This window comes from Citrobacter sp. A316, from assembly GCF_002042945.1.
Taxonomy (GTDB): Bacteria; Pseudomonadota; Gammaproteobacteria; order Enterobacterales; family Enterobacteriaceae; genus Citrobacter; species Citrobacter portucalensis.
The window spans coordinates 1-57,671 of record NZ_MVFZ01000012.1 but is presented as its reverse complement, the minus strand read 5'-3'; the positions used below and the strand labels follow the sequence as shown (position 1 = coordinate 57,671).

The following is a 57,671-nucleotide window of genomic DNA, read 5'->3' as shown; positions in this document are numbered from 1 at the left end:
TGGTAACTCATGCATGGCGCACCTCTCCCATGTTCATAATGGCCCCTTCCTTGTCACCCGTAGGTCTGGCCTTCGGATGTGGCTTAATGATGAGGTTAGGGTGGGTAAACGACGCGGCGGGCAGCGGTGCAATTTCGTTCTCGGTGCCGTACTTCGCGCGCAGTTCATCGATTGGGCCAAAATCCAGTGCTCGCTGCGGACAAGAATCCACACAGATTGGACGCAAATTTTGCTCCAGTCGGTCGAGACAGCCGTCACATTTGCGCATGACTTTGGCGTTAGCATCAAACTGCGGTGCGCCATACGGGCAGCGCATTTCACAATAACGGCAACCGACGCAGACGCTGTCATCGACCAGCACCAGACCGTCTTCTTCACGCTTATGCATCGCGCCGGTCGGGCAGCCTGATACACAGACCGGCTCATCACAGTGGTTACAAGCGATAGAGAGGTAGTAGGTAAAGGTGTCGTTGTGCCAGCTCTCCCCTTCCTTCACCCAGCTTCCACCGCCGTATTCATAGACCCGGCGGAATTTCGGACCGACGTCCAGATCTTTATTATCCTTACAGCTGACCTGGCAGGTTTTACAGCCTGAGCAGCGCGAGGAGTCAACATAAAAGCCATACTGTTTCATTGCAGATCACTCCTTAAGCGCGTTTGATTTCAACCAGGTTGGTATGCTGTGGGTTTCCTTTCGCCAGCGGCGACGGCAGATGACTGGTCAGGGTGTTGATGCACCCGCCAACGTCTACACCGTTGCTGTCCAGTCGGGTCCACGCCCCCTGTGGCATCGCCACCACACCAGGGAGAATGCGCTGAGTCACCTTGCAGGGAATCGCCACCACACCGCGATCGTTGAACACATGCACCAGATCGCCGGAGTTCAGCTGTCGCGCACTGGCATCTATCGGGTTGATCCACACTTCATCAGGTACCGCTTCATGCAGCATCAGTACGTTGGTATAGGTTGAGTGGGTATGACCTTTGGTGTGAAAACCGCTCAACTGCAGCGGATACTTCGAGGTCAGCGCTTTGTTCAGATGCGACTCTGTCACTGCGCAGAACTCCGGTACCGCCGGGATACGATCGCCTTCCGGTAGCGTCCACGCTTTTGCGAGATCGGCAAGCGCCTGCGAATAAATCTCAATCTTGCCAGACGGCGTGGTCAGCGGGTTCGCCACAGCATCAGCACGGAAGTCAGCAAACGCCAGGCTCTGTTTGTCTGTCGCGATACGTTGGTCGATGACCCCCATCTCTTTTGCCACTTTCCATTCCGGCAGGTACGGACGTTTTTCGCGGATCTGCTGATAGTGCATTTCTGCCCACTGCGCCTGTGTCCGCCCTTCGGTGTACTGCTCACGCAACCCCAGATGCCCAGCAATATCGGCACAGATATCGTAGGTGCTACGCACTTCCCACATCGGCGTGACCGTTTTCTGTATGGCGATCATGTAGTTGTGAGAGCCAGCAGCATAGGAACTGTCCACCAGATCTTCCGCTTCGAGATAGCTGGTTTCAGGCAGTAAGAGATCGGCGTACTTGGCGCTCGGCGTCATGTGGTTTTCAATGACGACAATGGTTTCACACAAGTTTTCATCCGCGAGAATTTTGCGCGTACGGTTGGTTTCACCGTGTTGGTTCAATAGCGCATTACCGGCCTGGTTGAAGAACAGCTTGATGCCGGTTTTCAGTTTATCCGCCCCCTTCACGCCCATCGTGGTAGCCGTCATGATTTCCGGACGTTGAATCGCATCCGTCCAGAGATAGCAAGGAATAGAGGTTTTGATCGGGTTGGTCAAAATCGGTAGCAGCGGCACGCCGTATGGGGTCCCATAAGGCCAGTTACCGTTGTTAGTTCCCGGCAGGCCAAAGTGGCCCGTCAGCGCAGGTAGCGTCTGAATGGCGCGCACGGTTTGCTCACCGTTGGCATGACGCTGCGGTCCCCAACCCTGACAAATGTAACAGGCGCGTGCCGAGGCTATTTCACGCGCCAGTTGCCGAATACGCGCCGCCGGAATACCAGAGATCTCATCCGCCCACTCCGGCGTTTTAGCGATGCCGTCATCGCCCTTACCGATCACGTAGTCTTTATAGCTGGCATTCGGCGCGGCGCCTTCGGGCAGTGTGCTAATGTCATAACCTACACAGTACTTATTCACCTCAGCTTCATTAATCAACTGTTCGGTAATCAACGTGTGCGCGATACCCGCCACCAGCGCGGCATCGGTCGTCGGGCGAATCGGCAGCCATTCGGCATGCTCGGTAACCACCGAGTCGGTATAACGCGGATCGATAATGATCACCCGCGCCTTTGAGGCTTCCAGCGCGCGGCGTAACTCTTCCACCTGTCCGCCACCTGACATGCGCGTTTCCGACAAATTCAGACCAAACAGCACCACCAGATCGGAATGAGCAATTTGCGTAAAGTGGCTCCCGACATATACGCCGTGGGTGTATGGCGTTGCAGTGGCAATTTGCGCCGTGGAATAGGTGTTATGATAATTTAAATAGCCGCCGGTAAGATTTAGCAAACGTTTCCAGGCTGGCGTGCCCTGTGTATGATAATAAGCGCCAGATTGATAATTATAATAAATTGCCTCACGGCCATATTTTTCCGTCACGCGTTTTAATTCTGCAGCGATAAATGCTGTCGCTTCATCCCAGGAAATACGTTTGAATTTCCCTTCACCGCGTTTACCTACGCGTTTCATCGGATATTTAATCCGGTCTGGGCTATATACCCGCCAGCGACTGGAGCGTCCGCGCAAACATGGACGAATCTGGTGCTCACCAAATATCGTATCGTCTTTTGCGTCTTCCGGTTCAATACGCACAATACGATCATCTTTAACGATCACTTTCAGCGGGCAACGACTGCCACAGTTAACCAGGCAAGCACTGTGGCGAACGGTTTCACCATTGCCGCCTTGCGTTGGCGCAGCGATCGTTTCGGCCTGTGCGGTAGCGGAGAAAGGCAACGTAATTGCGTTACTGAGCGCAACGGCAGCCCCTATTTTCGCAGTGCCAGTTACCGCATCCCGTCGGGACAGCGTTGTATTTAACCACTCTTTTATTTCCATCTTTTTATTTCCCTACATTGCATCCATATTTATTATTAATGAATAACTATAAAGCGTTAAATATTATTTATTGTTGATTATGATCAAGCGAATTTTTACGGGAAAATGGAGCAAAAAAAAACATGACAGGTTTATCACTTTTCATCTGATAAAAAGCAGGAATTTAACTGAAGATGATATTTTCAGTTACAAACAAGAGATAAAAATGGAACAACAGAGGACACACTCGTTGTATATTTATATATATTACGAGCATGTGTACCCTCTGGCAAGAGCAATATAATTCTTATTTTTGCGGTGAGAGTAAACAAAATCACGCCTGGTGCCACGGTATGTTCTTGGGTAACATTCTCATATACACAATATATATAACGATAGAATATACATTGAGAATAATAGACACGAGTAGCGAATAAATATCGTCAACCAGACGCAGACCCGAAAAACAGATTTGGCAGTATCGAAACCAACAACCCTGCTCATATTCATGTAATGCTGCTCTCGGTGTAGCGGCACTGATTTTGACACAAAATCCAACGGGTGAATCGCGGTGGTTGTCGGTGATAAGATAGGCTTTTCATCCAGGGTTGAGTAAATAGAGAACTTTTCCAACTGTGTCGAGTTCAGGTTTGCTGCTGGTAGGTAACTTATTGATTATAATAGATTGATGGAGCGTCATTTTCATCAATCCAGACAAGTAGTTCAAGTGTGTATACCAGATAGAAAATAGCACACTTCTGGTATACAAATTTGTGGGTTTATGTGAGTTTCCAGGGGCTCACGTGAGACTGCCCAGGTCCCTAAAAAGATTAAAAAAAGAGCAAAAGCGATATGAAAGAGTCACTTGATACGGACTTCTCTAGCCACACACCCATGATGCAGCAGTATCTCAAGCTGAAGGCTCAGCATCCGGAAATACTGTTGTTTTACCGCATGGGCGACTTTTACGAACTGTTTTATGACGATGCGAAACGTGCGTCTCAGCTGCTTGATATCTCCCTGACCAAGCGCGGCGCATCTGCGGGCGAGCCAATCCCGATGGCTGGCATTCCTCATCACGCGGTAGAAAACTACCTCGCTAAGCTGGTCAACCAGGGTGAGTCCGTTGCTATTTGTGAGCAGATTGGCGATCCGGCAACCAGCAAAGGTCCGGTTGAGCGCAAAGTGGTGCGTATTGTCACGCCTGGCACCATCAGTGATGAAGCGCTGTTGCAGGAACGCCAGGACAACCTGCTGGCTGCTATCTGGCAAGACAGTAAAGGTTACGGCTACGCCACGCTGGATATCAGCTCCGGGCGTTTTCGCGTCAGCGAACCTGCTGACCGCGAAACCATGGCCGCAGAATTGCAGCGCACCAATCCCGCTGAACTGCTGTATGCCGAAGATTTCGCTGAAACCTCACTGATTGAGGGACGTCGCGGATTACGTCGTCGTCCACTATGGGAATTTGAAATCGATACCGCTCGCCAGCAGCTCAACCTGCAGTTTGGCACACGGGATCTGATTGGTTTTGGCGTGGAAAACGCCCCACGCGGATTATGCGCGGCTGGCTGTCTGCTGCAATACGTAAAGGATACCCAGCGCACCTCGCTGCCGCATATTCGTTCTATCACCATGGAGCGTCAGCAGGACAGCATCATTATGGATGCCGCCACGCGCCGCAATCTGGAAATCACCCAGAACCTGGCGGGCGGCGTTGAAAACACGCTGGCTTCAGTACTCGACTGTACCGTGACGCCGATGGGCAGCCGTATGCTTAAGCGTTGGCTGCATATGCCGGTCCGCGACACCAAAGTCCTCACTGAGCGCCAACAGACCATCGGCGCGCTACAGGATTCCACCAGTGAATTGCAACCCGTGCTGCGTCAGGTCGGCGATCTGGAACGTATCCTGGCGCGCCTGGCCCTGCGTACTGCGCGCCCGCGCGATCTGGCCCGTATGCGCCATGCCTTCCAGCAATTACCGGAACTGCGCGCGCAACTGGAAAGCGTAGACAGTGCCCCCGTGCAGATGCTGCGTGAGAAAATGGGTGAGTTTGCCGAGCTGCGTGAACTGCTGGAACGCGCCGTGGTGGAAGCTCCGCCAGTGCTGGTTCGCGACGGTGGTGTCATCGCCCCGGGTTATAACGAAGAACTGGACGAGTGGCGAGCGCTGGCTGATGGCGCAACTGACTATCTGGACAGACTGGAAATCCGTGAGCGCGAGCGCACTGGGCTCGATACGCTGAAGGTTGGGTTTAACGCCGTTCACGGCTACTACATTCAGATCAGTCGCGGGCAGAGTCATCTGGCACCGATTAACTACGTGCGCCGCCAGACGTTGAAAAACGCCGAACGCTACATTATTCCGGAGCTGAAAGAGTACGAAGACAAAGTTCTGACGTCAAAAGGCAAAGCGCTGGCGCTGGAAAAACAGCTGTACGATGAGCTGTTCGACATGCTGCTGCCGCACCTGGCTGATTTGCAACAAAGCGCCAGCGCGCTGGCAGAGCTGGACGTACTGGTCAACCTTGCGGAACGAGCTTATACCCTGAATTACACCTGCCCGACCTTCACCGATAAACCCGGTATTCGTATTACCGAGGGACGTCATCCGGTGGTTGAACAGGTGCTAACCGAACCGTTTATCGCCAACCCGCTTAACCTCTCGCCTCAGCGGCGGATGCTGATTATCACCGGCCCGAACATGGGGGGTAAAAGTACCTATATGCGCCAGACTGCGTTGATTGCGCTGCTGGCCTACATCGGCAGCTACGTTCCGGCGCAGAAAGTGGAGATTGGGCCTATCGATCGCATCTTTACCCGTGTGGGCGCGGCGGATGATCTGGCATCCGGTCGTTCTACCTTCATGGTAGAAATGACCGAAACCGCCAACATTCTGCATAACGCCACTGAGAACAGCCTGGTGCTGATGGATGAGATTGGACGCGGCACCTCCACCTACGACGGCCTGTCGCTGGCGTGGGCGTGCGCGGAAAACCTGGCCAATAAAATCAAAGCATTAACGTTGTTTGCCACCCACTACTTCGAACTGACTCAGTTACCGGAGAAAATGGAAGGCGTAGCAAATGTGCATCTTGATGCGTTAGAGCACGGCGATACCATCGCCTTCATGCACAGCGTACAAGATGGTGCGGCGAGCAAAAGCTATGGTCTGGCGGTAGCTGCCCTGGCAGGTGTACCAAAAGAGGTTATTAAACGCGCGCGGCAAAAACTGCGCGAACTGGAAAGCATCGCGCCGAATGTTGCCGCAACTCAGGTCGACGGCACACAGATGTCGCTGCTCTCGGTTCCGGAAGAAACGTCGCCCGCCGTTGAAGCACTGGAAAATCTCGACCCGGATTCGCTAACGCCTCGCCAGGCGCTGGAGTGGATCTATCGGTTGAAGAGTCTGGTGTAACGTTGTAATGCCCGATGGCGCTTTGCTTATCGGGCCTACAAAATACCGCTATATGTAGGCCGGGCAAGGCAAAGCCGCACCCGGCGTGTTGATTAGCGCTTATCTTCTGCCAACAGCGGTGGAATACTCGGCACCATCGGTGCGTCATCAATATCCTTCTTCGTCATGCGAAACGCTTGCGGGTAGTGCTCACGGCAGGTACGGCGTAGCGGCTCGGTATCACGCCAGGTGTACAGACAATGCTGGCACTGATATACCGTCCAGACACCTTTTACCGGCGAGTTTGCCATCACTTCAATATGTTCATCGGCACAACGTGGACAAATCATCTGCTACTCCTTATTTACGGTTGGCCAGCATGGCGGTCAATTTTTCTGCCCAGGCTTTCGTTTCTGGTAAATCGCATACCGGCTGGCTGTAGTGCCCACGGTTATCCGGCGCAACCGGCGTGGTCGCATCAATAATTAACTTGTCGGTAATCCCCGCCGGACTGGAACCCGGATCAAGCTCCAGCACCGACATATTCGGCAGTTGCACCAGATCGCCCGCCGGATTGACCTTCGAAGACAGCGCCCACATCACCTGCGGCAGGTTGAACGGGTCAACATCCTCATCAACCATAATCACCATTTTCACGTAACCCAGGCCATGTGGCGTTGTCATTGCGCGCAGCCCCACCGCGCGGGCAAAGCCGCCGTAGCGTTTTTTGGTGGAGATAATCGCCAGTAAACCATGGGTGTACATGGCGTTTACTGCCTGCACTTCCGGGAATTCGGCTTTCAACTGTTGATACAGCGGTACGCAGGTTGCCGGCCCCATCAGGTAGTCAATCTCCGTCCACGGCATCCCCAGATACAGCGATTCAAAAATAGGTTTGGTGCGATAAGAGACTTTATCGATACGCACGACCGTCATATTACGTCCACCGGAATAGTGCCCGGTAAACTCACCAAACGGCCCTTCGATTTCACGTTTACGACTTTCAATGACTCCTTCGAGGATCACTTCTGAACCCCATGGCACGTCAAAGCCGGTGAGCGGCGCGGTAGCGATCGGATACGGGCTTTCACGCAGTGCTCCCGCCATTTCGTATTCCGATTGATCGTACTTCAGCGGCGTGGCGCCCATCAGAGTGATGATTGGATCATTACCCAGCGTGATGGCAATCGGCAGATCTTCACCGCGCTCTTCGGCTTTATGCAGGTGCAACGCGATATCGTGCATCGGCACCGGTTGCAGGCCAAGCTTGCGTTTGCCCTTCACTTCCATACGATAAATGCCGACGTTCTGTTTGCCGAAGTTGTCCGGATCCAGCGGATCGCGCGACACCACGCAGGCTTTATCGAGATAGAAACCGCCGTCGCCATCGTTCAGGCGAAACAGCGGCAGAATATCAAACAGGTTGATCTCATCACCATCAACACAGTTTTCAGCCCATGCCGGGTTGGCGCGACGCTCCGGCGTAACCGGAAATTTATCCCAACGGCGGATAAACTCATCAATCTGTTTTTTCACCGGGGTATTTGGCGGCAGCCCTAAAGAGATAGCGTGATTCTGCCACGAGCCAATAGTGTTCATCGCCACACGGGCGTCGGTAAAACCACGAATATTGTCAAACCACAGCGCTGGCGCACCGTCGCCAATGCGCCCGGTTGCGTTGGCTGCCGCAGCCAGATCCGGCTCAGCGTTGACTTCTTCACTGATTTTCAGCAATTGTCCCTGGTCGTCCAGCGCCTGCAAAAAGCTGCGCAAATCATCAAATGCCATTATTCATTCTCCTGTGCAAAATTCTGTGCCTGCCGTAAACCCTGCCAGCGACGGGCGTTTGGATGCTCCAGATCAAACTGATCGAGCACACGCGCAACGATATGCTGAGTGATGTCATCGACCGTTTGCGGGTGGTTGTAATACGCAGGCATTGGCGGGACCATCGCCACGCCCATGCGGGAAAGTGCGAGCATGTTTTCCAGATGAATAGTGCTCAGTGGCATTTCACGCGGAACCAGAACCAGCTTGCGTCCTTCTTTCAGCACCACATCAGCAGCGCGCCCCACCAGCCCTTCCGCGTAGCCTGCACGAATACCGGCCAGCGTTTTCATACTGCAGGGGATAATGATCATGCCGTCAGTGCGAAACGATCCGGAGGAGATCGTCGCCGCCTGGTCCGCCGGGTTGTGACAAAAATCGGCCAACGCAGACACATCGCGAACGCTGTACGGCGTTTCCAGTTCAATAGTGGTTTTAGCCCACTTTGACAGCACCAGATGGGTTTCCACCTCGGGCATTTCCCGCAGCGCCTGCAATAGCGATACGCCAAGCGGTGCGCCAGTCGCCCCCGTCATGCCAACAATCAGTCTCATTCAATTTCTCAATTTTTGTTCGTGTACGAACGTTTTGATTAAAATACTCCCACATGACATTCCGGGCAAGGCCATCTCGCACAGATCGCTAAAGCCGCAATTGTTAAAAAAAGATGCGTAACCCGCTATGATAGAGACTGACAGGAATTCCGGAGCGCTCATGCCGTTACGAAATAAAGCATTTCACCTTTTACGTCAGCTCTTCCAGCAGCATACGTCCCGCTGGCAACATGAATTACCGGACCTGACCAAACCACAGTATGCGGTGATGCGCGCCATTGCTGAACGTCCCGGCATTGAGCAGGTCGCCCTGACCGAAGCCGCAGTTTGTACCAAGGCAACCCTTGCGGAAATGCTGAGCCGAATGGAAAAACGGGAGCTGGTCAGGCGTGAACATGACCCGGCAGATAAGCGTCGACGCTTTGTTTATTTGACCGCGCAAGGAGAAGCATTACTGGCCAGCGCAACTCCGTTAGGCGATAGCGTGGATGATGAGTTTCTGGGCAGACTTAGCGAAGAAGAACGCGAGCAGTTTACGCAACTGGTGCGTAAGATGATGGGGTAATGGCGGCTACGAGTGACGTCTTGTAGGCCCGATAAGCAAAGCGACATCGGGCAATATGTGCCGACCGATAAGCGATAACATTAAAGAAAAAGGCCAGTCCCAATGAGGCTGGCCTTTCTTGATAGAACTTGTGCTTACTCGCGGAACAGCGCTTCGATATTCAGTCCCTGAGTCTGCAGGATTTCACGCAGACGACGCAGACCTTCAACCTGAATCTGGCGAACACGTTCACGAGTGAGACCAATTTCACGGCCAACATCTTCCAGTGTCGCAGCTTCGTACCCCAGCAGACCAAAACGACGTGCCAGCACTTCACGCTGTTTGGCGTTCAGTTCGAACAGCCATTTGACGATGCTCTGTTTCATATCATCGTCTTGCGTGGTGTCTTCCGGACCGTTTTCCTTTTCATCGGCCAGAATATCCAGCAACGCTTTTTCGGAATCGCCACCCAGCGGGGTGTCTACCGAGGTAATACGCTCGTTGAGTCGGAGCATACGGCTGACGTCATCAACCGGTTTATCCAGTTGTTCAGCAATCTCTTCTGCGCTCGGTTCGTGGTCCAGTTTATGCGACAACTCACGCGCGGTACGCAGATAGACGTTCAGCTCTTTTACAATGTGGATCGGCAGTCGGATCGTACGGGTTTGGTTCATAATCGCCCGTTCGATCGTCTGGCGGATCCACCAGGTTGCGTATGTTGAGAAGCGGAACCCGCGTTCCGGGTCAAACTTCTCGACGGCACGGATCAGCCCCAGATTGCCCTCTTCAATCAGGTCCAGCAATGCCAGACCACGATTGCCATAACGACGAGCAATCTTCACCACCAGACGCAGGTTACTTTCAATCATGCGACGGCGAGATGCGACATCTCCACGCAGTGCGCGACGCGCAAAATAAACTTCTTCTTCGGCTGTTAACAGTGGTGAATAACCAATCTCACCAAGGTAAAGCTGAGTCGCGTCCAACACACGCTGTGTGGCCCCCTGCGATAACAGCTCTTCTTCAGCCAGGTCGTTATCACTGGGTTCCTCTTCACTCAAGGCTTTTTCATCAAAAGCCTCTACTCCGTTCTCATCAAATTCCGCATCTTCATTTAAATCATGAACTTTCAGCGTATTCTGACTCATAAAGGTGGCTCCTACCCGTGATCCCTAACGGAACTAGCACGTGAAAGCCTGGTTCCGCCGAATTATCGCTGCGGTAAATAACGCAGCGGGTTTACGGATTTCCCCTTGTAACGAATTTCAAAATGCAAGCGTGTTGAACTGGTTCCGGTACTACCCATGGTAGCTATTTTCTGCCCCGCCTTGATTTCTTGTTGTTCCCGGACCAGCATTGTATCGTTATGGGCGTAGGCACTCAGGTAATCATCGTTGTGTTTGATGATAATAAGATTACCGTAACCACGCAGCGCATTACCGGCATAGACGACGCGTCCATCTGCAGTCGCGACAATAGCCTGTCCTTTGCTGCCTGCGATGTCGATCCCTTTATTGCCACCTTCGGTAGCCGCAAAGTTTTCGATCACTTTGCCGTCAGTCGGCCAGCGCCAGGTAGAGATTGGCGAGCTGGTTGACGTTGAGCTTGCAGTTGATTCGGTTGCGCTAACTGCTGGAGCCGTTACAGGCGCTGTGACAACGGTCCCAGCAGGCTTGTTGTTCGGCAACATTTTATTAGCACTTTGTTCACCTGAATCCTCAGAATACGTAATTGTTGGTTTCGAAGCAACAGCAACGGTGGAATTTTGTGCAGGGTTGGTCACAACTCCTTGCTGTGCTGCATCCGCCTGGGTAATAGCATTACCACCAGTAATCGGTGTACCCGACGCGTTGCCCACTTGCAGAGTTTGACCGACATTCAGACCATACGGGGCCGGAACGTTATTGCGTTGTGCAAGATCACGGAAATCGTTCCCGGTAATCCAGGCAATATAGAAAAGAGTATCGCCTTTCTTAACAGTATAGGTACTGCCGCCCGTATAGCTACCTTTCGGAATGTTCCCATACTTACGGTTGTACACAATACGACCGTTTTCCATCTGCACAGGCTGCTGTGCGACAGGCTGGATTTGTGTTGGCTGAGTGGTTGGTTGCTGCACCGGCTGGATCTGTGGCGTCTGCTGTACTGTCGACGTCGAGCCCATTTTTGGTGGAGGCGTAATCAGCATGCCGGAACTGGTGTTCGATGATGCACCGCCGCTAACCGAACTGACCGGTGCTGGTGGATTCGAGGTATTTGAACAACCTGCCAGCCATAATGAAACCAGTGACAATGCCGCAATGCGGCGAACGGTAAATTTGTGGCTTCCCGCGCTCATTTATCCCCCAGGAAAATTTGGTTAAAACCAGTGACGTAATCACCGTGCAAGGCATCGGACTGGGCACTGGAAACGTGACCACGATACGCTTACTAATTCCAGAATATCCAGGAAAACTCCAGGTATTCAGCGCCAGTATCTACGCAAGCTCCCCTTTTACTAAGGGAACGAAACGTACGGCCTCCACGGTATCGATAATAAATTCGCCTCCCCGACGACGCACCCGTTTCAGAAACTGGTGCTCGTCGCCCACGGGTAAGACGAGAATGCCGCCTTCATCCAACTGCATCATCAATGCGGTTGGGATCTCAGGCGGCGCTGCCGTAACAATGATAGCGTCAAACGGGGCTCGCGCTTGCCAGCCCTGCCATCCATCACCGTGACGGGTAGAAACATTATGTAAATCAAGCTGTTTAAGGCGGCGACGCGCCTGCCACTGCAAACCTTTAATGCGCTCAACAGAGCATACATGGTGCACCAGGTGCGCCAGAATCGCCGTTTGGTAGCCAGAGCCGGTACCAATTTCCAGCACCCGGGACTGCGGCGTTAACTCAAGCAGCTCAGTCATCCGCGCAACCATATAGGGCTGCGAAATCGTCTGCCCCTGACCAATCGGCAGGGCAATATTGTCCCAGGCCTTATGTTCAAACGCCTCATCAATGAATTTTTCACGCGGCACGGCGGCAAGTGCATCGAGAACAAGCTCATCTCTGATGCCCTGCGCACGTAATTGTTCAAGAAGAGTGTGTACGCGTCTGCTTACCATTGCGTGTCGGCTCCCACGCTGTCTAACCAGTCAGAAACAACTTCATGCGCGCCATATGCGGTTAAATCGACATGCAGCGGCGTGATGGAAACATAGCCTTCATCGACGGCGGCAAAATCCGTATCCGGTCCGGCGTCGCACTTTTCGCCCGGCGGCCCGATCCAGTACAACGTATTACCGCGCGGGTCCTGCTGTGGGATCACCTGATCCGCAGGATGACGGCTACCGCAGCGGGTGACGCGGATACCTTTAATCTGATCCAGCGGTAAATCCGGCACGTTGATATTCAAAATGCGCCCGGTGCGCAGCGGTTCACGACTCAGCGCCCGTAAGATTCGGCAGGTTACTGCGGCAGCAGTATCGTAGTGTTTATGCCCATCAAGTGAGACCGCCAGCGCAGGGAAGCCCAGGTGACGACCTTCCATCGCCGCCGCAACGGTACCGGAATAGATAACATCATCGCCCAGATTAGGACCTGCGTTAATTCCAGACACGACAATGTCCGGACGCGGACGCATTAATGCGTTCACGCCCAGATAGACGCAATCGGTAGGTGTACCCATTTGTACGGCGATATCACCGTTATCATAGGTGAACGTGCGAAGTGAGGATTCCAGCGTCAGCGAGTTAGACGCGCCACTGCGGTTACGATCCGGGGCAACCACCTGTACGTCAGCAAACTCACGCAGCGCTTTCGCCAGCGTTTGTATACCGGGTGCGTGGACCCCATCATCGTTACTCAGCAATATACGCATAATCACCCATTGTGTTAATAAGTTCCCTTACAACACTGGTGGCGAAGCTACCTGCCGGTAGCCAGAAGCGTAACTCAACGGTTACGTCATCCCACCAGTTCCAGCTTAATTGTTGTGGATACAGCAACATAGCGCGACGCGACGCGTCGACTTTCTCACGCAATAACAGAGACTGCAGCGCGGTTTCATCGGCAATAGCGGCTGCTTCAAACGCCAGCGCGTCGCGCTGAGTTCCCCACTCACCGCTGCCCGGTAATGCCGCTGTAATCATCAATTCTTTATCATCGACGCGACGCTGTAATTCGGTCTGTTCTTCCTGCGTGGCGACAAACCAACTTCCGCGTCCCGACAATTGTAGCGCATCGCCGTCAACAACTTGATTAAAGTCTGTTTTTTTCAAGCGTTCACTGACTATCTGATTAAACAACGCGCTACGGGCCGCCGACAACCAAAAACTGCGTTTATTGCGATCGCGTACCGGCGCATCGCTTTGCGCCCAACGCAGCGCCCCTTGCAGGTTGCTGCCGCCAATACCAAAACGCTGAGCGCCAAAATAATTCGGTACGCCGCGCTCGCTAATCGCCTGCAAACGCGCTTCAACGTCATTTCGCTGGTTTACTTCACGCAGCACCAGCGTAAATTCGTTGCCTTTCAGCGCCCCTAAACGCAGCTTACGCTTGTGGCGCGCGTACTCCAGCACTTTACAGCCTTCAAGCTCAAATTTGCTTAAATCAGGCATCGCATTGCCCGGCACGCGCGCACACAGCCACTGTTCCGTGACCGCATGCTTGTCTTTCTGGCCAGCAAAGCTCACTTCACGGGCGTGAATTTTCAGGAACTTCGCCAGCGCGTCAGCCACAAAACGGGTATTACAGCCGTTTTTCAGGATACGCACCAAAATGTGCTCGCCTTCGCCATCGGGTTCGAAGCCTAAATCTTCGACGACGACAAAGTCTTCCGGATTCGCTTTAAGAACGCCATGGCCCAGTGGTTTGCCATGGAGATACGTCAGATCTTCAAACGCAGTCATTTCGTTGCCTTAATGAGTAACGCCACCGCTTCACAGGCAATCCCTTCCCCACGCCCGGTAAAACCGAGTTTTTCCGTGGTGGTCGCTTTCACGTTAACATCATCCATATGGCAGCCGAGATCTTCGGCAATAAACACGCGCATTTGCGGAATGTGCGGCAGCATCTTCGGCGCCTGAGCAATGATCGTCACATCCACATTACCAAGCGTATAGCCTTTGGCCTGAATACGCCGCCAGGCTTCACGCAATAATTCACGGCTATCTGCACCTTTAAAGGCCGGGTCGGTGTCCGGGAAGAGTTTGCCGATATCCCCCAGCGCAGCCGCGCCCAGCAGAGCATCAGTTAGCGCATGTAACGCCACGTCGCCATCAGAATGCGCCAGCAATCCTTTTTCATACGGGATGCGCACACCACCAATGATAATTGGGCCAACTCCGCCAAAAGCGTGTACGTCGAAACCGTGTCCAATTCGCATTATGCCTTCTCCTGATATACACAGCATCCTCCAGGTAGTCTGAAGAATGATGTATCTAGATAGTTCGGGTCAGATAAAATTCCGCCAGCGCCAGATCTTCCGGACGCGTGACTTTGATGTTGTCAGCGCGTCCTTCGACCAGCTGCGGATGAAAACCGCAATATTCCAGCGCCGAGGCTTCGTCCGTAATGGTTGCGCCTTCGTTTAGCGCACGGGTCAGGCAGTCGTGCAACAGCTCGCGAGGGAAAAATTGCGGCGTTAACGCATGCCATAAATCGGTGCGATCGACCGTATGGGCGATGTCTGTTCGGCCCGGCTCCGCGCGTTTCATCGTGTCGCGCACCGGCGCGGCAAGGATCCCGCCGATGCGGCTGGTTTCACTTATTGCCAGCAAACGGGATAAATCGTCCTGGTGCAGACACGGACGCGCGGCATCATGTACCAGTACCCAACTGGCCTCACCTGCGGCTTGTAAACCGGCAAGGACAGAATCGGCACGCTCGTTGCCTCCATCCACTACGGTAATTTGCGGATGCGCTGCGAGTGGCAGTTGGGCAAAGCGGCTGTCGCCTGGGCTGATAGCGATGACGACTCGCGTCACCCGGGGATGAGCCAGCAGCGCATCAACCGAGTGTTCAAGAATGGTTTTATTGCCAATAGAGAGGTACTGCTTAGGACACTCTGTTTGCATTCGGCGGCCAAACCCGGCAGCCGGCACCACGGCGCAAACGTCCATTAAAGTGGCTGCCATGTTAAATCCCTGGACGGTTTATCGATTGTTTTGCCCTGCAGTCTGAGCGCGTTTAGACGCGTCAGGCACCAGACGATAAAAGGTTTCGCCTGGCTTAGTCATGCTGAGTTCGTTGCGCGCGCGCTCTTCGATAGCCTCTTGCCCGCCATTGAGGTCGTCAATTTCGGCAAAGAGCTGATCGTTACGCGCTTTAAGTTTCGCGTTTGTAGCTTGCTGCGCCGCAACATCATCGTTGACGCGACTATAGTCATGTATGCCGTTCTTACCGAACCACAGCGAATACTGTAGCCAGACTAATAAAGCCAGCAACAGCAACGTTAGTTTACCCATCCTGCCCCCTGAAAAACGGCATCAACATCCCATAAACTCCGCTGACGACTTTACATCAACGAACGGGAATGCCGCGACAACGCGGGCAAATGTACCACATTTGCCCGTTGTTACGTATACCCCATGTAAGGAGAACATAATCTCATTGTTGGTTACGGTTTGAATTATGGCCAGAGAGTGAACAACAGCGACGATCATGTGAAATAGACGTGATCTTAACCTAATAACCATAAAAAAAGTGCGCCAAACATTGCACCAACCACCAGCAGGGAACAGGTAATGCTCAGCAGCAACCGTCCCTTCAATAGCGAATGCAGGGCAATACCCGCCACTATCGCCACGGGCAACAACGCGAGGAAAAAGGGCCAGGTATAGAGGAAGAAAAACAGTGTGTTAGGGCCATACATCAGACACGGGAATCCCAGCGCCAGCAACCATGCGACAAAACCGACCACGGCTCCTGGAAGTGACCAGGTGGTTTCGTCGTCGGCAGCGAAGGTATCTGACTCTGTAATAGTAATGTTATGGCTGTTACGCATATCTAATCCTGTGACCGTGACTGACCGGGCGTGCAAGCTCGGGTGTCTCAGGATCTGATAATATCTTCCTGCCTCAGCAGGTCTAATAATTGGGGAACCAAATTTGTTACCAATTGTTCACCATCAAGATGAATCTCTGGCGATTCAGGCGCTTCGTAAACCGAATCAATTCCAGTGAAATTGCGCAACTCCCCCGCTCGCGCTTTTTTATACAGCCCTTTTGGATCGCGTGCTTCACAGGTTGCCAGTGGCGTATCGACAAAAACCTCAATAAAACGCCCTTCGCCCACGCGCTCGCGAACCATTTGTCGCTCGGCGCGATGCGGGGAGATAAACGCAGTCAACACCACCAGGCCGGCGTCTACCATCAGGTTAGCCACTTCGCCAACCCGACGAATATTCTCCTTGCGATCGGCATCGCTAAAACCGAGATCGCTGCACAGCCCGTGACGCACGTTATCGCCATCCAGCAGATAGGTGCTCACCCCTACCTTATGCAGCGCCTCTTCCAGCGCCCCTGCTACCGTGGATTTACCGGAACCTGACAGCCCGGTAAACCACAGCACAACACCACGATGACCGTGGCGTTGTTCCCGCTGTTGCGGTGTAACAGGATGGGCATGCCAGACGACGTTTTCGTCATGCAGCGCCATTATTTGCCTCCCAGCAGATCGCGCGCACCCCAGTGTGGGAAGTGGCGACGCACCAGTGCATTAAGCTCCAGCTCAAACGCGCTGAACTGAGAAGCGCTGGCGAGCTCCTGGACGATTGGCTCACGCACCAGTCCCGCGCCAACGGTAACGTTGGTCAGGCGATCAATGATAATCAGCCCGCCCGTAACCGGATTCTGCTGATAGGTATCCAGCACCAGCGGCTCATCAAAGGTCAGATTAACCAGACCGATGCCGTTCAGCGGTAGCGCTTCAACGTCACGCTGGGTCAGGTTGTTTATATCGACCTGATATTGCACGCTATCTACGCGTGCGCGGGTCTTCTTGCCTGCGACTTTTATGTCGTAGCTCTGTCCTGGCGACAACGGTTGTTCCGCCATCCACACCACATCAACAGCAGCGCTTTGTACTGTCGGCAGCGTTTCGCCGGCATCAAGTAACAGGTCGCCCCGGCTGATATCGATCTCATCTTTCAGCACCAGGGTGATCGCTTCACCCGCATGCGCTTCCTGTAAATCGCCATCAAAAGTCACGATCCGCGCTACGCTGGACTCAACGCCGGACGGCAGCACTTTGACGCGCTGCCCGACCTTCACGCTACCTGAAGCCAGCGTTCCGGCATAACCGCGGAAATCCAGATTCGGTCGGTTCACATACTGCACCGGGAAGCGCATCGGCTGAGTATCAACAATGCGCTGGATCTCAACGGTTTCCAGCACTTCCAGCAGCGTCGGACCGCTGTACCACGGCATACTGGCGCTTTGCGAAGCCACGTTATCGCCTTCCAGCGCAGAGAGCGGCACAAACCGGATATCCAGGCTGCCCGGCAGTTGTTCAGCAAAAGTAAGATAGTCTTCGCGAATGCGATTAAATGTCTCTTCGCTAAAATCCACCAGATCCATTTTGTTGATCGCCACCACCAGGTGTTTGATCCCAAGCAGCGTGGAGATAAAGCTGTGACGACGCGTCTGATCCAGCACGCCTTTACGCGCATCGATCAATAGGATCGCCAGATCGCAGGTCGAAGCGCCGGTCGCCATGTTACGGGTGTACTGCTCATGCCCGGGAGTGTCCGCAATGATAAATTTACGCTTCTCGGTAGAGAAATAACGGTAAGCCACGTCGATGGTGATGCCCTGCTCGCGCTCGGCCTGCAAGCCGTCAACTAATAACGCCAGATCGAGCTTTTCGCCCTGAGTACCGTGACGTTTACTGTCATTGTGCAGCGATGAAAGCTGATCTTCATAAATCTGACGCGTGTCGTGCAGCAGACGGCCAATCAGGGTGCTTTTCCCATCATCCACGCTACCGCAGGTTAAAAAGCGCAGCAGACTTTTGTGTTGCTGGGCAACCATCCAGGCTTCAACGCCGCCTTCATTAGCAATTTGTTGTGCAAGTGTCGTGTTCATGGCGGCTCCTTAGAAATACCCCTGACGTTTCTTCAGCTCCATGGAGCCCGCCTGGTCGCGGTCAATCACGCGGCCCTGACGTTCACTGGTGGTTGAGACCAGCATCTCTTCGATAATTTCCGGCAGCGTCTGCGCATTCGACTCTACTGCGCCTGTCAGCGGCCAGCAGCCGAGCGTACGGAAACGCACCATGCGTTTTTTAATCACTTCCCCGGGTTGCAGATCGATTCTGTCGTCATCAATCATCATCAGCATGCCGTCGCGTTCCAGCACCGGACGCTCCGCCGCCAGATACAGCGGTACGATGTCGATATTTTCCAGCCAGATGTACTGCCAGATATCCTGTTCGGTCCAGTTGGAGAGCGGGAATACTCGGATGCTTTCGCCTTTGTTAATCTGTCCGTTGTAGTTGTGCCACAGCTCCGGGCGCTGATTTTTCGGGTCCCAGCGATGAAAACGATCGCGGAAGGAGTAAATACGCTCTTTGGCACGCGATTTCTCTTCGTCACGACGAGCACCGCCAAACGCGGCATCGAAACCGTATTTATTCAGCGCCTGCTTCAGCCCTTCGGTTTTCATAATGTCAGTATGCTTGGCGCTGCCGTGGACAAACGGGTTGATGCCCATCGCCACCCCTTCCGGGTTTTTATGCACCAGCAGTTCGCAGCCGTAGGCTTTCGCCGTGCGGTCACGAAACTCGTACATTTCGCTGAATTTCCAGCCAGTATCAACGTGCAGTAATGGGAACGGCAGCGTACCAGGATAAAACGCTTTGCGCGCCAGATGCAGCATTACGCTGGAATCTTTGCCGATGGAATACATCATCACCGGATTAGAAAACTCGGCGGCCACCTCACGAATAATATGGATGCTTTCCGCTTCCAGTTGCCGCAGGTGGGTAAGTCGTTTTTGATCCATAACCGTTCCTATGTAATGCCGTTATATTGCTAACGATGCTCAGATAACCTGACTATAGGGAGGGCAAGGGGACGAATGAAATTACGAATTGGAATGAGTAGTTCCTCAAAGGAATAACGATCCGGAAAAGCAAATATCAAAAAGTGCTTAAGCTACCGGAATTCGGGCATTTAGGAGCAAATGAAATTGTTTTACCTCGATCACGGTTTCATACTAGCGGTTGAAAATTTCTGCTTGGTATTTAAGGACTCATCATGTTTCTCGCATTGCGCCACCTTCTTGCTGCCATGGCACTCGGCGCGTGCTTCATCCTTCCTGCACAGGCAACATCTTCCAAACCTGGAGATATCGCAAATACCCAGGCTCGATATATCGCAACGTTTTTCCCAGGCCGCGTGACGGGATCTCCGGCTGAAATGTTGTCTGCTGATTATATACGTCAGCAATTTCAGCAGATGGGCTACAGCAGTGATATTCGGACGTTTAACAGCCGTTATGTTTATACCGCCAAAGATAACCGTAAAAACTGGCATAACGTAACGGGAAGCACCGTTATTGCTGCACATGAAGGCAAAGCGCCGCAGCAGATTATTATTATGGCGCACCTCGACACCTACGCCGCACAAAGCGACGCCGATTCCGATGCCAATCTGGGCGGATTAACCCTGCAAGGTATCGATGACAACGCCGCAGGTGTTGGCGTGATGCTGGAACTGGCGGAAAAACTCAAAAACGTGCCGATGCAATACGGCATCCGATTTATCGCCACCAGCGGCGAGGAAGAAGGCAAACTGGGCGCGGAGAACATTCTGAAGCGAATGAGCGCCGCCGAGAAGAAAAACACGCTGCTGGTTATCAACCTCGATAACCTGATTGTCGGTGATAAGCTCTATTTCAATAGCGGTAAGAAAACCCCGGAAGCGGTGCGAAAACTGACGCGCGACCGGGCACTGGCTATCGCGCACAGTCGCGGTATCGTTGCCAGCACCAATCCTGGTCTGAACAAAGACTATCCGAAAGGCACTGGATGTTGTAACGATGCAGAGGTCTTCGACAACGCAGGGATTGCCATTCTCTCCGTTGAAGCGACCAACTGGAACCTGGGCAAGAAAGATGGCTATCAACAGCGAGCCAAAAGCGCCTCATTCCCGGCAGGCAACAGCTGGCACGATGTGCGACTGGATAACCAGCAGCATATCGATAAAGCGTTACCGGGCCGGATAGAGCATCGTAGCCGCGACGTGGTACGCATTATGCTGCCGCTGGTAAAAGAACTGGCAAAAGCGGGTAAATCCTGAAGAAGGGGTCCGATAGGGTGTAAATCTTACCGGACCACTTTCCTGTTACCCTTCGTGCAGTCCGCACTCGCGCTTCAATCCGAAGAAGCGCGTCTCTTCTTCCGCCATACCCGGCTCCCATTTGCGGGTGGTGTGGGTATCGCCAACCGACAGATAACCTTGATCCCACAACGGATGGTATTTCAGGCCGTGTTTTTGCAGATACTGGTAAACCGTACGGTTATCCCAGTCGATGATCGGCAGAACTTTAAACACACCGCGCTGGATAGCCAGCACCGGCAAATGCGCACGACTGCCCGATTGCTCACGGCGCAGACCGGCAAACCAGGTTTGCGCGTGCAGATCCTGCAGCGCCCGGTTCATCGGTTCGACTTTGTTGATGTCATTATATTTCTCAATGCCTTCAACGCCCTGCTCCCACAGTTTACCGTAGCGCGCTTCCTGCCAGGCCGCACTTTCCTTTGCCCGGTAGACTTGCAGATTAAGCTTGAGCTTGTCCGTTAATTCATCAATAAACTGGTAGGTTTCCGGGAACAGATAACCGGTATCGGTGAGGATCACCGGGATATCCGGGCGAATCTGATTTACCAGGTGCAGGCTCACTGCCGCCTGGATACCAAAGCTTGATGACAGTACATATTCACCAGGCAGGTTTTCCAGCGCCCACGCCACGCGATCCTCGGCGCTCAATTTTTCCAGTTGGTCGTTGGTTTGCGCCAACGCCATAACGCGTTCAACTTTCGGCAGTTCGTTCAACGCGTTGAGATCGAGTTTGGACATAAGTTCCTCACTGTTTGCCTTGCCTGATGGCGCTACGCTTATCAGGCCTAGAAATTCAGTAGACCCGATAAGTCAGTTTCACATTATTCCCAGAAATCACGCGCAGGATCGAGCACCGGGCGAATGATGCCCGCACGCACCGTAAAGTCACCGAAGCCTTCACCCGCTTCGCGCTCTTTCGCCCAGCGCCCAATCAGTTCATCCAGCGATGCCAGAATTTCCGGCTCGGTGATGTTCTCTTTAAACATCCGGGGAATGCGAGTTCCAATACGGTTGCCCCCTAAATGGAGGTTGTAACGTCCGGGTGCTTTCCCCACCAGGCCAACTTCCGCCAGCATCGCACGACCGCAACCGTTCGGGCAGCCGGTCACTCGCATGACAATGTTTTCATCACTCAGGCTGTGTTTCGCCATCAGCGTATCGATATTGTCGATAAATGTTGGCAGGAAACGCTCGGCTTCCGCCATCGCCAGCGGACAGGTTGGGAACGAGACGCAGGCCATCGAGTTTTCACGCTGCGGAGTCACCGCATTCATTAAGCCACTCTTCTGCGCAATCTTCTCGATCTTCGCCTTTTCACTCTCAGGAACACCAGCAATGATCAGGTTCTGGTTCGCGGTAATGCGGAAATCCCCTTTGTGGATCTTCGCGATCTCCAGCAGACCGGTTTTCAGCGGGCGGCCCGGATAATCCAGGATACGGCCGTTTTCAATAAACAGCGTCAGGTGCCAGTTATTGTCGATCCCTTTCACCCAGCCGATACGATCGCCGCGACCGGTGAACTCGTACGGACGGATCGGCTCAAACTTGATCCCCGCCCGGCGCTCAACTTCAGCTTTAAAGGTCTCAACGCCCACGCGTTCCAACGTGTATTTGGTTTTGGCGTTTTTACGATCGGTACGGTTACCCCAGTCACGCTGCGTCGTCACCACCGCTTCCGCCACGGCCAGCGTATGCTCAAGCGGCAGATAACCAAACTCGCTTGCCGTACGGGCGTAAGTTTTCTTATTGCCATGCTCGATGGACAAACCACCGCCTACCAGCAGGTTAAAGCCCACCAGCTTGCCGTTTTCAGCAACCGCGACGAAGTTCATGTCGTTGGCGTGCAGATCGATGTCGTTCTGCGGCGGGATCACGACCGTGGTTTTAAACTTACGCGGCAGATAGGTTTGACCGAGGATCGGCTCTTCGTCAGTGGTCGCGACTTTTTCCTGATCGAGCCAGATCTCTGCATAGGCGCGGGTACGCGGCAGCAGATGTTCGGAGATCTTTTTCGCCCACTCGTAGGCTTCCGCGTGCAGCTCAGACTCATACGGGTTGGAGGTGCACAGCACGTTACGGTTCATATCGTTGGCGGTCGCCAGCGCGTCCAGGCCGACGGAGTGCAGCATCTGGTGTACTGGCTTAACGTTCTTCTTCAGAATGCCATGAAACTGGAAGGTCTGACGGTTGGTCAGACGAATGCTGCCGTATATGGTGTTGTCATGGGCGAACTTGTCGATCGCCTGCCACTGTTTGGTGGTGATCACCCCACCCGGCAGACGACAGCGCAGCAGCATCGCGTGACGCGGCTCCAGCTTTTGCTCGGCACGTTCGGCGCGGATATCGCGGTCGTCCTGCTGGTACATACCGTGAAAACGGATCAACAGGAAGTTGTCGCCTTTGAAGCCGCCGGTCAGGCCGTCATTTAAATCTTCGGCAATAGTACCGCGCAGGTAGTTGCTCTCAACCTTCATGCGCTCGGCATCAGTCAGTTTGCCTTCGACCACCAATGGTCCAGGATGTTTTTCGCTCATTAGTAGACATCTCGCTGATAACGGCGCTCAATGCGCAGCTCACTTAAAAATTCATCCGCCGCTTCGATATCCATACCACCGAATTCGGCAATCACTTCCAACAAAGCCTGCTCAACGTCTTTCGCCATGCGATTGGCGTCGCCGCAGACATAAATGTGCGCACCGTCGTTAATCCAGCGCCACAGTTCCGCGCCTTGTTGGCGCAGTTTATCTTGTACGTAGACTTTTTCTTTTTGATCGCGGGACCAGGCGAGATCGATACGGCTCAGTACGCCCTCTTTGACGTAACGCTGCCATTCCACCTGATACAGGAAATCTTCGGTAAAGTGTGGGTTACCAAAAAACAGCCAGTTTTTGCCTTCGGCTCCGTCAGCCGCACGCTGCTGCATGAATGCACGGAACGGCGCAATCCCCGTACCCGGTCCAATCATAATTACCGGCGTCTGCGGGTTCGCCGGCAGACGGAAGTTGTCGTTGTGTTCAATGAACACGCGAACTTCACCTTCTTCTTCCACGCGGTCGGCGAGGAAACTGGAAGCACCGCCAGCACGGGCACGACCTTCTATCTCATAACGCACCACGCCCACGGTGACGTGCACTTCGCTTTCCACCTCCGCCTGGGAAGAAGCAATGGAGTACAAACGCGGCGTCAGCGGACGCAGAAGATCAACTAACGCCTGAGCATCCAGTTGCGCCGGAGAGAAGCGCACCATATCGACGATAGGCGTGGTTGCGGCGTAATGCTGCAACTGCGCTTTGTCACCCACAAGCGGCAGCAGAGTTTCGCTACGGGTCAAGGTGGCATAGTTTTCTACGATATTGCCGGTGTTAACCGTCAGCTCGAAATGCCACTGTAACGCTTCAGCGAGTGACAGAGTTTTGCCGTCAACCGTGACCGGTTCATCACCTTTCAGCCACAACAGTTCCACCAGCTCTTTGACCAGCGCCGGGTCATTCTGATACCAGACGCCAAGCGCATCGCCCGGCTGATAACGCAGGCCGGAATCGCCTAAATCAATTTCAATATGGCGCACGTCTTTTTCAGAGTCGCGGCCGGTAATTTTCTGATTCACCGCAAGCGACGCCGTCAGTGGCGCTTCTTTGGTGTATGGGCTGGAGTGTACTTCGTTTACCGCACCGCTCGCGGCCACTTGCACAGATGGTGCCGCAGGCGCTCGCGCTTTCAGGACATCAACCAGACGGGCACGCCACTGCGCAGCCGCGGCCTGGTATTCAACGTCGGCATCTACACGATCGAGCAGACGTTCACCGCCCAACTCAGCCAATTTGGTATCAAAGTCTTTTCCTGCCTGACAGAAAAACTCATAAGAGGTATCGCCAAGACCAAACACGGCAAAAGCGGTGTTATCAAGCTTCGGCGCTTTTTTCGAGAACATGAATTTATGCAACGCCACGGCTTCTTCCGCCGGTTCACCTTCGCCTTGCGTCGACGCCACCACGATCAGCAGTTTTTCATTGGCGATTTGTTTGAATTTATAGTCGCCAGCGTTGATGAGAGTGACGTTGAGCTTCGCGGCAATCAGATCATCGCGCAGGGCTTCCGCCACACGACGCGCATTACCGGTTTGCGAGGCGGAGATAAGCGTAATGCCAGGCATTTCAGCGACAGGCGCAGGCGCCACCGCATTGCTGCCAGGCTGCTGATTCAGCACGCCCCAAAAATAGCCAGAAACCCACGCAAGCTGTGCGGGAGTGAAATCGGTCGTGGCCGCCTGAAGGCGTGCCAGTTGCTCCGGGTTTAACGGTAGCAAAGCGGAAGGTGGGGCCTGTGTCGTCATGCGTTGTCATGTTCCAGTAAGCAAAGCGGATTTCAGCAATAAAACCCAAACTGAAGATAAGGTTAACGGCGGGGATAGTAACAATTAAAGAAGGGATAGAAATAACAAATAACCAAATGAACTAACCTGTTTTAGTTATAGTTATTAACAGCAAAACAGATTATATAAGCATTTGATATATAAATAATTAATCAATATTGATTGTATGAATATGTAGCTTTGGTGCTGAGCATCCTTTTATACACTAAATAATTTAAGAGGCATCGAGGCGGCAACTGATCAAGTCCCCGGGAGCTTACATGAGTAAGTGACTGGGGCGTGCAAAGGTTGCCAACAAAGAAGCAGCTTAAAGAATGACGTGTATAACTAATGATAAAATTTGCTCTTTACGGTACCCTACCGCGTTTTTTCGCATTCTTGAGAGTAAATAATGTCCACCACCTTGTTTAAAGATTTCACCTTCGAAGCCGCTCACCGCCTGCCGCATGTACCGGAAGGGCATAAGTGTGGCCGTCTGCATGGTCACTCATTTATGGTGCGTCTTGAAATTACCGGTGAAGTCGATCCTCATACCGGTTGGATTATGGATTTTTCTGAGTTAAAAGCAGCGTTTAAACCGACGTACGACAGGCTTGATCACTACTATCTGAACGATATTCCAGGCTTAGAAAACCCAACCAGCGAAGTGCTGGCAAAATGGATTTGGGATCAGGTTAAACCGGTTGTCCCACTGCTGAGTGCCGTAATGGTGAAAGAGACCTGCACAGCGGGCTGCGTGTACCGCGGCGAGTGATTATAGCGTTTGTGTCGGCGGTCAATTTTCCTTAAATAACGCCATGCTAGCTTATGCGTTCTGGATACCTGGGGCGCAATATGGCTGACGACTTTGATATTATTATCATCGGTGCAGGGATAGCTGGCACCGCTTGTGCTTTACGCTGCGTACGAGCAGGGCTTTCGGTCCTACTGCTTGAACGCGGTGAACTCCCCGGCAGTAAAAATCTTTCCGGTGGGCGTCTGTATTGTCATGCGCTTGCCGAACTTCTTCCTCATTTTCAACAATCTGCTCCGCTTGAACGCCGTATTACCCAGGAAAGTCTGGCCCTGCTGACCGCCGAAGGCGCAACGACATATTCCAGCCTCCAGCCCAACGGCGACTCCTGGAGCTTGCTGCGTGCCCGCTTCGATCCGTGGTTTGTGGGCCTGGCCGAAGCCGAAGGCGTCCAGTGTATTACCGGGGCGACGGTTGAGGCGCTGTATAACGAAAATGGTCGGGTCTGCGGCGTCATTTGCGATAATGAAATCCTGCGCGCCCGCTACGTCGTGCTGGCGGAAGGTGCCAATAGCGAACTGGCGGAGCGTCACGGTTTACTCCCCCGTCCATCTCCTTCATCGATGGCGTTGGGCATCAAAGCCGTCCTGGCGCTGGAGAAAAAAACGCTGGAGGATCGCTTCCACCTGGAAGGTAGCGAGGGAGCGGCGATGCTCTTCACTGGCGGCGTCTGTGGGGATCTACCCGGCGGCGCGTTCCTCTATACCAATCAGGATACGCTCTCATTCGGCATTGTTTGCCCGCTCTCCTCGCTGGGAAAAGGCGCGGCTCCGGCCTCTGAACTGCTAGAGAATCTCAAATCACATCCAGCCCTGCGCCCTTTGCTACGTGGGAGCGAAACGCTGGAGTATGGTGCACATTTGGTGCCCGAAGGCGGTCTGCATAGCATGCCCGTGCAGTACGGCGGAGACGGCTGGCTGCTGGTTGGCGATGCACTACGCACCTGTATTAATACCGGCTTTACCGTGCGCGGAATGGATATGGCGCTCATCGGCGCACAGGCGGCAGCGCAAACCTTGGTTCGAGCCTGTCAGCAAACCGCTCCACAGAACCTGTTTGCGCAGTATCATCAGGATATTGAGCGCAGCGTGCTATGGGAGATTCTCCAGCGCTACCAGCATTTGCCCGCGTTGCTGCAACGCCCCGGCTGGTATCGCCAGTGGCCTGCGCTGATGGATGATATCTCCCGCGAACTGTGGCGGCAGGGTGAGTGCCCGGTTCCGCCGCTGCGCCAGATAGTCTGGCGTCATCTTCGTCGTCACGGCCTGCGCCATCTGGCAGGCGATTTAGTCAGGAGTTTACGATGTCTGTAGCCCGCAACATCTGGCGTCCCGCCAACAGACCACATATTGTTCCGTCCGCCTCACCGACTCCAGAAATCGCCGAGTTACTGATTCAATCCTGCCCCGCAGGGCTTTTCTCACGTACGGCGGAAGGCGAACTACGAATTGACTACCGGGGCTGTCTGGAGTGCGGCACCTGCCGGTTGTTATGCGATGAGGCAACGCTGAAAGAATGGCACTATCCTGAGTCCGGATTTGGTATTACATTCCGTTTTGGATAAATAAGAATGAAAAGGATACACCATGCCCCTGCTACACCTGCTACGACAAAATCCGGTCATTGCGGCCGTTAAAGATAACGCCAGCCTGCAGTTGGCCATTGATTCCGAATGCCAGTTTATCTCCGTGCTGTACGGCAATATCTGCACCATCAGCAACATCGTCAAGAAAATCAAAAACGCCGGTAAATATGCGTTTATTCATGTCGACCTGCTGGAGGGCGCTTCCAATAAAGAGGTTGTTATTCAGTTTCTGAAGCTGGTTACCGAGGCAGATGGCATTATCAGCACCAAAGCACCGATGCTAAAGGCAGCAAGAGCGGAAGGATTCTTCTGCATTCATCGCTTGTTTATCGTCGACTCTATCTCTTTTCACAATATTGATAAGCAGGTAGCGCAGTCTAATCCTGACTGTATTGAAATTCTTCCGGGCTGTATGCCGAAAGTCCTGGGATGGGTGACGGAGAAAATTCGCCAGCCGCTCATTGCCGGGGGACTGGTCTGCGACGAAGAAGATGCACGTAATGCGATGAAAGCTGGCGTTGCGGCCCTTTCAACCACTAACACCACCGTCTGGAAATTAGCGAAGCAGCTTAATTAATCAGTTGAATACCGTTGTGCCCGGTGGCGGCTGACGCCTTACCGGGCCTACAAACCGCACAAATCCGTAGATCGGATAAGGCGTTAGCCGCCATCCAGCATTATGAATCCGCACAGACTACCAGCGCTTCAAGTATTGCAGGCCAGTCATCCACAATACCGACATCAGCCTGCGTAAATACCGGCGTGCTGCCGTCATGATTAATCGCCACGATAAACCGGCTATCCCTGACCCCCACCATCAGCGCCGCCGCCCCAGATGCCCCCGCAACAATACAAACATCCGGAGCCAGCAGATGGCCTGAGATACCAATCAGGCGTTCAGCATCATAGCCGCCGTTCATCACCCGCGCACGGCTGAAGCCAACTTCCGCCCCCAGACTGTGCGCCAGCGCCGCTATTTGATTGGCATCAATGCCCTCTCCACCTTGCCCGACAACCAGCACCTGCTTCGCCTCCTGCAAAGGATGGGCACCCGAATGTTCGACACGCTCAACGCTGATTAGCCAATCGGGTAATACCGCTGGCGTAATGTGACGTGTCGCCATATCGGCAGGAAATTCGATAGACGTATTACCGTTCGGTTGGCGCGCCAGTGACAGGCAAAGCGGCCGGGCCGCCACCTCCAGCGTCGCAATCAGCGCATTGCCCCAGTGAGACTTCGTCACTCTCTCCTCTTGCGTATTCACTGATAGCACCTGACACACGCTACCGCCCTGCAAACGCGAGGCCAGCCTTGTTGCCAGCTCATCGCCCAACATACCCGCCGGAAATATCAACATATCGACCGGCGTCTGCCGCCACTGGCTGACCAGTGTATCAAGAACCTGTTCTGCCACCTCCGGTTCGGCATCGATAATCCAGCGCTCCAGTTCTGCCGGCGCGAGGCTGGCAGTCGCCAGCCAGTGGCTCATCGCGGCACTCTCACCAACAGTCACCACCATCGCTATCTTCATGGCTGCATCCTCTGGCGTAGATAGTTCTCCCATAGGTTTCTGGCTTTCTCCTGCGACGTTGCCCCTTCGATAATCTCCGCACAGCGCCGTTGTTCCGGGCGAGTCAAGCGCAAACACTGAACCGCAGGCGTCGCCTCAACGGTCACCGCCTGGCGCACAACCTCCGCCTTTGCCGCGGCCAGGCGCTGGCGCATACCAGGAACCGGGAGCGCCACTTCGCCACACTGCCTGACGGCAATCACCGCAGGCAGACGTACCCGACAGCGGCGAATACCGGATGTCGTTCGCTGCTCGACGACAACGAAAGGTGGTTCAAGGGTGAAACGTTCGACCTGGGTTAAACAGGGCCAGTTCAGCTTTTCCGCCAGCAAAAACGGCGTTTGCCCATTCTGCCCCTCGCTGCTCTGACAGCCGGTGACAATCAGTTCCACACCGTGGCTACGCTGCCAGTCAGCAAGCTGCCCGGCAATAAACGACGGCGAAAATCGCAGGTCTCCAGCTACCTCCAACAACACCTGCCGCTCAAATCCTAATGCAGCAAAGTAGCGCAACCAGTGCAGCGCACGCTCATCACCAATGCTTAATGCGGTCAAAGTCATCTCGCTGGCCGCACCACGTTGTGCCAGCAGCAGCGCTGCGGCGGCCTGCTCATCGGCACCGATAGCACTGCGCAATAGCAAAACATCCGGTCCGCAGGTACCCAACGTGGCAGTCTGCCAATCCTTTTCTGCCAGCATGCTGGCATCAGGCTCCGGCTTAAACGCCAATAGAATGTTCATTTTTACCTCCTTGTCTTTGGTCACCGCTTCCGGCTGCCACCAGCGGCAGCGCTTTGGTCTCCGGTGCCCATAGCCATGTCACCACGAAGCCAATGAGCAAAACCCCAGCCAATAGCAGCAGAGTCACCGTCATCCCCCATTGCGCCAGAGTCCAGGGTAGCAAGCCTGTACTGATTGCGGCGCCGAGTCGGCTCATGGAGGTGGCGAACCCCACACCCAGCGAGCGAATATCCGTGGGAAAGCTTTCCGCTGGTAAGACCCCCACGAGGTTGCTGACCGCCGAAATAGTGGTGCTAAATAAGACGAAAAGCAGCAGCGTCCAATGGCTACCGGATGGCAAACTGGCCAGCATGATTAATGTCGCTGCGAGCAGTAAAAAGCTACCGAGCAGGAAATGTCGATGGGACAACAGGTGGGTTAATACCAGGCCCAGCAGCGCACCAACAATGAGCAGTGCATTCAGTAACAGGCTGGCAGTTAGCGCATCTTCAAGGCCAATGGTTTCGGCAATCGTCGGCAGCCAGGTGTAGATAACAAACCAGGGGATAACGAGGCAAACAAAGAACGTGCTATTAAAGGCCGTACGCCGCCAGTAGCGTGATGAGAATAAGGTTCTGATATGTTTATTCGTCTCTTTCGTTACCTCGTCGCCCAGTTGTACGTGCATACCAAAACAACGGTGTACCACGGCATGGGCCTCAGTGAATCGCCCCTGGCGCATCAGCCAGCGCGGCGATTCTGGCGTTCCCCAGCGCAGCAGCGTAATGAATAGCGCTGGTAGAGCAGACGATGCCAGCAGCCAGCGCCAGGCATCCGGGTTTTCGCTTATAAAATGATGACCAACAAGGCTTGCCAGCACGTAACCAACTGTCCATACCACGCTAAATGCGCCGAGTAGAACCCCCCTGTGTCGGCGCGGAGAGAACTCGGCCAGCAGGGTGTGGCCCACGGAGTAATCCCCGCCGAGGCCAATCCCTATCAGGATCCGCAAACCAATCAACTGTTCAGGCGAGGTGGCAAAAAACTGCAGAAACGAAGCAACGGTAATCAGCACAAAGCTGAAGTTGAAAATTTTCTGGCGGCCAATGTGATCCGAAACCCATCCCAGAATCAGGCTGCCAATAAAAAGCCCCAATAGCGCGGCACCGCCGATCATACCGGCCATAAAAGGCGTCAGTTGCATGGCGGGGGTGAGCTGAATAATGGCATAACCGATGACGCCCAGGACATAGCCATCAACAAGATGTGCACCGAAAGTCAGCGCGGCAATGCGGCAGTGAAAACCGTTAAGCGGTAAATCGTCCATTCGCACCGGTGAAGTGTTCATTTCTACCCCTTCATGGTCCGGTAAAAGCGGCTTCCCGGTTGAGAGGCCGTATTGTGATTCAGGCTACGCAAAGCACCTGCGTAACCCGAAGTATGGCGGATGCTATTATTTTTCAATCGGGTAAATCGTTCCGGTATTCATAATACCGTTTGGATCAAACTGCTTCTTTAATCCCTCCAGCAAAGGCCATGCGCTACCGTGTTCCAGCTTGCTCCAGTGAACGCGATGTTTACCAATCCCGTGGTGATGCACCATAGAACCGCCGAGGCGAATCGTCTCTTCACAGATGATTTTGTTGAGTGGATTGTGGTACTTATCAATCTCCTCTTCCGGTTTGCAGCCCACGACGTTGTAGTCATAAACGAAGTACATGTTAGTGCCATTCATATAGCTATGAGATGAATGGCCGCCCAGCATAGTGATATCGTCCGCATGCGGGAATTCAGTACGAATACGGTGGATCACACTTTCATAGATTTCATGGATACAGCTCCAGCAGCCTGAAACCTCAGTAGTGAAGCCCATATTGCTGGTTTTCAGGATCTGCACACGCTCGGCGGCCACTTTTTCCGGCCCCCAGTTGAGATGATTAAACCAATTTTCGATAAGTTTACTGTCCACACGCTGGCACTGCGGATAGCGCGCAACCACTTCCGCGATCCCTTCCCCGGTTGCTTTCGCCATCCGCGGGTTCCCCTCGGCCATAAAGATCAGTACGCATTTGCCGTCGGCAAAATGGGTGAAGTGCTGGGTGCCATCTTCCGCATCGTACAGGCGAGCGATCGATGGGCGATACCCTTCCACCATCACGTCTCGAAGGATCTCAAACCCAATCTTCATGTCGTCCAGGATATAGCCGTAGAACAGGTTATTTTCTGGGGTGAACTTGAAAATTTTTACTGTGACTTCAGTGATATAGCACAGTGCACCTTCGTTGCCGATAATAATGTGGCGAATGTCCGGACCCGCAGCACGGCGCGGGACGTTTTTGATGCGGGTAACGGTACCATCCGCCAACACGGCCTCAAGACCGACAACCATATCTTCAATTGCGCCGTACAGCGTGGAAAATTGACCAATGCTGCGAGTTGCCACCAGACCGCCCATCTGTGCCAGTGGTTTAGACTGCGGCGAGTGCCCGGTAGTGTATCCTTTGTCCCGCAGCGCATTTTCCAGCACCTCAAGCGGTACGCCACACTGTGCGGTTGCCTGCATGTTTTCGATATCAATATTGAGGATTTGATTCATCCCGGCGCCGTCAAGCACCACGGAATTCTCAACCACAGTTTCCAGCCCACCTTCAGTCGCAGATGCACCGGTACGCGGAACGCCATTAATCTTATGCTGGTTCATAAACGCCAGCACGTTAGAAACCTGTTCGGTCGACCCCAACTTGACGACCGCTGCTGGCAACGGCAGGGTAAAGACGCCATGGATGTCCGCATATTTACGAAAACGGTCAATACTGTTTCGTTTTAAAACAGTTTCATCGGTAATAACGCGATCAGGGCCGACAATTTCTTTTAATTGGTCAACAATCACTTCACGGGATAGAGACATAGTAATTCCTTCCTGATAATTAATTCGGAATAATAAAAACAGAAACCACCGATAATAAATTAACGCACCAGATAACCACCATCGACAACTAACAGGTGACCGTTAACATAATTTGATGCCTGACTGGCTAAGAATACGGCAGCCCCCATTAAGTCCTGAGTATCTCCCCAGCGATTGGCAGGAATATGGTCCAGTACGCGCTGGTTAGTTTCAGGATTACTACGGGTAGCTAATGTAATATCGGTCGCATAATAACCTGGAGCAATACCGTTAACCTGAATATTATATTGACCTAACTCATCGCAATATGCCTTAGTAAAACCAGCAAGCGCATGTTTTGTTGCAGAATAGGCTGGTGACCATTGACCACCAAGATAAGAGAATAAAGAACAGATATTAATAATTTTCCCGCTATTTTGCGGAATCATAATTTTGGCAGCTTCATAGCTCAATTCAAAAGCCGCTGTCAGGTTAACATCAATCATCGGATCCCAGTCTGCACGACCAAAGTCCAATACCTTATTCAGCTTACAAATCCCGGCATTGTTGACCAGAATATCTACCGTGCCAAAGCGTTCGCAGCAAGCGGCGATAATCTTCTCAGGTGCACCTTTCTCGGTGATATCCACCTGCATGAATTCAACTGCAACACCTTGCTTTTCAATTATTTCTTTCGTTTCTCCGTTATCTTTCACAAAGCTAGGGATAAATAGATTTGCCCCAGCTTTCGCCAGCGCCATAGCAAAAGCCTGGCCCAGTCCGCTATTGCCGCCGGTAACAATCGCCGTTTTACCTTTCAGAGAGAAGAAATCCATTGAGAATGCATTAAGTGATTCGATCGACATAGTTTGGCTCCAAATTCTTTTAGGCAAAAAAAAAGAAAGGCAACTTCCCCCGTTAAGGGGAAGTCACCTTTCTCATTATCTCTGGTAACTGGGGTAAATTTTTAGCACAACCCTCAAATCTCTAATGTGATCGTAATCACAGATGACTATTTCACATCACAATTAAACATAAAACTACGAATCGTGACTATTCTCACACTAAAAACAACGCTGACGTGATATTCCTAATTGCAATTACTAGAGACCAGAGAAAAGTAATCCACCTGAAAAAGGTGGCTTACTTTTCTCTTTTTTTCGTCTATACCAAAATAATTCGAGTTGCAGGACGGCGGCAAGTAAACAAATCCCGATGAGCTTAATGCAGTAAGTGATTCCGGTAAATAAATGCAGCCAACGTATCAGCAACCTGAAATATGACGGGTATATTTAATATGAGATTACGATATGCAACAGACTTCATATCGCCGTTGGATAACTCTCGCCATTATTAGTTTTAGCGGCGGCGTCAGCTTTGACCTTGCCTATTTAAGGTATATATATCAGATCCCAATGGCAAAATTCATGGGATTCAGCAATACCGAAATCGGACTAATTATGAGTACATTTGGTATCGCTGCTATTATTCTTTATGCCCCTAGCGGAGTTATTGCAGATAAATTTTCTCATCGCAAAATGATTACCTCAGCCATGATTATCACTGGCCTGCTCGGCTTATTAATGGCGACTTATCCACCGCTATGGGTCATGCTTTGTATTCAGGTCGCCTTTGCTATCACCACGATTCTGATGCTGTGGTCGGTATCAATTAAAGCGGCTTCTCTGCTTGGCGACCATAGCGAGCAAGGCAAAATCATGGGTTGGATGGAGGGGCTGCGCGGCGTGGGCGTAATGTCGCTGGCGGTATTTACCATGTGGGCATTTTCCCGGTTCGAACCCGATGACAGCAACAGCCTGAAGACAGTAATTATTATCTACAGCGTGGTTTATATTCTGCTGGGAATACTGTGCTGGTTCTTCGTCAGCGATGCCCCTCAGCACAGCAACACTGCGACAGAAGATAAAAAAGCATTCCAGCTACGCGATATTCTCGCCGTGCTACGCATCAGCACCACCTGGTACTGCAGCATGGTGATTTTTGGCGTCTTTACTATCTATGCCATCCTCAGCTACTCCACCAACTATCTGACGGAAATGTACGGTATGTCGCTGGTGGCCGCGAGCTATATGGGGATCGTAATCAATAAAATTTTCCGCGCCATCTGCGGTCCGCTGGGCGGCATTATCACAACATATAGCAAGGTGAAATCGCCAACCCGTGTCATTCAGCTGCTGTCGATCGTTGGGGTGCTGGCGCTTATCGCGCTTCTGGCAACCAACTCAAATCCGCAATCCGTCGCCATGGGGATTGGCCTGATTCTGCTGTTGGGTTTTACCTGCTACGCCTCGCGCGGGCTCTACTGGGCCTGTCCTGGCGAAGCAAGAACACCCAACTACATCATGGGAACCACCGTCGGTATCTGCTCAGTAATCGGCTTCCTACCCGATGTTTTTGTTTATCCCATTGTCGGCTACTGGCAGGACACCCTTCCTGCCGAGGAAGCTTACCGTAATATGTGGCTGATGGGCCTAGCCGCGCTGTGCATGGTGCTCCTCTTTACCTTCCTGCTGTTCAGAAAAATACGTAGCACCGACGCCACACCAAAAAACGAGACATCGCTGGCCACTGAGACTATCGGCGAGTAATGGTGAAAATTTAAAGGAGAATAATAATGTCAAAGAAATACATCATTGGAATTGATGGCGGAAGCCAGAGCACCAAAGTCGTGATGTACGACCTGCAAGGAAACGTGGTCTGTGAAGGGAAAGGGCTCCTGCAGCCGATGCACACCCCGGATGCCGATACCGCAGAACATCCCGACGATGATTTATGGACCTCTTTATGCTTCGCCGGAAAAGATCTGATGAGTCAGTTTGCGGGCCGTATCGAAGATATCGTCGGTATCGGGCTCGGCTCCATCCGCTGCTGTCGCGCGCTGCTTAAAGCCGACGGCACGCCAGCGGAGCCGCTAATCAGCTGGCAGGACGCCCGCGTTACCCGGCCTTATGGGCATACCAATCCTGATGTGGCCTGGGTCACCTCATTTTCCGGTTATCTGTCGCACCGCTTAACCGGAGAGTTCAAAGACAATATCGCCAACTACTTTGGTCAATGGCCGGTGGATTATAAAACCTGGTCGTGGAGCGACGATGACGAGGTGATGAAGAAGTTTAACATCCCACGCCACATGCTCTTTGACGTGCAGATGCCGGGGACAATCTTAGGTCATCTTACTGAACAGGCCGCTCTTGCCACCGGCTTCCCAGCGGGTTTACCCGTTGTCTGCACCACCAGCGATAAGCCGGTCGAAGCGCTTGGCGCAGGACTGCTGGATGATGAAACAGCGGTGATCTCATTAGGTACCTATATCGCTCTGATGATGAACGGCAAGCAGTTGCCAAAGGATCCTGTGGCGTATTGGCCAATTATGTCCTCTATTCCTGAAACGCTGCTGTATGAAGGCTACGGCATTCGTAAGGGGATGTGGACGGTCAGTTGGCTGAGGGACATGCTGGGCGAATCCTTGATTCAGGACGCCAAAGCGCAGGGACTTTCGCCAGAGGATCTGCTCAATAAAAAAGCCTCAGTCGTCCCTCCAGGCTGTAACGGCCTGATGACCGTGCTGGACTGGCTGACTAACCCATGGGAACCGTACAAACGCGGCATTATGATCGGCTTTGACTCCAGCATGGACTATGCGTGGATTTACCGCTCGATTCTGGAAAGCGTTGCGCTGACGTTGAAGAATAACTACGACAATATGTGCAATGAAATGAACCATTTCGCTAAACACATCATCATTACCGGCGGGGGTTCGAACAGCGATCTGTTTATGCAAATCTTTGCCGATGTGTTCAACCTGCCGGCTCGACGCAACGCCATTAACGGCTGTGCAAGCCTCGGAGCCGCAATCAACACTGCGGTTGGATTGGGCCTGTATCCTTCCTATGAAACAGCCATCCAAAATATGGTTCGGGTGAAAGATGTATTTATACCGGTTGAACAAAACGCCCGTCGCTATGAGGCCTTAAATAAAGGGATTTTCAGGGAGTTAACCCAATATACCGATGTGATTTTGAAAAAATCGTATCAGGTGACTCACGGAAACCTGGATGACGTTGACGCTATTCAAAGCTGGTCAAACGCATAGCGGATACGCCGGGCGGCAATTGCCCGTCCGGCGAAATATTCAGGCAATATTCAGATACTTATGGGTCTGCATCGACAGACGCCAGTTGCGGGCAATACAGGTATCAATGCACAAACGCGTCGCATCTTCTTTCTGGCTGATTGGCTGTAAGGCGATGATTCGCGGTTTGTCGTCGCTCAACGTTGCCAGCAATTCATCCAGCGCTTCAATATCGCGAACGCGACCAACCGGATGCTTGATTTCATTCGCACGCTCCAGCGCCTGTGACAGCACATCATAACCGCCACGCATATTCACCTTCGGCGATACGGTCACCCAGGTATTCGGCGTACAGCGTACTTCGTGCGTGCCGCTGGTCTCAATCTGGCAGCTAAAGCCGTTCTTTTCCAGCAGATCCGTCAGCGGCATCAGATCATGAATGCAGGGCTCGCCACCGGTGATCACCACGTGACGGGCGGTATAGCCCTGACGCGAAATGACCGCCAACAGATCTTCGCTGCTCGCAGCACCCCATTTATCGCTCTCTTTGGTCTTAGCCAGGATGCTGTAAAGGGAGACTTCCCGATCCTCAAGCTTATCCCAGGTGTGTTTGGTATCGCACCAGGCACAGCCAACCGGGCATCCCTGTAAACGAATAAAAATGGCGGGGACGCCGGTAAAGTAACCCTCACCTTGCAGGGTCTGGAACATCTCGTTAATCGGGTACTGCATAGCGCTCTCAATATGGGGATAAACGATAATTATCGCAGATCCCCGCCAAAGTATCATGCCCCATCGATGCTTTACGAGGCGATCGCCGCGACAAAGCGTGCCGTTATCTGCTGCGGACGCGTGATAGCCCCCCCAACCACCACGGTATGAGCGCCTAATGCCAGGCAATGAGCGGCGCGTTCCGGGGTATCAACGTTTCCTTCCGCTACGACCGGTATGCTGACCGCAGCCAATACCTCACGTAAAAAACCGCAGTCGTTTTCCGCCAACACATGTCCGGCGGTGTCAGCGGTATAGCCGTAGAGCGTGGTACCCACGCAGTCAAAACCCAGACGCTGGGCGCTCACCGCTTCGTCTACGGTGGCGATATCCGCCATCAGTAACACAGACGGGTAGCGAGCGCGGATTTGCGTGACCAGTTCTTCCAGCGATTGCCCACCGGGGCGCGGGCGCGCTGTCGCATCCAGAGCAATAATTTCCGGCTCAACGGTCATCAGTTCATCGACTTCCTGCAAAGTGGCTGTGATAAACACATCGCTACCCGGATAATCACGCTTGATAATCCCAATCACCGGCAGGGAGACGCTCTCTTTGATCGCGCGAATGTCCACCACGCTGTTCGCACGGATACCTACCGCACCGCCCTGCGCTGCCGCCAGCGCCATACGTGACATAATAAACGGGCTGTGCAGGGGCTCATTTTCCAGCGCCTGGCAGGAGACGATTAATTTACCTTTCAGGGAATCCAGTACAGTTTTCATTACGATAAGATCTCTTCGACTTCGTTTTTAATGATGGTGACATGCGGGCCATAAATCACCTGAACCCCGTTGCCGCGAATAATTACGCCACGCGCTCCGGTCGCTTTCAGTGCCGCTTCATCGACCTTGCTACTCTCTTTTACCGTCACGCGCAGACGTGTGGCGCAACAGTCCACCTCTTCCAGATTCTCTTTACCTCCCAGTCCGGCAATCACTGCCGCTGCACGTTCACTTTGCGGTAGATCGGATGCCATCGAAGTTGCGGTCTCTCGACCCGGCGTCAGCCAGTTAAAGCGGTTAATCAAATAACGGAATGTGAAGTAGTAAAGGAAGAACCACGGGATCCCCACCATGGGGACGTACATCCAGTTGGTTTTAGCTTCCCCCTGTAGCACACCGAAGAGGAGGAAATCGATAAGCCCACCCGAAAAGGTTTGCCCGATGGTGATATGTAAAATATGCGCGATCATAAACGCCAGACCATCGAAGAAGGCGTGAATGACGTATAACACGGGTGCGACAAACAGGAATGAGAACTCGATAGGCTCAGTGATCCCCGTCAGGAAAGAGGTCAGTGCCGCAGACAACAGCAGACCGGCGACAAGCTTTCTGTTCTCCGGCCTGGCGGTGTGATACATCGCCAGACATGCGCCAAGCAGGCCAAACATCATGGTGATGAAACGCCCGGACATAAAGCGCGAGGTGCCCGCATAGAACTGCTGCGTATTCGGATCGGCAAGTTGCGCGAAGAAAATACGCTGCGTACCTTCAACTAACTGACCGTTGACGATTTCACTACCGCCAAGCGCCGTCGTCCAGAAGGGCAAATAAAAGATATGGTGTAAACCCAATGGGCCGAGCATACGCAGGATGAAGCCGTACAACAGCGTTCCCAGATAGCCTGTCGCATCCACCAGACCACCCAGTCCAAAAATGAGTTTCTGGAAATGCGGCCAAACCACCGTCATGATCGCCCCCACGACTATCGCGGCAAGGGAGCTAATAATCGGTACAAAGCGCGAACCGCTGAAGAAACCAAGGAACTGAGGGAGTGAGACTTTATTGAAACGGCTATGCAGCGCACAGGTGACAAGGCCAATAACCACCCCACCAAACACGCCCGTTTCCAGCGTCTGAATACCCAGCGTCATCCCTTGCCCTACGGCACCGGGATTCTCGTGTGCCAGCGTTCCGTTGAGCGTCAATAAAGCGTTGATGGTGGCGTTCATCACCAGAAATGCCAGCAATGCCGCAAGCCCGGCAGTGCCTTTATCCGTTTTCGCCAGTCCTACTGCGACACCCACCGCAAAGAGCACCGACAGGTTGGCAAACACAATAGAACCTGCGCTGGTCATGATCGTGAAGATTGCCTGTAACCAGTCAACGTCCAAAAATGGATAAGCGGTCAATGTGTTTGGATTCGACAGCGCGCCGCCAATCCCTAACAACAGCCCCGCAGCGGGCAGTACCGCAATCGGCAGCATGAACGATTTGCCGAACCGCTGTGCCTTTTCGAACCATGCGCCCGATGAGGCGCCGCTAAATATTTGCATCATTTTTTCATCTCCCCGATTAATGATGAAAATTTTTACCATATTTAATATAGATAGTGAAAATTATCATCAAAATCCAGGAAGCCGATCATACTTTTTTAAAATGACTGGCATCTCTCCCCTGCTTTCCGCCACACTATCAACAGAGAAACGCATTAAGGATTTTGCATGTCAGAAAATGAAAACCTGCTGCTGAGATTGCGCCAGGGCGTTGACGGATATAGCCGAACACAGCAAAAGTTGGGAGAGTTTGTGCTCAGCGATCCGGCAAAAGTTGTCTACCTGACGATTACCGAACTGGCGCGTGAAAGCGACACCAGCGAGGCGAGCGTCACGCGTCTGTGCCGCACGCTTGGGTGTAAGGGCTATAACGAATTCAAAATGGCGCTGGCACTCGATCTCCAGCAAGGACAGCCGGTAGAGCACAGCGGGGATGAAATTGACAATGTGGTCAATGAGTCCGTACAAGCGTTGCAGGACACAGCAAAATTACTCGACAGGACATTACTGGAATCCGCCGCTCTGGCGCTGCATCAGGCTCAGTCGGTACAGATTTATGGCGTAGCGGCCAGCGCTATTCTGGGGGAGTATTTACATTACAAGCTCTTGCGCCTCGGCAAACCTGCACAATTGTTCAGTGACATGCATCGTGCAGCCATGAACGCCACAACGCTTAGCAAAGACACTCTCGTGGTAGCGATTTCCAGTTCAGGTTCGACGCGCGATCTGCTACATGTCGTTAAACTGGCGCGTAAGCAAGGCGTACGCGTACTGGCGCTGAGTAATACGCCGCGCAGCCCGTTGGCTTCGCTGAGTGATATTCAACTGGTCGCAGCCAAACCAGAAGGTCCGTTGAGTGCTGGTGCGCTAAACGCCAAGGTGGGTGTGATGCTGTTGGTCGAACTACTGACTACGTCGCTGATTGCGCTGGATGAAAAGTACAGTGATGTGAGCCAGCAAACCGCCAGCGCAACCCTTCCTCTACTGCTTTAAAGATATAAAAAAACCCGCCGTAGCGGGTTTTTACGTTAAGAGTTAAAGAACAGGATTACGCCTGACCTTTGATCTCTTTACGACCGTTGTACGGTGCTTGTTCACCCAGAGCTTCTTCGATACGAATCAGCTGGTTGTACTTAGCAACGCGGTCAGAACGGCTCATAGAACCAGTTTTGATCTGGCCTGCAGCGGTACCAACAGCCAGGTCAGCGATGGTAGCGTCTTCAGTTTCGCCAGAACGGTGAGAGATGACAGCGGTGTAGCCAGCGTCTTTCGCCATTTTGATCGCAGCCAGAGTTTCGGTCAGAGAACCGATCTGGTTGAATTTGATCAGGATGGAGTTAACGATGCCTTTTTCGATGCCTTCTTTCAGGATCTTGGTGTTGGTTACGAACAGGTCGTCACCAACCAGCTGGATTTTGTCGCCCAGTACTTTAGTCTGGTATGCGAAACCGTCCCAGTCAGACTCGTCCAGGCCATCTTCGATGGACACGATCGGGTACTGTTTGGTCAGTTCTTCCAGGAAGTGAGTGAATTCTTCGGAGGTGAATGCTTTGTTGCCTTCGCCAGCCAGAACGTATTTACCGTCTTTGTAGAATTCAGAAGCTGCACAGTCCATCGCCAGGGTGATGTCTTTGCCCAGCTCGTAACCAGCTGCTTTAACCGCTTCAGCGATTACAGCCAGAGCTTCAGCGTTGGAACCCAGGTTCGGCGCGTAGCCGCCTTCGTCACCAACTGCAGTGTTCATACCTTTAGCTTTCAGAACTTTAGCCAGGTTGTGGAACACTTCAGAACCCATACGAACGGCTTCTTTCAGAGTCTTAGCGCCAACCGGCTGAATCATGAATTCCTGGATGTCGACGTTGTTGTCAGCGTGCTCACCACCGTTGATGATGTTCATCATCGGAACCGGCATGGAGTATTTACCCGGAGTACCGTTCAGTTCAGCGATGTGTGCATACAGCGGCAGGCCTTTAGCAGCAGCTGCTGCTTTGGCGTTCGCCAGGGATACAGCCAGGATGGCGTTTGCACCGAAGTTGGATTTGTTTTCAGTACCGTCCAGATCGATCATGATCTTGTCGATGCCAGCCTGATCTTTAGCATCTTTACCCAGCAGAGCCTGAGCAATTGGGCCGTTTACCGCACCAACAGCTTTCAGTACGCCTTTACCCATGAAACGGGATTTGTCGCCATCGCGCAGTTCCAGTGCTTCGCGGGAACCAGTAGAAGCACCTGACGGAGCTGCTGCCATACCTACGAAACCACCTTCCAGGTGTACTTCGGCTTCAACAGTCGGGTTACCACGGGAGTCGATGATTTCACGACCGATGATTTTAACGATTTTGGACATTAGATTTTCCTCAGTACAAGTTAAACTAAAACTCCAGACAAACAATGCACCCTGATGGGTGCATTGCCGTTCTAACTTATTTACTTCTTACTTCGCCTGACGCTTCTGATGTTCACTGGCGGCTTTCACAAAGCCGGCAAACAGCGGGTGCCCATCACGTGGCGTGGAAGTAAATTCCGGGTGGAACTGACAGGCCACGAACCACGGATGATTCGGTACCTCAATGATCTCGACCAACTGATCATCACCGGAACGGCCTGCAATACGCAGACCCGCAGCTTCAATCTGTTTCAACAGCATATTGTTGACTTCGTAACGATGGCGATGGCGTTCAACAATTGTCGGCGCGCCATACAGTTGACGAACCAGGCTATCGTCGCTCAACTGACACTGCTGCGCACCAAGACGCATTGTGCCGCCCAGATCGCTCTTCTCGGTACGGACTTCGACGTTACCGTCTTCATCGCGCCATTCGGTAATCAGGGCCACCACCGGGTACTTACAGTCTGGCACAAATTCCGTGGAGTTGGCGTTGTCCATACCCACTACGTTACGTGCAAACTCAATCAACGCAACCTGCATACCCAGGCAAATGCCCAGATAAGGAATATTGTTCTCACGCGCGAAGCGCGCCGTCGCGATTTTACCTTCAACACCGCGGTAGCCGAAGCCACCAGGGATCAGGATTGCATCAAGACCTTTCAGGATCTCAACGCCACGCGTTTCGACATCTTGCGAATCGATCAGCTTGATGTTGACGGTGACACGATTCTTTAGGCCACCGTGCTTCAGCGCTTCGATAACTGACTTATAGGCATCCGGCAGTTCAATGTACTTGCCGACCATACCGATAGTCACTTCGCCTGCCGGATTCGCTTCTTCGTAGATAACCTGTTCCCATTCTGACAGATTAGCTTCCGGACAGTTCAAGCTGAATCGTTTACAAATATAATCGTCAAGGCCCTGAGATTTCAACAGGCCCGGGATTTTATAGATGGAATCGACATCTTTCAGAGAAATCACCGCTTTTTCCGGAACGTTACAGAACAATGCAATTTTTGCACGTTCATTAGCCGGAACTGCGCGATCGGAGCGGCAAATCAGGATATCTGGCTGAATACCGATAGAAAGCAGCTCTTTTACAGAGTGCTGAGTCGGTTTAGTTTTGACTTCACCTGCCGCCGCCATGTACGGAACCAGCGTCAGATGCATAAACAGCGTGTGCTCACGACCAATTTCTACGGCCATCTGGCGAATCGCTTCAAGGAACGGCAGAGATTCGATATCCCCAACGGTTCCGCCGATTTCGACCAGAACAACATCATGACCTTCACCGCCTTCCAGAACGCGCTCTTTAATGGCATTCGTGATGTGCGGGATAACCTGAACTGTTGCGCCCAGATAGTCGCCACGGCGTTCTTTACGCAGAACGTCGGAGTAGATACGACCCGTAGTGAAGTTGTTGCGGCGGCTCATTTTGGTACGAATGAAACGCTCATAGTGACCCAGGTCCAGGTCGGTTTCAGCGCCGTCTTCGGTAACGAACACTTCCCCGTGTTGGATTGGGCTCATAGTTCCTGGATCGACGTTGATGTACGGATCCAGTTTCATCATGGTTACATTGAGGCCACGGGCTTCAAGAATGGCTGCCAGGGAGGCTGCGGCAATGCCTTTTCCCAGAGAGGATACGACCCCGCCGGTCACAAAAATATAGTTCGTTGTCATGCTGGACCTGAGAAGTTAGGGTGAAACGATGGAATTACCAAGACGGGAAAGTAGTATACCCGAACATGACGAGCGCCACAAACTTTCATTATTCCTCCTCTTCACCAGGCTCACATTAACATCGGGAGTGAGAAAATAGCCCCTTTGGGGTAAATGTTTTTGACGTAAATCAAGCGCTTGTTATTTAAAAAATCACACAAATCGCCCTTGACCGACGAAATCCCTTAGAGATCAATTTCCTGCCGTTTTACCTGTTGCCAGACTTCTTCCATAGTTTCCAGATCAACACCAGTCATTTCCAGACCGCGCGAAGCCACAATTCGCTCAACTTCACGAAAACGCCGCTCAAACTTCTCGTTCGCTTTCTGCAATGCGGTCTCTGCTTTAGTACCTAAATGCCGGGCCATATTGACCGTAGCAAACAGCAGATCGCCCATTTCCTCCTCCAGTTTAGCCTGGTCGACAACAGCCTGCTTAGCCTCAAACATGACTTCGTCGATCTCTTCGTAAACCTTGTCGACAACCGGTCCTAACGTTTTCCAGTCGAAGCCAACATTTGAGCAGCGTTTCTGGATTTTTTGGGCGCGCATTAATGCCGGTAAACTGCGGGGAATATCGTCGAGTGCGGAATGCTGTGCCTTCTGGGCGCGTTCTTCACTTTTGATTTTTTCCCAGCGGGTCAAAACCTCAGTACTGTTACTGGCAGAAACATCAGCAAAAACATGTGGATGACGGCGTTCGAGCTTATCGCTTATCGCAGCACAAATATCATCAAAGTTGAAGCGTCCTTCTTCCTGCGCCATCTGGGCGTAAAACACCACCTGGAACAGCAGGTCGCCCAGCTCTCCACGCAGGTCGTCGAAGTCTTCACGCGCAATCGCATCCAGCACTTCATAGGTTTCTTCGAGGGTGTAAGGGGCAATAGTGGAGAATGTCTGCTCTTTGTCCCACGGACAGCCGTTTTCCGGGTCGCGCAGGCGCTGCATAATACCGAGCAGTCGGTCGATTTGATTCATTGGAATATCCTGAAATTTCAATACCGTAGTCCAGATAAGGCGACAGATGGCAACATAGCAATGCCTGATAAAACGCTAACGCGCTTTATCAGGCCTACAACATTATCCGGCCTACATAATGATTAATTACCGTGCAGACGACGTGCGTCGATCACATCCGGTACCTGGTTCAGCTTGCCAAGCACGCGGCCGAGCACCTGCAGGTTATAGATTTCGATGGTCATATCAATGGTGGCCAGCTGTTGTTTGGTATCACTCCGGCTGGCAACCCCCAGTACGTTCACCTTCTCGTTGGCGAGAATCGTGGTGATATCACGTAACAAGCCGCTGCGATCGTTGGCCTGGACACGAACCACCAGCGAATACCCCGCTGAGTAGCTTTCACCCCAGACCGCATCAACAATACGTTCCGGCGCATGGGAGCGCAGCTCAGCCAGCTGTTCACAATCCGCCCGGTGCACGGAAATACCGCGTCCCTGGGTAATAAACCCGACAATCTCATCGCCTGGAATCGGCTGGCAGCATCGCGCAATGTGGTGCATCAGGTTACCTACCCCTTCCACCACCACACGACCGTCGTCTTTACGACGACTCTGCGGTGCCTGCGTTTTCTGCTGAAGCTGTTTCAGCGCGGCGGCATCCTGTTCGGCAGCGCTTGGCTTATTAAACTGCGCCTGCAGGAAGTTCACCATCTGGTTGAGGCGGATGTCTCCTCCACCAATCGCCGCCAGCAGTTCATCCAACTCATTGAAGCTGTAGCGCGGTAGCAGGTGTTTTTCCGCCTCTTTCAGGCTAATACCTAAATGCGCCAGCTCATCGTCGAGGATCTGGCGGCCAGCAAGGATGTTCTTATCACGGTCCTGTTTACGGAACCAGGCGTGGATCTTCGAACGCCCACGACTGGTGGTCACGTAGCCGAGGTTAGGGTTCAACCAGTCGCGGCTTGGGTTTGGCTGTTTCTGGGTGATAATTTCAATTTGATCGCCCATCTGCAGCTGGTAGGTAAACGGTACGATACGCCCACCAATTTTCGCGCCAATGCAACGATGCCCCACATCGCTGTGAATGTGATAAGCAAAATCGAGCGGCGTGGAGCCCGCAGGTAAGTCTACAACGTCGCCTTTTGGCGTAAAGACGTACACGCGGTCATCAAAGACCTGGCTACGGACTTCATCCAGCATTTCACCGGAGTCCGCCATCTCTTCCTGCCAGGCGATCAGCTTACGCAACCACGCAATGCGATCTTCATGGCCAGAACGCGCCGCGCCTGAAGCAGTGCCCTCTTTGTACTTCCAGTGTGCCGCAACGCCAAGTTCGGCATCTTCGTGCATCTGTTTGGTACGAATCTGAATTTCAATGGTTTTCCCGCCCGGCCCAAGCACAACCGTATGGATTGACTGGTAGCCGTTGGGTTTCGGGTTAGCGACGTAGTCATCGAACTCATCCGGCAGATGGCGATAGTGAGTATGTACTATCCCGAGTGCGGCATAGCAGTCCTGTAAACGCTCTGCCACGATACGCACTGCGCGTACATCAAACAGTTCATCGAAGGCTAACTGCTTTTTCTGCATTTTGCGCCAGATGCTGTAGATATGCTTCGGGCGTCCGTACACTTCGGCTTTGACGCCTTCCGTTTTCATCTCTGAGCGCAAATGACCGACGAACTCATCAATGTAATGTTCCCTGTCGATACGACGTTCATGCAGCAGCTTGGCAATACGTTTGTATTCAGCCGGGTGCAGATAACGGAAGCAGTAATCTTCCAGCTCCCACTTTAATTGCCCGATGCCCAAACGGTTGGCCAGCGGCGCATAGATATTGGTGCACTCTTTTGCCGCCAGAACGCGTTCATCTTCCGGCGCGTCTTTTACTTCGCGCAGATGGGCAATCCGCTCTGCCAGCTTGATAACCACACAGCGGAAGTCATCTACCATTGCCAGCAGCATGCGGCGGACGTTATCGACCTGCTCGGAGGAAACTGAATCGGTATGTGTGGCTTTAAGCTGGCGTATCGCCGCCATATCACGCACGCCGTGGATAAGATGAACAATCGATTTGCCCACGCTCTCGCGCAGGATGTCTTCACTTACCACGTTAGCATCAGCCAGAGGGAACAGCATTGCTGCAAGCAGCGTGTCGATATCCATGCTCAACATGGAGAGAATTTCTACCATCTCCACGCCACGCCACAGCAGCAGATCCGCATCCGGATGCCCCTGTGTTTGCTGGAGGCAGTACGCCCAGGTTTCGGCTAAGCGTTCACACGACTGCTGGCTGGAGATCCCCAGACTCGCGATCCATTTCTTTGGATCAAACTCACCAGCTTTATTTATATGTGCACTTCTTACCGCAACCATTGTCCTCTCCTTATGGGGCCAGGCCTGTCGAAGTCGACAAGCCCTACCCATTGTCTTTCATGCTGCATTACAACCCGAAATCCAATGGGTACAAAATTCATTACAAACGCTCAAACAGGACCATTGATTCCAGGTGTCCAGTGTGCGGAAACATATCGAGCATCGCCAGTCGCCGTATGGCGTATCCAGCGTTGAGCAAAGCATCGCTGTCACGAGCCAGCGTTGCTGGGTTACAGGATACATAAACAACGCGTATAGGTTCTAATTTTATAATATGTTGCATCACACCTGCAGCCCCCGCACGCGCAGGATCGAGCAATACTTTGTCGAATCCGTTTTTCGCCCACGGCTGTCGGGTAACATCTTCCTCAAGGTTTTCATGAAAGAATGTCACATTGTGTAATCCGTTATTCAGCGCGTTTTCTCGGCCTTTTTCCACCAATGCCGGAACACCTTCCACGCCAACCACGCTTGCTGCCCGAGTTGCCAGCGGTAGGGTAAAATTTCCCATTCCACAGAACAGATCGAGTACGCGATCTTCAGGTTGCACATCAAGCCATTCCAGCGCACGGGCGACCATTTGTTGGTTTACCCCTTCGTTAACCTGAATAAAATCGCGCGGGCTGAAGGTTAACCGTAGTCCATTTGAATCATACCAGGGCGATTCTTCTGATATTGATTCCAGTATCTCGCTTTGCGGGGCCAGAAACAAAGACAGCCCCTGAGAATGCGAAAAGCATTCCAGTTTTTCTTTATCCGCAGCACTCAATGGCGCCATGTGGCGCAAAATCATCAGCGTTCCGCTCCCCGCCTGCACCAGCTCGACATGACCAAGATGACGTAACCCTTGCAGACTTTCCAGACACGCCCTGATGTGGGGCAATAGCGCCTCAAGCTGGGGCACCAAAATAGGGCATTGTTTGACATCGATAATGTCGCTGGAGCCTGATTTACGAAACCCCATCTGCAATTTTTGTTCTTTTGGCCGATAGTTCAGGCTCAAACGTGCGCGACGACGATAGCCCCACGGGGCATCCGCTATAACATCCGACACGTCACATTTCATTAAACGAGACAATGCCGCGCTTTTGCTACGCTGCTGCAATGAGATGCTGGCATGCTGCTGCTGGCAACCGCCACACACGCCAAAATGCGGGCAACGTGGCACTTCACGCTGCGGGCTGTCGTTTAAACGTCGTTTTACTTGCGCGCGGGCAAACTGTTTTTTATCTTCGGTAATCACCACCTCGGCGCTTTCCTGGGGTAGCAATTCCGGTATAAACAACGCTTTTCCGTTATGGCGAGCGACGCCCTGACCGAAAGGATCGAGGTCATTGACGGTAACGGTTATGATCTGACGCGTCGTCACGCGTCGTTTTGCAGAGTAGAATTGCGCCATCGACGAGATATTTCTCTATTTAACAGTGTGACCCTAATTGTCCCATAACGGAACTCCATGACCAACTACAGCCTGCGCGCACGCATGATGATTCTGATCCTGGCCCCGACCGTCCTGATAGGTTTGTTGCTCAGTATCTTTTTTGTTGTGCATCGCTATAACGACTTGCAGCGTCAACTGGAAGATGCTGGTGCCAGCATCATTGAACCACTCGCGGTCTCCAGCGAATATGGCATGAACCTGCAAAACAGGGAATCCATCGGCCAGCTTATCAGCGTGCTGCATCGTCGCCATTCCGATATCGTGCGGGCAATTTCTGTTTATGATGAAAATAACCGGCTGTTCGTCACCTCTAATTTTCATCTCGATCCGTCTGAAATGCAGTTGGCGACGGGTTCACCGTTTCCCCGTAAATTAAGCGTCACCCGGCACGGGGATATCATGATCCTGCGTACCCCTATTATATCGGAAAGCTATTCACCGGATGAATCCGCCGTTAGCGATGCGAAAAACACCAAAAATATGCTGGGGTATGTGGCGCTTGAGCTGGATCTTAAGTCCGTGCGATTACAGCAGTACAAAGAGATCTTTATCTCCAGCGTAATGATGCTGTTTTGTATTGGTATTGCGTTAATTTTTGGCTGGCGTCTGATGCGCGACGTGACCGGCCCGATTCGCAATATGGTGAATACCGTTGACCGAATACGTAGAGGGCAGCTCGACAGCCGCGTGGAAGGTTTCATGCTGGGCGAGCTGGATATGCTTAAAAATGGTATCAACTCGATGGCGATGTCTCTCGCGGCTTACCATGAAGAGATGCAGCACAATATCGATCAGGCCACCTCTGACCTGCGCGAAACGCTGGAGCAGATGGAAATCCAGAACGTCGAACTTGATCTGGCAAAGAAACGCGCCCAGGAAGCGGCACGTATTAAGTCTGAGTTTCTGGCCAACATGTCCCACGAGCTGCGAACACCGCTGAATGGCGTGATTGGCTTCACCCGTCTGACGCTAAAAACCGAGCTCAACACCACGCAGCGCGATCACCTGAATACCATTGAACGCTCGGCTAACAATCTGCTGGCCATCATCAATGATGTGCTCGACTTCTCCAAACTTGAGGCAGGCAAGCTGATTCTGGAAAGCATTCCGTTCCCGCTGCGCAGCACGCTGGATGACGTTGTTACGCTGTTAGCCCATTCATCCCATGATAAAGGGCTTGAGCTGACGCTGAATATTAAAAATGACGTACCGGACAACGTCATCGGCGATCCGCTGCGCTTACAGCAGGTGATCACCAATCTGGTTGGCAATGCCATCAAATTTACCGAAGGCGGCAATATCGACATTCTGGTCGAGAAGCGCGCCCTTAGTAATACGAAAGTGCAGATTGAAGTACAAATCCGCGATACCGGAATTGGTATTCCTGAGCGCGATCAGTCACGCCTGTTCCAGGCCTTCCGCCAGGCGGATGCCAGTATTTCCCGGCGTCATGGCGGGACCGGGCTGGGTCTGGTCATTACGCAAAAACTGGTCAACGAAATGGGTGGGGATATCTCCTTCCACAGCCAGCCGAACCGGGGTTCTACGTTCTGGTTCCATATCAGCCTCGATCTCAACCCTAACGTTCTCGTTGACCGCTCAACCACGCTCTGCCTGGCCGGTAAACGACTGGCCTACGTCGAACCTAACGCCACTGCCGCGCAATGCACATTAGATATCTTGAGTGAAACGCCGCTGGAGGTGATTTACAGCCCTTCATTCTCCGGGCTGCCGAATGATCACTACGATATTCTGCTGCTCGGCATTCCGGTCACTTTACGCGAGCCGCTCACCATGCAGCATGAGCGGCTGGCAAGCGCTGCGGCGATGACCGACTTCCTGTTGCTAGCCCTGCCTTGCCATGCGCAGATTAACGCCGAGAAGTTAAAACAGGGCGGCGCGGCGGCGTGTCTGTTGAAACCTCTCACCTCAACCCGCTTACTGCCTGCGCTGACAGAGTATTGTCAGCTGAACCACAGCGCGGATCCGCTGCTGGTAGACGAGAGCAAAATCGCGATGACCGTCATGGCAGTGGACGACAACCCGGCGAACCTCAAGCTGATTGGCGCGCTGCTGGAAGATAAGGTGCAGCACGTCGTGCTGTGTGACAGCGGGCATCAGGCGGTGGATCGCGCCAGACAAATGCAATTTGATCTGATCCTGATGGATATTCAGATGCCTGATATGGACGGCATTCGCGCTTGTGAACTGATCCACCAGCTTCCTCATCAACAGCAGACACCGGTCATTGCGGTCACCGCGCATGCCATGGCCGGGCAGAAAGAGAAACTGCTCAGCGCCGGAATGAACGATTACCTGGCGAAGCCTATCGAGGAAGATAAGCTGCATAATCTGCTGCTACGTTACAAACCCGGTGCAGGCACATCGCTGCGAGCGCTCGCCGTTGAACCTGTTGAGCCAGTCGTCAATCCGAATACAACACTCGACTGGCAGCTGGCGTTAAGACAAGCTGCGGGTAAAAACGATCTGGCGCGCGATATGCTGCAAATGCTGCTCGATTTTCTGCCTGAGGTGCGTAATAAAATTGAAGAACAGCTGGTCGGTGAAAACCCTGAAGGGCTGGTCGATATGATCCATAAGCTGCACGGCAGTTGTGGCTATAGCGGCGTTCCCCGCATGAAAAACCTGTGTCAGCTTATTGAGCAGCAATTACGCAGCGGGACCAAAGAAGAAGAGCTGGAGCCTGAGTTTTTAGAACTTCTGGATGAAATGGATAACGTTGCGCGCGAAGCAAAACGCATGTTGGGGTGATAGTCACCGAAGGCGGGAGCGTGACCGCCTTATCCGGCCTACAGGTTTCGCGGTTTACCGTAGGCCCGATAAGCATCGCGCATCGGGCACATCGCCGAATGCGGCGTAAACGCCTTATCCGACCTACAACTCAGCGTAATTGCTGCCCTGCTTTAAGCGTTGCGGCCACGTTTCGCGCAGTCATTCGCACATTGTCGCTCGCGTTCTTTAGCGCCTCATCCAGAGTACAGATGGTATAGATGACGCTGAAAACCGCATCCAGCCCATGCTCGTGGACCACACCGACATCCGCCGTCAGGCTACCGGCAATGCCAATAACCGGTTTGTTGTAACGCTTTGCGACTTTCGCCACGCCAACCGGAACCTTACCGTGAATAGTCTGGCTATCGATTCGCCCTTCACCCGTCACCACCAAATCCGCATCCTCAACGCAGGCGTCGAGGTGTAACGCATCCGTTACTATCTCAATACCGCAGCGCAGCTGTGCGCCGCAAAACGCATAGAGTGCCGCCCCCATACCACCAGCAGCGCCACCGCCGGCCAGATCCAGCACGTTGACGTCCAGATCGCGAACAATGAGTTGCGCATAGTGCGTGAGTGCCCGATCCAGGCGGGTAATCATCTCCGGCGTCGCCCCTTTTTGCGGGCCAAAAACCGCAGAAGCGCCCTCTTTTCCAGTCAACGGGTTGGTCACATCGCAGGCTACTTCAATACGACACGCGGCAAGTCGCTGGTCTAAATGAGAAATATCAATTCGGGCGAGCGATTCGAGGCCAGCCCCGCCATGGGCAATATCGTTATTTTGCGCATCCAGCAATTTTGCTCCCAGCGCTTGCACCATCCCGGCACCGCCATCATTGGTGGCGCTTCCGCCAATTCCAATGATGATATGCCCAACGCCAGCGTCCAGCGCATGACGGATTAACTCCCCGGTTCCCCAGGATGTCGTTTTCAGCGGATCGCGTAATCCCGCAGGAACCTGTTCCAGTCCGCTGGCGGCCGCCATTTCGATAAACGCCGAGCGCTCATCACCAGATAAACCATAAAATGCCTGAATTGTGTTGCCCAAAGGGCCGGTAACATCAACATGCACAAGGTGACCTTGCGTTGCGGCAACCATCGCTTCGACCGTTCCTTCACCGCCATCTGCAACCGGGATCTTCACGTAATCCGCGTCGGGCCAGATCTCGCGAAACCCCTGCTCAATAGCCGTTGCCACTTCAAGCGCACTCAAACTTTCCTTATAGGAATCCGGTGCGATTACTATTTTCATAAAGCATCCTTACGCATGTTGACTGTGTTAAGCATATACCAGGATAAAAACCGCCCCTTATGGGAGCGGTCCCAGCTCGCTTAGCGTACCATGCACGGACGCTTATTATCAAACGTCCAGTTCGGGATCAGATACTGCATTCCCATCGCATCATCACGCGCCCCCAGCCCATGTTGCTGGTACAGCTCATGCGCTTTCATGACCTGATCCATATCCAGTTCCACGCCCAGACCCGGTTTTGCCGAAACCTGCACCATGCCGCCTTTGATTTCAAACGGCTCTTTGGTCAAGCGCTGGTTGCCTTCCTGCCAGATCCAGTGGGTGTCGATAGCGGTAATTTTGCCCGGAGCCGCCGCTGCGACATGCGTAAACATCGCCAGCGAAATATCAAAGTGGTTGTTAGAGTGCGATCCCCAGGTCAGCCCAAACTCATGGCACATTTGCGCCACGCGGACAGAACCCTGCATGGTCCAGAAGTGCGGGTCCGCCAGCGGAATATCCACAGACTGTAACGACAGCGTATGCCCCATCTGACGCCAGTCGGTGGCGATCATGTTGGTGGCGGTCGGCAGACCGGTGGCGCGGCGGAACTCCGCCATCACTTCACGACCAGAGAAGCCCTGCTCGGCACCGCACGGATCTTCCGCATAAGCCAGAGATCCCTTCAGATATTTGCCGATCTTAATCGCTTCATTTAGCGACCACGCGCCGTTCGGATCCAGCGTGACGCGGGCCTGCGGGAAGCGCTTCGCCAGCGCAACGATAGATTCCGCTTCCTCTTCCCCGGCCAGCACGCCGCCTTTCAGTTTAAAGTCGTTGAAACCATACTTCTCATACGCGGCTTCCGCCAGGCGCACTACCGCGTCCGGGGTCATCGCTTCTTCATGACGCAGACGATACCAGTCGCACTTCTCATCCGGTTGACTCTGGTACGGCAGCGGCGTTGCCTTACGGTTACCCACGAAGAACAGGTAACCCAACATTTCAACTTCGCTACGCTGCTGGCCATCACCCAGCAAAGAGGCGACGTTTACGCCCAGATGCTGACCTAACAGATCCAACATGGCCGCTTCGATCCCAGTAACCACATGAATAGTGGTACGTAAATCGAAGGTCTGCAAACCGCGACCGCCCGCATCACGATCGGCAAAAGTATTGCGTACCGCATTCAGCACGTTTTTGTATTCACCTAACGTTTTGCCCACCACCAGCGGGATCGCATCCTCCAGCGTTTTACGAATTTTTTCGCCGCCGGGAATTTCACCCACGCCGGTATGACCGGAGTTATCTTTAATAATCACAATATTACGCGTGAAGAACGGGGCATGTGCGCCGCTCAGGTTCATCAGCATACTGTCATGACCCGCAACCGGAATAACCTGCATAGAGGTAACCAATGGGGTAGAAAATTGTGCGCTCATAATTAAGTCCTTATTCAAAATTAGTGGCGGCCGAAAACGGGACGTTTACGGTCAAAAGTCCATCCGGGGATCAGATACTGCATTGGGCCTGCGTCATTACGCGCACCGCCGGGCAGCGCCTTATAGGCTTCATGCGCTTTCTGTACCTGATCCCAATCCAGTTCCACGCCCAGACCGGGCGCATCGGGTACCGCAATTTTTCCGTTTTTAATCTCCAGCGGATTTTTGGTCAGGCGGCAATCGCCCTCCTGCCAGATCCAGTGGGTATCGATAGCCGTTGGATTACCCGGTGCAGCAGCGCCGACGTGGGTAAACATTGCCAGGGAAATATCAAAATGATTGTTAGAATGGCAGCCCCAGGTCAGGCCCCAGTCATCGCATAACTGTGCCACGCGTACCGCGCCAGAAAGGGTCCAGAAGTGCGGATCGGCCAGCGGAATATCTACTGAGTTCAGCATCACCGCATGGCCCATTTCGCGCCAGTTGGTGGCTATCATGTTCGTTGCTACCGGCAGACCGGTTGCACGGCGGAACTCGGCCATCACTTCGCGGCCAGAAAAACCCTGTTCAGCGCCGCATGGATCTTCGGCGTAGGTCAGAACATCGTTCAGCCCCTTACACAGGGAGATGGCTTCATCCAGCAGCCAGGCACCGTTGGGATCAACCGTAATACGCGCATCCGGGAAGCATTTTTTCAGCGCACGAGCGGTGTCGATTTCCTGCTCGCCAGGCAGTACACCGCCCTTGAGTTTGAAATCTTTAAAGCCGTAGCGATCCTGCGAAGCCTGAGCCAGACGTACCACAGCCTCACTGTTCATCGCTTGCTGATGACGCAGGTGATACCACTCATGGTTTCCCGGCGTGCTTTCCAGATACGGTAAATCGGTCTTTGTGCGATCGCCCACGTAGAACAGATAGCCGAGTACGGTGACCGCATCGCGCTGTTTGCCCGGCCCTAACAGTTCACAGACCGGCACGTTCAGCGCCTTACCCAGCAGGTCGAGCAATGCGGCTTCCAGCGCCGCTACCGCATTGACCCGTAGCTCAAAGGTCCAGGCGCCTTTGCCAAAGGTGTCAAAATCAGCGGCCTGGTTGCCTTTATGCACCTGCTGCACCACCTTATTCAGACGCGCGACTTCCTGGCCCAACACCTGGGGAATCGCGTCCACCAGCGTCTGATAAATCACTTCGCCACCAGGCGCTTCACCGACACCGGTATTTCCGGCGTTATCAGTGAGCACCACGATATTACGAGTAAAGTATGCGTTATGCGCGCCGCCAATATTGAGCAGCATGCTGTCATGACCGGCCACCGGGATGACCTTCATATCGGTAATAACGGGACTCGATTGTGTTGTCATCATCATTGTCCTGCGACAGGTTTCAGTTCGATACGTTTAATATCGCCCACCAGCACCAGATAGCTCACCACCGCAATCAGCGCATGCACTCCGACGTAAATCAACGCGCCGTTAAACGAGCCGGTAGTCCCGACGATGTAGCCGATAGCAATTGGCGTGACGATGCCGGAGATGTTGCCAAACATGTTGAACAAACCGCCGCTCAGACCGCTGATCTCTTTCGGTGCAGTATCAGCCATCACCGCCCATCCCAGCGCACCGATACCTTTGCCGAAGAAGGCCAGCGCCATAAAGCCGATGATCATCCACTCCACGTTGACGTAGTTACAGAACACCATCACCATCGACAGCAGCATGCCGAGTACGATTGGCGTTTTACGGGCGATATTCAGCGAACCGGTACGGCGCATCAGCCAGTCGGAAATAATGCCGCCGAGCACGCCGCCGGCGAATCCGCAAATGGCCGGGACCGAAGCGACAAAACCGGCTTTCAAAATCGACATACCGCGTGCCTGTACCAGATAAACCGGGAACCAGGTGATAAAGAAGTAGGTCAGCGCGTTTATGCAGTATTGACCGATGTAAATACCGATCATCATCCGTGAACCCAGCAGTTGCTTGATCTGCCCCCACTTGACGCTAAACGGCACTTTCGCTTTGGCATTCGCCTGATCCATGTTGATCAGCGCCCCGCCTGCGGCAATGTAATCCAGCTCTTGTTGGTTCACACCTGGGTGCTGGTTAGGTTCATGAATCACCTTCAGCCAGACAAAGCTGATAATGATCCCGAGGCCACCCATAAAAAAGAACACATGCGACCAGCCCACTTCGTGGGTCAGCCAACCCATGATTGGCGCGAAGATAACGGTGGCAAAGTACTGAGCGGAGTTAAAAATCGACACCGCCGTACCCCTTTCCTGCGCCGGGAACCACGCCGCCACAATCCGACTGTTGCCGGGGAAGGAGGGCGCTTCAGCCAGGCCAACAAGGAAGCGCAGGGTAAACAGCGCAACAATAATGCCGAAGCCACTGAAGATATCGACAAAACCCTGCAGCAGGGTAAACATGGACCAAATAAAGATGGACCAGAAATAAACGCGCTTTGAACCAAAGCGGTCGAGCAACCAGCCGCCAGGGATCTGGCCGATAACATAGGCCCATGAGAAAGCGGAGAATACATAACCCATCCCTACCGCATCCAGACCAATGTCTTTGGCCATCTCCGAACCGGCAATGGATAAGGTGGCGCGATCGCCGTAGTTGAAGGATGTGACGATAAACAGCATCACCACTATCCAGTAGCGAGCGTTAGTGCGTTTTTCCGCGCTGCTCGCCGCCTGACTTAATGAACTCATTGTTGCACTCCTGAATCCTGGCTTTCGCCAGTTCATTCTGTACAGCACCTGTAGGGTGATCAGAATGAGAGGTTAGTGTGTGGCAGTGTTGGTACAGCTCAGGGCCGTTTTATTCTGACTCGCTGCCATTCCGGGAACTGACGGGAAAAGTATATGAAGGAGTGCCACTGACCCTCACCGTGCAAAAACACAACATTGCGAGGGGTGAATGAGGTTGTTTATGGCATAAGCCTAAGGGAATTGAAGATGCTTCACGAAATTGGCGTTTGGTGGGCGTTTTGTTACCGCGTGGCGGCAACATCTAACCAGCGGTACCCATCAGGATTTAAGGCGCAACGACTTATGATGACTAACAATTTGGGAAGCTGATCTCTTAGATTGCGGACCAACGCCTAACGTAACTCAAATTTTTTTAGTGGGTTATTACCTGCTGCTACTTATGATGAGATTGTTGTTCAGGAATTTGGGAAATTGAAATAAAAAAGGGACTCTAGTTTATTGGGGTCCTTATTAACATTAGATTTTTCATAAAAAATAATAAAGGATCACCAAAAAAGCCAGAACAATAAATTCAACAAACCAGAACGCCGCTTCAACTTTAAACCCCGTGGTTAACTCTTTGGGTAAGGAACGAATAAAATGATATGCTTCAATACTCATATCATTATTAAAAACCCTATTATAGGGAAAAATCAGACTAGACATAATGAAATCTATCTTTGCAAAGTAGATACCGGGAGTACCAATTAAACTTGCTGTTCTCGCCAAACTTGCAGTGATAGGAAGGCGACCAAATTTCCCCTCGTATAATATCACTATTTTTTTATACTT

50 protein-coding genes and 1 pseudogene (1 of these 51 running past the window's edge) are annotated in these 57,671 nt (G+C 52.8%); 11 read left to right on the top strand and 40 right to left on the bottom strand.

The genetic code is table 11. The features are described from left to right. The 4 genes and pseudogenes from BZK41_RS15535 to BZK41_RS27760 form a co-directional block, all read right to left on the bottom strand. Nucleotides 1–15: the 5' portion of a DmsC/YnfH family molybdoenzyme membrane anchor subunit gene (locus tag BZK41_RS15535; protein WP_079938728.1), read on the bottom strand. The gene continues 759 nt to the left of window position 1, outside the view; 15 of the gene's 774 nt are visible here — the first part of the coding sequence; the start codon lies at nucleotides 13–15; the stop codon falls past the left edge of the window. After that, complete coding sequence (locus tag BZK41_RS15530; protein ID WP_079938727.1) at nucleotides 8–634, bottom strand: DMSO/selenate family reductase complex B subunit; 627 nt, start codon at nucleotides 632–634, stop codon at nucleotides 8–10. Before BZK41_RS15530 ends, BZK41_RS15535 begins: the two co-directional genes overlap by 8 nt. Before the next feature lie 13 nt (nucleotides 635–647). Continuing rightward, nucleotides 648–3,080 carry a DMSO/selenate family reductase complex A subunit gene (locus tag BZK41_RS15525; RefSeq protein ID WP_079938726.1) on the bottom strand — a complete coding sequence of 811 codons (2,433 nt, stop codon included), beginning with the start codon at nucleotides 3,078–3,080 and terminating at the stop codon, nucleotides 648–650. Nucleotides 3,081–3,591: 511 nt separating this feature from the next. After that, nucleotides 3,592–3,765, bottom strand: a pseudogene (locus BZK41_RS27760) (integrase); the annotation flags it as partial. 146 nt (nucleotides 3,766–3,911) lie between these two features. Here BZK41_RS27760 and mutS point away from each other — a divergent pair. After that, nucleotides 3,912–6,479 (top strand): DNA mismatch repair protein MutS, encoded by a 2,568-nt coding sequence (gene mutS, locus BZK41_RS15515; protein WP_079938725.1) that lies wholly within the window; start codon nucleotides 3,912–3,914, stop codon nucleotides 6,477–6,479. Nucleotides 6,480–6,571: 92 nt separating this feature from the next. On the opposite strand, the gene BZK41_RS15510 is transcribed toward mutS, so the two are convergent. The 3 genes from BZK41_RS15510 to BZK41_RS15500 are packed head-to-tail and all read right to left on the bottom strand — an operon-like array spanning nucleotide 6,572 to nucleotide 8,839. After that, nucleotides 6,572–6,808 carry a non-oxidative hydroxyarylic acid decarboxylases subunit D gene (locus BZK41_RS15510; RefSeq protein ID WP_079938724.1) on the bottom strand — a complete coding sequence of 79 codons (237 nt, stop codon included), beginning with the start codon at nucleotides 6,806–6,808 and terminating at the stop codon, nucleotides 6,572–6,574. 10 nt (nucleotides 6,809–6,818) lie between these two features. Further along, the gene (locus BZK41_RS15505) at nucleotides 6,819–8,246 is read right to left on the bottom strand and encodes a non-oxidative hydroxyarylic acid decarboxylases subunit C (RefSeq protein WP_003825816.1); all 1,428 of its coding nucleotides are present in this window, start codon (nucleotides 8,244–8,246) and stop codon (nucleotides 6,819–6,821) included. Then, a complete protein-coding gene (locus BZK41_RS15500) occupies nucleotides 8,246–8,839 on the bottom strand; it encodes a non-oxidative hydroxyarylic acid decarboxylases subunit B (protein WP_079938723.1) in 594 nt (197 codons plus the stop codon). Before BZK41_RS15500 ends, BZK41_RS15505 begins: the two co-directional genes overlap by 1 nt. A gap of 160 nt (nucleotides 8,840–8,999) precedes the next feature. Here BZK41_RS15500 and BZK41_RS15495 point away from each other — a divergent pair, with 160 nt between their 5' ends. Further along, nucleotides 9,000–9,404: a MarR family transcriptional regulator gene (locus BZK41_RS15495; protein WP_079938722.1), complete on the top strand. Its 405-nt coding sequence runs from the start codon at nucleotides 9,000–9,002 to the stop codon at nucleotides 9,402–9,404. A gap of 134 nt (nucleotides 9,405–9,538) precedes the next feature. Here BZK41_RS15495 and rpoS read toward each other — a convergent pair whose 3' ends face one another. The 12 genes from rpoS to cysD all read right to left on the bottom strand — a co-directional run bounded on the left by rpoS (nucleotide 9,539) and on the right by cysD (nucleotide 19,366). Further along, nucleotides 9,539–10,531 carry an RNA polymerase sigma factor RpoS gene (gene rpoS / locus BZK41_RS15490; protein ID WP_000081498.1) on the bottom strand — a complete coding sequence of 331 codons (993 nt, stop codon included), beginning with the start codon at nucleotides 10,529–10,531 and terminating at the stop codon, nucleotides 9,539–9,541. A 62-nt stretch (nucleotides 10,532–10,593) separates the two neighbouring features. Continuing rightward, nucleotides 10,594–11,676 carry a murein hydrolase activator NlpD gene (gene nlpD / locus BZK41_RS15485; RefSeq protein WP_253193768.1) on the bottom strand — a complete coding sequence of 361 codons (1,083 nt, stop codon included), beginning with the start codon at nucleotides 11,674–11,676 and terminating at the stop codon, nucleotides 10,594–10,596. Nucleotides 11,677–11,860: 184 nt separating this feature from the next. Beyond that, nucleotides 11,861–12,487 carry a protein-L-isoaspartate(D-aspartate) O-methyltransferase gene (locus BZK41_RS15480; RefSeq protein ID WP_003034172.1) on the bottom strand — a complete coding sequence of 209 codons (627 nt, stop codon included), beginning with the start codon at nucleotides 12,485–12,487 and terminating at the stop codon, nucleotides 11,861–11,863. Beyond that, nucleotides 12,481–13,242 (bottom strand): 5'/3'-nucleotidase SurE, encoded by a 762-nt coding sequence (gene surE / locus BZK41_RS15475; protein WP_003825728.1) that lies wholly within the window; start codon nucleotides 13,240–13,242, stop codon nucleotides 12,481–12,483. Before surE ends, BZK41_RS15480 begins: the two co-directional genes overlap by 7 nt. After that, nucleotides 13,223–14,272, bottom strand: a complete 1,050-nt coding sequence (gene truD / locus BZK41_RS15470; RefSeq protein ID WP_079938720.1) for a tRNA pseudouridine(13) synthase TruD — start codon at nucleotides 14,270–14,272, stop codon at nucleotides 13,223–13,225. The genes surE and truD overlap by 20 nt, the downstream gene beginning before the upstream one ends. Continuing rightward, entirely contained in the window at nucleotides 14,269–14,748 is a 480-nt protein-coding gene (gene ispF / locus BZK41_RS15465; protein WP_003034167.1) for a 2-C-methyl-D-erythritol 2,4-cyclodiphosphate synthase, read from the bottom strand. The genes truD and ispF overlap by 4 nt, the downstream gene beginning before the upstream one ends. Nucleotides 14,749–14,803: 55 nt before the next feature. Further along, nucleotides 14,804–15,499, bottom strand: coding sequence for a 2-C-methyl-D-erythritol 4-phosphate cytidylyltransferase (gene ispD, locus BZK41_RS15460; RefSeq protein WP_079938719.1), 696 nt, complete (start codon nucleotides 15,497–15,499; stop codon nucleotides 14,804–14,806). Nucleotides 15,500–15,517: 18 nt separating this feature from the next. Continuing rightward, a complete protein-coding gene (gene ftsB, locus BZK41_RS15455; protein ID WP_003034163.1) occupies nucleotides 15,518–15,829 on the bottom strand; it encodes a cell division protein FtsB in 312 nt (103 codons plus the stop codon). Between the two features lie 215 nt (nucleotides 15,830–16,044). Then, on the bottom strand, nucleotides 16,045–16,368 hold the full coding sequence (locus tag BZK41_RS15450) for a DUF3561 family protein (protein WP_079938718.1): 324 nt from the start codon (nucleotides 16,366–16,368) through the stop codon (nucleotides 16,045–16,047). Nucleotides 16,369–16,415: 47 nt separating this feature from the next. Beyond that, a complete protein-coding gene (gene cysC, locus BZK41_RS15445; RefSeq protein WP_079938717.1) occupies nucleotides 16,416–17,021 on the bottom strand; it encodes an adenylyl-sulfate kinase in 606 nt (201 codons plus the stop codon). Further along, complete coding sequence (gene cysN / locus BZK41_RS15440; RefSeq protein ID WP_079938716.1) at nucleotides 17,021–18,448, bottom strand: sulfate adenylyltransferase subunit CysN; 1,428 nt, start codon at nucleotides 18,446–18,448, stop codon at nucleotides 17,021–17,023. Before cysN ends, cysC begins: the two co-directional genes overlap by 1 nt. A 9-nt stretch (nucleotides 18,449–18,457) precedes the next feature. Continuing rightward, nucleotides 18,458–19,366: a sulfate adenylyltransferase subunit CysD gene (cysD, locus tag BZK41_RS15435; protein WP_003034152.1), complete on the bottom strand. Its 909-nt coding sequence runs from the start codon at nucleotides 19,364–19,366 to the stop codon at nucleotides 18,458–18,460. Between the two features lie 254 nt (nucleotides 19,367–19,620). Here cysD and BZK41_RS15430 point away from each other — a divergent pair, with 254 nt between their 5' ends. Next, nucleotides 19,621–20,664, top strand: coding sequence for an aminopeptidase (locus BZK41_RS15430; RefSeq protein WP_079938715.1), 1,044 nt, complete (start codon nucleotides 19,621–19,623; stop codon nucleotides 20,662–20,664). A gap of 45 nt (nucleotides 20,665–20,709) precedes the next feature. Here the strand turns inward: BZK41_RS15430 and cysH are convergent, their stop codons facing one another. The 3 genes from cysH to cysJ all read right to left on the bottom strand — a co-directional run bounded on the left by cysH (nucleotide 20,710) and on the right by cysJ (nucleotide 25,039). Further along, nucleotides 20,710–21,444 carry a phosphoadenosine phosphosulfate reductase gene (gene cysH, locus BZK41_RS15425; RefSeq protein WP_079938714.1) on the bottom strand — a complete coding sequence of 245 codons (735 nt, stop codon included), beginning with the start codon at nucleotides 21,442–21,444 and terminating at the stop codon, nucleotides 20,710–20,712. Nucleotides 21,445–21,527: 83 nt separating this feature from the next. Next, nucleotides 21,528–23,240 (bottom strand): assimilatory sulfite reductase (NADPH) hemoprotein subunit, encoded by a 1,713-nt coding sequence (cysI, locus tag BZK41_RS15415; RefSeq protein WP_079938713.1) that lies wholly within the window; start codon nucleotides 23,238–23,240, stop codon nucleotides 21,528–21,530. Then, nucleotides 23,240–25,039, bottom strand: coding sequence for an NADPH-dependent assimilatory sulfite reductase flavoprotein subunit (gene cysJ / locus BZK41_RS15410; protein WP_079938712.1), 1,800 nt, complete (start codon nucleotides 25,037–25,039; stop codon nucleotides 23,240–23,242). The genes cysI and cysJ overlap by 1 nt, the downstream gene beginning before the upstream one ends. A gap of 430 nt (nucleotides 25,040–25,469) precedes the next feature. On the opposite strand from cysJ, the gene queD reads away from it, so the two are divergent. From queD to BZK41_RS15390, 4 genes are all read left to right on the top strand, one after another. Next, nucleotides 25,470–25,832, top strand: coding sequence for a 6-carboxytetrahydropterin synthase QueD (gene queD, locus BZK41_RS15405; RefSeq protein ID WP_043017394.1), 363 nt, complete (start codon nucleotides 25,470–25,472; stop codon nucleotides 25,830–25,832). Between the two features lie 80 nt (nucleotides 25,833–25,912). Further along, nucleotides 25,913–27,184 (top strand): FAD-dependent oxidoreductase, encoded by a 1,272-nt coding sequence (locus BZK41_RS15400; protein WP_079938711.1) that lies wholly within the window; start codon nucleotides 25,913–25,915, stop codon nucleotides 27,182–27,184. Beyond that, nucleotides 27,175–27,435: a ferredoxin family protein gene (locus tag BZK41_RS15395; protein ID WP_079938710.1), complete on the top strand. Its 261-nt coding sequence runs from the start codon at nucleotides 27,175–27,177 to the stop codon at nucleotides 27,433–27,435. Before BZK41_RS15400 ends, BZK41_RS15395 begins: the two co-directional genes overlap by 10 nt. A gap of 22 nt (nucleotides 27,436–27,457) precedes the next feature. Beyond that, a complete protein-coding gene (locus tag BZK41_RS15390; RefSeq protein WP_006687043.1) occupies nucleotides 27,458–28,033 on the top strand; it encodes a glycerol-3-phosphate responsive antiterminator in 576 nt (191 codons plus the stop codon). Between the two features lie 100 nt (nucleotides 28,034–28,133). Here BZK41_RS15390 and BZK41_RS15385 read toward each other — a convergent pair whose 3' ends face one another. The 5 genes from BZK41_RS15385 to BZK41_RS15365 all read right to left on the bottom strand — a co-directional run bounded on the left by BZK41_RS15385 (nucleotide 28,134) and on the right by BZK41_RS15365 (nucleotide 33,499). Next, entirely contained in the window at nucleotides 28,134–28,988 is an 855-nt protein-coding gene (locus BZK41_RS15385) for an electron transfer flavoprotein subunit alpha/FixB family protein (protein ID WP_079938709.1), read from the bottom strand. Then, nucleotides 28,985–29,767: an electron transfer flavoprotein subunit beta/FixA family protein gene (locus BZK41_RS15380; RefSeq protein WP_079938708.1), complete on the bottom strand. Its 783-nt coding sequence runs from the start codon at nucleotides 29,765–29,767 to the stop codon at nucleotides 28,985–28,987. The genes BZK41_RS15385 and BZK41_RS15380 overlap by 4 nt, the downstream gene beginning before the upstream one ends. Next, complete coding sequence (locus BZK41_RS15375; protein ID WP_249417990.1) at nucleotides 29,745–31,094, bottom strand: MFS transporter; 1,350 nt, start codon at nucleotides 31,092–31,094, stop codon at nucleotides 29,745–29,747. Before BZK41_RS15375 ends, BZK41_RS15380 begins: the two co-directional genes overlap by 23 nt. A 105-nt stretch (nucleotides 31,095–31,199) precedes the next feature. Beyond that, on the bottom strand, nucleotides 31,200–32,654 hold the full coding sequence (locus BZK41_RS15370) for an FAD-binding oxidoreductase (RefSeq protein WP_079938707.1): 1,455 nt from the start codon (nucleotides 32,652–32,654) through the stop codon (nucleotides 31,200–31,202). A 59-nt stretch (nucleotides 32,655–32,713) separates the two neighbouring features. Continuing rightward, nucleotides 32,714–33,499 carry an SDR family oxidoreductase gene (locus BZK41_RS15365; RefSeq protein WP_079938706.1) on the bottom strand — a complete coding sequence of 262 codons (786 nt, stop codon included), beginning with the start codon at nucleotides 33,497–33,499 and terminating at the stop codon, nucleotides 32,714–32,716. A 444-nt stretch (nucleotides 33,500–33,943) separates the two neighbouring features. On the opposite strand from BZK41_RS15365, the gene BZK41_RS15360 reads away from it, so the two are divergent. After that, nucleotides 33,944–35,242 (top strand): MFS transporter, encoded by a 1,299-nt coding sequence (locus tag BZK41_RS15360; RefSeq protein ID WP_079938705.1) that lies wholly within the window; start codon nucleotides 33,944–33,946, stop codon nucleotides 35,240–35,242. Nucleotides 35,243–35,268: 26 nt separating this feature from the next. Continuing rightward, on the top strand, nucleotides 35,269–36,747 hold the full coding sequence (locus tag BZK41_RS15355) for an FGGY-family carbohydrate kinase (RefSeq protein ID WP_079938704.1): 1,479 nt from the start codon (nucleotides 35,269–35,271) through the stop codon (nucleotides 36,745–36,747). 39 nt (nucleotides 36,748–36,786) lie between these two features. Here the strand turns inward: BZK41_RS15355 and queE are convergent, their stop codons facing one another. From queE to BZK41_RS15340, 3 genes are all read right to left on the bottom strand, one after another. Further along, nucleotides 36,787–37,458, bottom strand: coding sequence for a 7-carboxy-7-deazaguanine synthase QueE (gene queE, locus BZK41_RS15350; RefSeq protein WP_003034139.1), 672 nt, complete (start codon nucleotides 37,456–37,458; stop codon nucleotides 36,787–36,789). 71 nt (nucleotides 37,459–37,529) lie between these two features. Then, nucleotides 37,530–38,219 (bottom strand): N-acetylmannosamine-6-phosphate 2-epimerase, encoded by a 690-nt coding sequence (locus tag BZK41_RS15345; RefSeq protein ID WP_079938703.1) that lies wholly within the window; start codon nucleotides 38,217–38,219, stop codon nucleotides 37,530–37,532. Beyond that, nucleotides 38,219–39,775 (bottom strand): maltose/glucose-specific PTS transporter subunit IIC, encoded by a 1,557-nt coding sequence (locus tag BZK41_RS15340; RefSeq protein WP_079938792.1) that lies wholly within the window; start codon nucleotides 39,773–39,775, stop codon nucleotides 38,219–38,221. Before BZK41_RS15340 ends, BZK41_RS15345 begins: the two co-directional genes overlap by 1 nt. Nucleotides 39,776–39,940: 165 nt before the next feature. On the opposite strand from BZK41_RS15340, the gene BZK41_RS15335 reads away from it, so the two are divergent. After that, nucleotides 39,941–40,765: a MurR/RpiR family transcriptional regulator gene (locus BZK41_RS15335; protein WP_079938702.1), complete on the top strand. Its 825-nt coding sequence runs from the start codon at nucleotides 39,941–39,943 to the stop codon at nucleotides 40,763–40,765. A gap of 55 nt (nucleotides 40,766–40,820) precedes the next feature. Here BZK41_RS15335 and eno read toward each other — a convergent pair whose 3' ends face one another. From eno to rlmD, 5 genes are all read right to left on the bottom strand, one after another. Continuing rightward, nucleotides 40,821–42,119, bottom strand: coding sequence for a phosphopyruvate hydratase (eno, locus tag BZK41_RS15330; RefSeq protein ID WP_079938701.1), 1,299 nt, complete (start codon nucleotides 42,117–42,119; stop codon nucleotides 40,821–40,823). Nucleotides 42,120–42,206: 87 nt separating this feature from the next. Further along, complete coding sequence (pyrG, locus tag BZK41_RS15325) at nucleotides 42,207–43,844, bottom strand: glutamine hydrolyzing CTP synthase (protein WP_003034127.1); 1,638 nt, start codon at nucleotides 43,842–43,844, stop codon at nucleotides 42,207–42,209. A 224-nt stretch (nucleotides 43,845–44,068) separates the two neighbouring features. Further along, nucleotides 44,069–44,860, bottom strand: coding sequence for a nucleoside triphosphate pyrophosphohydrolase (gene mazG, locus BZK41_RS15320; protein ID WP_003825693.1), 792 nt, complete (start codon nucleotides 44,858–44,860; stop codon nucleotides 44,069–44,071). 122 nt (nucleotides 44,861–44,982) lie between these two features. Beyond that, the gene (gene relA, locus BZK41_RS15315; protein ID WP_079938700.1) at nucleotides 44,983–47,217 is read right to left on the bottom strand and encodes a GTP diphosphokinase; all 2,235 of its coding nucleotides are present in this window, start codon (nucleotides 47,215–47,217) and stop codon (nucleotides 44,983–44,985) included. A 100-nt stretch (nucleotides 47,218–47,317) separates the two neighbouring features. After that, nucleotides 47,318–48,616, bottom strand: a complete 1,299-nt coding sequence (gene rlmD, locus BZK41_RS15310) for a 23S rRNA (uracil(1939)-C(5))-methyltransferase RlmD (protein ID WP_079938699.1) — start codon at nucleotides 48,614–48,616, stop codon at nucleotides 47,318–47,320. Nucleotides 48,617–48,673: 57 nt separating this feature from the next. Between rlmD and barA the strand changes: the two genes are divergently transcribed. Then, the gene (gene barA / locus BZK41_RS15305) at nucleotides 48,674–51,430 is read left to right on the top strand and encodes a two-component sensor histidine kinase BarA (RefSeq protein ID WP_079938698.1); all 2,757 of its coding nucleotides are present in this window, start codon (nucleotides 48,674–48,676) and stop codon (nucleotides 51,428–51,430) included. Between the two features lie 130 nt (nucleotides 51,431–51,560). On the opposite strand, the gene BZK41_RS15300 is transcribed toward barA, so the two are convergent. From BZK41_RS15300 to BZK41_RS15280, 5 genes are all read right to left on the bottom strand, one after another. Continuing rightward, complete coding sequence (locus tag BZK41_RS15300) at nucleotides 51,561–52,703, bottom strand: glycerate kinase (RefSeq protein ID WP_079938697.1); 1,143 nt, start codon at nucleotides 52,701–52,703, stop codon at nucleotides 51,561–51,563. Nucleotides 52,704–52,783: 80 nt separating this feature from the next. Next, nucleotides 52,784–54,124 carry a glucarate dehydratase gene (gene gudD / locus BZK41_RS15295; RefSeq protein ID WP_079938696.1) on the bottom strand — a complete coding sequence of 447 codons (1,341 nt, stop codon included), beginning with the start codon at nucleotides 54,122–54,124 and terminating at the stop codon, nucleotides 52,784–52,786. Nucleotides 54,125–54,144: 20 nt separating this feature from the next. After that, nucleotides 54,145–55,485 carry an enolase C-terminal domain-like protein gene (locus BZK41_RS15290; RefSeq protein ID WP_048215648.1) on the bottom strand — a complete coding sequence of 447 codons (1,341 nt, stop codon included), beginning with the start codon at nucleotides 55,483–55,485 and terminating at the stop codon, nucleotides 54,145–54,147. Between the two features lie 2 nt (nucleotides 55,486–55,487). After that, the gene (gudP, locus tag BZK41_RS15285; RefSeq protein WP_079938695.1) at nucleotides 55,488–56,840 is read right to left on the bottom strand and encodes a galactarate/glucarate/glycerate transporter GudP; all 1,353 of its coding nucleotides are present in this window, start codon (nucleotides 56,838–56,840) and stop codon (nucleotides 55,488–55,490) included. A 525-nt stretch (nucleotides 56,841–57,365) separates the two neighbouring features. Then, nucleotides 57,366–57,671 (bottom strand): hypothetical protein (locus tag BZK41_RS15280; protein WP_079938694.1); only part of this gene is annotated, 306 nt, incomplete at its 5' end.

Excerpts from the sequence above, each read along its gene's own strand:
- BZK41_RS15290 (WP_048215648.1), bottom strand. The coding sequence starts at position 55,485 with ATGACAACACAATCGAGTCCCGTTATTACCGATATGAAGGTCATCCCG.
- BZK41_RS15335 (WP_079938702.1), top strand. The coding sequence starts at position 39,941 with ATGTCAGAAAATGAAAACCTGCTGCTGAGATTGCGCCAGGGCGTTGAC.
- gudP (WP_079938695.1), bottom strand. The coding sequence starts at position 56,840 with ATGAGTTCATTAAGTCAGGCGGCGAGCAGCGCGGAAAAACGCACTAAC.
- BZK41_RS15385 (WP_079938709.1), bottom strand. The coding sequence starts at position 28,988 with ATGAAGATAGCGATGGTGGTGACTGTTGGTGAGAGTGCCGCGATGAGC.
- BZK41_RS15480 (WP_003034172.1), bottom strand. The coding sequence starts at position 12,487 with ATGGTAAGCAGACGCGTACACACTCTTCTTGAACAATTACGTGCGCAG.
- BZK41_RS15345 (WP_079938703.1), bottom strand. The coding sequence starts at position 38,219 with ATGAAAACTGTACTGGATTCCCTGAAAGGTAAATTAATCGTCTCCTGC.
- queE (WP_003034139.1), bottom strand. The coding sequence starts at position 37,458 with ATGCAGTACCCGATTAACGAGATGTTCCAGACCCTGCAAGGTGAGGGT.
- BZK41_RS15365 (WP_079938706.1), bottom strand. The coding sequence starts at position 33,499 with ATGTCGATCGAATCACTTAATGCATTCTCAATGGATTTCTTCTCTCTG.
- BZK41_RS15510 (WP_079938724.1), bottom strand. The coding sequence starts at position 6,808 with ATGATTTGTCCACGTTGTGCCGATGAACATATTGAAGTGATGGCAAAC.
- BZK41_RS15400 (WP_079938711.1), top strand. The coding sequence starts at position 25,913 with ATGGCTGACGACTTTGATATTATTATCATCGGTGCAGGGATAGCTGGC.
- BZK41_RS15380 (WP_079938708.1), bottom strand. The coding sequence starts at position 29,767 with ATGAACATTCTATTGGCGTTTAAGCCGGAGCCTGATGCCAGCATGCTG.
- barA (WP_079938698.1), top strand. The coding sequence starts at position 48,674 with ATGACCAACTACAGCCTGCGCGCACGCATGATGATTCTGATCCTGGCC.
- BZK41_RS15530 (WP_079938727.1), bottom strand. The coding sequence starts at position 634 with ATGAAACAGTATGGCTTTTATGTTGACTCCTCGCGCTGCTCAGGCTGT.
- BZK41_RS15360 (WP_079938705.1), top strand. The coding sequence starts at position 33,944 with ATGCAACAGACTTCATATCGCCGTTGGATAACTCTCGCCATTATTAGT.
- cysH (WP_079938714.1), bottom strand. The coding sequence starts at position 21,444 with ATGTCCAAACTCGATCTCAACGCGTTGAACGAACTGCCGAAAGTTGAA.
- ftsB (WP_003034163.1), bottom strand. The coding sequence starts at position 15,829 with ATGGGTAAACTAACGTTGCTGTTGCTGGCTTTATTAGTCTGGCTACAG.
- ispF (WP_003034167.1), bottom strand. The coding sequence starts at position 14,748 with ATGCGAATTGGACACGGTTTCGACGTACACGCTTTTGGCGGAGTTGGC.
- BZK41_RS15500 (WP_079938723.1), bottom strand. The coding sequence starts at position 8,839 with ATGAGACTGATTGTTGGCATGACGGGGGCGACTGGCGCACCGCTTGGC.
- rlmD (WP_079938699.1), bottom strand. The coding sequence starts at position 48,616 with ATGGCGCAATTCTACTCTGCAAAACGACGCGTGACGACGCGTCAGATC.
- relA (WP_079938700.1), bottom strand. The coding sequence starts at position 47,217 with ATGGTTGCGGTAAGAAGTGCACATATAAATAAAGCTGGTGAGTTTGAT.
- ispD (WP_079938719.1), bottom strand. The coding sequence starts at position 15,499 with ATGGCAGCCACTTTAATGGACGTTTGCGCCGTGGTGCCGGCTGCCGGG.
- BZK41_RS15495 (WP_079938722.1), top strand. The coding sequence starts at position 9,000 with ATGCCGTTACGAAATAAAGCATTTCACCTTTTACGTCAGCTCTTCCAG.
- BZK41_RS15300 (WP_079938697.1), bottom strand. The coding sequence starts at position 52,703 with ATGAAAATAGTAATCGCACCGGATTCCTATAAGGAAAGTTTGAGTGCG.
- queD (WP_043017394.1), top strand. The coding sequence starts at position 25,470 with ATGTCCACCACCTTGTTTAAAGATTTCACCTTCGAAGCCGCTCACCGC.
- BZK41_RS15525 (WP_079938726.1), bottom strand. The coding sequence starts at position 3,080 with ATGGAAATAAAAGAGTGGTTAAATACAACGCTGTCCCGACGGGATGCG.
- rpoS (WP_000081498.1), bottom strand. The coding sequence starts at position 10,531 with ATGAGTCAGAATACGCTGAAAGTTCATGATTTAAATGAAGATGCGGAA.
- surE (WP_003825728.1), bottom strand. The coding sequence starts at position 13,242 with ATGCGTATATTGCTGAGTAACGATGATGGGGTCCACGCACCCGGTATA.
- BZK41_RS15390 (WP_006687043.1), top strand. The coding sequence starts at position 27,458 with ATGCCCCTGCTACACCTGCTACGACAAAATCCGGTCATTGCGGCCGTT.
- cysD (WP_003034152.1), bottom strand. The coding sequence starts at position 19,366 with ATGGATCAAAAACGACTTACCCACCTGCGGCAACTGGAAGCGGAAAGC.
- cysJ (WP_079938712.1), bottom strand. The coding sequence starts at position 25,039 with ATGACGACACAGGCCCCACCTTCCGCTTTGCTACCGTTAAACCCGGAG.
- BZK41_RS15355 (WP_079938704.1), top strand. The coding sequence starts at position 35,269 with ATGTCAAAGAAATACATCATTGGAATTGATGGCGGAAGCCAGAGCACC.
- eno (WP_079938701.1), bottom strand. The coding sequence starts at position 42,119 with ATGTCCAAAATCGTTAAAATCATCGGTCGTGAAATCATCGACTCCCGT.
- BZK41_RS15370 (WP_079938707.1), bottom strand. The coding sequence starts at position 32,654 with ATGTCTCTATCCCGTGAAGTGATTGTTGACCAATTAAAAGAAATTGTC.
- truD (WP_079938720.1), bottom strand. The coding sequence starts at position 14,272 with ATGACTGCGTTTGAAGATCTGACGTATCTCCATGGCAAACCACTGGGC.
- BZK41_RS15450 (WP_079938718.1), bottom strand. The coding sequence starts at position 16,368 with ATGCGTAACAGCCATAACATTACTATTACAGAGTCAGATACCTTCGCT.
- BZK41_RS15340 (WP_079938792.1), bottom strand. The coding sequence starts at position 39,775 with ATGATGCAAATATTTAGCGGCGCCTCATCGGGCGCATGGTTCGAAAAG.
- cysC (WP_079938717.1), bottom strand. The coding sequence starts at position 17,021 with ATGGCGCTGCATGACGAAAACGTCGTCTGGCATGCCCATCCTGTTACA.
- BZK41_RS15375 (WP_249417990.1), bottom strand. The coding sequence starts at position 31,094 with ATGAACACTTCACCGGTGCGAATGGACGATTTACCGCTTAACGGTTTT.
- mutS (WP_079938725.1), top strand. The coding sequence starts at position 3,912 with ATGAAAGAGTCACTTGATACGGACTTCTCTAGCCACACACCCATGATG.
- mazG (WP_003825693.1), bottom strand. The coding sequence starts at position 44,860 with ATGAATCAAATCGACCGACTGCTCGGTATTATGCAGCGCCTGCGCGAC.
- BZK41_RS15430 (WP_079938715.1), top strand. The coding sequence starts at position 19,621 with ATGTTTCTCGCATTGCGCCACCTTCTTGCTGCCATGGCACTCGGCGCG.
- pyrG (WP_003034127.1), bottom strand. The coding sequence starts at position 43,844 with ATGACAACGAACTATATTTTTGTGACCGGCGGGGTCGTATCCTCTCTG.
- cysN (WP_079938716.1), bottom strand. The coding sequence starts at position 18,448 with ATGAACACGACACTTGCACAACAAATTGCTAATGAAGGCGGCGTTGAA.
- BZK41_RS15505 (WP_003825816.1), bottom strand. The coding sequence starts at position 8,246 with ATGGCATTTGATGATTTGCGCAGCTTTTTGCAGGCGCTGGACGACCAG.
- BZK41_RS15395 (WP_079938710.1), top strand. The coding sequence starts at position 27,175 with ATGTCTGTAGCCCGCAACATCTGGCGTCCCGCCAACAGACCACATATT.
- cysI (WP_079938713.1), bottom strand. The coding sequence starts at position 23,240 with ATGAGCGAAAAACATCCTGGACCATTGGTGGTCGAAGGCAAACTGACT.
- gudD (WP_079938696.1), bottom strand. The coding sequence starts at position 54,124 with ATGAGCGCACAATTTTCTACCCCATTGGTTACCTCTATGCAGGTTATT.